Origin of the sequence: Cytobacillus eiseniae (assembly GCF_017874625.1) — a bacterium.
GTDB classification, from domain to species: domain Bacteria; phylum Bacillota; class Bacilli; order Bacillales; family Cytobacillaceae; genus Cytobacillus; species Cytobacillus eiseniae.
In genome coordinates this window covers 57,672-109,832 of sequence record NZ_JAGIKZ010000012.1, presented here as the reverse complement: position 1 = coordinate 109,832, position 52,161 = coordinate 57,672, and the positions used below count along the sequence as shown (strand labels likewise).

The following is a 52,161-nucleotide window of genomic DNA, read 5'->3' as shown; positions in this document are numbered from 1 at the left end:
TCCTGTCCCCGCAATTTGGTCCGGTAGTTCAGTTGGTTAGAATGCCTGCCTGTCACGCAGGAGGTCGCGGGTTCGAGTCCCGTCCGGACCGCCATACTTTTTAAAATGAAAACGAAACATAGTTTCGTCTTTTTTTTGTTCATTTTTACAAACGCATTTTTGCTCAGCTGTTAAAAATCATGTAGACTATACATATAGATATTCCTTAGGATTGATCCTAAGGTTTTTTTGTCCAAGAATGACAAAATTAAATTCGTAAATATATAAAGGTGAGTAATTATTATGAAATTATTTGAGTTTACCTCGAATCAACCTGAAGAGACAATGTCTTTTGCTAAACGTCTTGCAGAATTATTATTGCCAGGTGATGTCATTGCCTTAGAGGGAGATCTAGGTGCAGGCAAAACGACGTTTACGAAAGGCTTGGCACTTGGTCTAGAGATTAAAAGAAATGTGAATAGCCCTACCTTTACAATTATTAAGGAGTATCAGGGGAGAATGCCACTTTACCATATGGATGTGTATCGGGTTAAGGATTCCTTTGAAGATTTAGGGTTTGATGAATACTTTGAAGGAAATGGTGTGACCGTTGTTGAGTGGGCACATTTAATTAAGGATCAGCTTCCTTCTGAATTATTATCCATTTCATTATTTCTAGGAGAGAATGGCGCAAGGAAAATAGTTTTAGCGCCAATTGGAAAGAGATATGAGGAATTATGTAAGGAGTTTTTTATATGAAAGTGCTATCAATCGATACTTCTAATTATGCATTAGGGATCGCTTTATTAGATGGAGATCAAGTGATAGGTGAGTATATTACCAATTTAAAAAAGAATCATTCGGTTCGCGTCATGCCTGCGATTGAAGCCTTGATGAAAGATTGTGATATGAAGCCAAGTGATCTCTCGAAAATCGTTGTTGCTAAGGGTCCTGGTTCTTATACTGGAGTAAGAATCGGTGTCACGATTGCTAAAACTTTAGCTTGGACTTTAAACATTCCTTTGTCAGGTGTTTCAAGCTTAGAAGTATTGGCAGCATCTGGCCGCTACTTCGAAGGAATGATCTCTCCGCTGTTTGATGCTCGCAGAGGACAAATCTATACGAGTCTCTATCAATTTCATAATGGAAAAATGGTTAATCAGAAAAAGGACCAGCTTTTGCTATCAACAGATTGGGCAGCACAATTAAAGGAGCAAAGTGAAAGAATCTTATTTGTTGGCAATGATCTGCCGCTGCATCGGTCCATCTTTGATGAAATTCTTGGTAGTCAGGCTGTTTATGCTGAAATGACAGAGCAAAACCCTCGGCCTGCTGAACTTGCATTATTAGGCAAGGATAAAGAAGCAGAAGATGTTCATACATTTGTCCCTAACTATATTCGTCTGGCAGAAGCAGAAGCGAATTGGATTAAAGAGAATAAAGAAAAGGCAAGGAAGTAGAATGAATCGATCTTTAACCTTTCGATTGTTAAATGTAAATGATGTGGATGATATCTTAAAAATAGAGCATGAATGTTTTTCGCTGCCGTGGAGTAGGGAAGCCTTTGAAAATGAGTTATCCACAAATCAACATGCTGTGTATTTAGGCTTGGAAGATGATGGCGTGGTCATTGGATATTGTGGTGTTTGGATCGTTGTGGATGAGGCACAAATAACGAATGTCGCAATATTGCCAGAATACCGTGGAAATAAGCTCGGAGAAGCGATAATGAGGCAAGTGATGGAAGTTGCCTCAAGAAAAGGGGCAAGGCTCATGTCGCTTGAAGTACGAGTCTCTAATGAGATTGCGCAGTCCTTATACCGAAAGCTTGGGTTTCAAAATGGAGGAATTAGAAAGAACTATTATTCAGATAATCAAGAAGATGCTTTAGTAATGTGGGTGAATTTATGACGAATGTAGATCAGTGGATAATGGGAATAGAAACGAGCTGTGATGAAACAGCTGTAGCAATTATTAAAAATGGCAGAGAGATTGCTGCAAATATTGTTGCCTCTCAAATTGAAAGCCATAAAAGATTTGGTGGAGTTGTGCCTGAGATTGCTTCTCGCCATCATGTGGAGCAAATAACAATCGTATTGGAGGAAGCACTTAAGCAGGCAGGTATTCAATATGATGATTTAACAGCAATTGCAGTCACAGAGGGACCAGGATTAGTTGGTGCCTTATTAGTTGGTGTGAATGCAGCGAAGGCAGTGGCTTTTGCTCATGGCATTCCGTTAGTTGGGGTTCACCATATTGCTGGACATATTTATGCCAACCGTCTGATTGCTGAACTGCAATTTCCTTTAATTGCCCTTGTTGTTTCTGGCGGACATACAGAGCTTGTCTATATGAAAGAGCATGGACATTTTGAAGTCATTGGAGAAACAAGGGATGACGCAGCAGGGGAAGCATATGATAAAGTAGCTAGAACATTAAACCTCCCATATCCAGGGGGTCCTCATATTGATCGCCTCGCTCAAGAAGGAGAAGCAACGATTCCTTTGCCAAGAGCTTGGTTAGAGGAAGGATCATATGACTTTAGTTTCAGTGGATTAAAGTCAGCAGTTATTAACACTGTCCACAATGCAGAACAAAGAGGCGAGAAAATAAAGCCTCAAGAATTAGCTGCAAGTTTTCAGGAGAGTGTAATTGATGTACTAGTAACTAAAACGATAAAGGCTGCTAGTGAATACAAAGTGAAGCAAGTACTGTTAGCAGGCGGTGTGGCAGCGAATAAGGGACTACGAACAGCTTTAGAGGATAAATTTAAGGAAATACCAAATTGTGAATTGATTATTCCTCCTTTAGCCTTATGCACAGATAATGCAGCAATGATCGGAGCAGCCGGCAGTATTATGTTTGAAAAAGGGATTCAATCCACAATGGCTTTGAATGCCAATCCTGGACTGGATATTTCTATCCACAATTAACAGAAGCAAACAAGTGCCCTCAAAAAGATTGGGGGCTTTTTTGTGGATAAAAAGAAAAATCAGATAATTTTCAAAGAAAATGTGGATAAAGAGCATGATTATTGTGGATAGTGTGGAAAAGTCTGTGGAAGGCTTTTATTTCAAGTAATTATATGTGAGTAATTTTGTGGATAAAAGGGAACTAGGGAAGAAAAAATACCTAGTTCCTTTTACTTATTAGTATTGGGTAGATAATAATTTTGCACATAAGTATTAATCTGCTAATTCAGTCCATTCTTCGACTAATTCGTCTAAGTGCTTTTTTGCTTCATTATTTTTGTTGGTAATCTCAAGAACCTTTTCATGATCTTGATATACGTCAGGCTCACATAATAGCAGTTCAAATTCAGCAATTTGCTCTTCTAATTCTCCGATTTGCTTCTCAACTTCTTCTAATCTTCTCTGACGCTGTCTTATGAGCTTTTTTGCCTCTTTATCTTGTTGATAGCTGTTTTTTTCCTCAATAGCCGGTGCAGCTGCTCCCTTTTGAGGAGAATCTAATGCTTTTCGTTCTTCCTGTTCGAGCTTTTTTTCTACAAAATAATCATAGTCACCTAAGTATTCGGTTATTCCGTCTTTACTCAGTTCCAGAACCTTTGTTGTAATACGATTAATGAAGTATCGGTCATGGGAAACAAATAGAATGGTCCCTGGATAGTCAATAAGCGCATTTTCTAAAATTTCTTTGCTATCTAAATCAAGGTGGTTGGTCGGCTCGTCCAAGATGAGAAAATTAGCTTTTTGCATCATTAATTTGGCTAATGCTAATCTTGCTTTCTCTCCACCGCTCAATGTGGACACATTTTTTAGCACATCATCGCCAGAAAAGAGGAAGTTTCCTAATACAGTTCGGATTTCCTTTTCTGTTTTTAATGGGAATTCATCCCATAATTCATTTAGTACTCGTTTAGTTGAAGATAGTTCAGCCTGTTCTTGATCATAATAACCAATATATACATTAGACCCAGTCGTTATATGACCGTCAATAACTGGAAGTTTATTTATAATTGATTTTAATAGTGTGGACTTCCCTACACCATTTGGACCGACAAGAGCAATGCTTTCTCCTCTTGTGATTCGAAAGGAAAGATTGTCGGAAATCTTATCCCCGTGATAACCAATTGTAACAGTATTTGCTTTCAGTACTTCATTCCCAGATTGCTTTTCAATATGAAAACCGAATGAGGCTGATTTTTCATCTCCAAGGGGCCTGTCTAATAAGTCCATCTTTTCAAGCTGCTTTCTTCTGCTCTGTGCTCTTTTTGTTGTGGATGCACGTGCAAGATTTCTTTGAATGAAATCTTGAAGCTTTGCGACTTCTTCTTGTTGCTTCTCAAATTCCTTCATTTCTCTTTCGTAATTCGCTGCTTTTTGATCAAGATACGCACTGTAATTTCCAGGGTATTTTCGTATTTGAAGCCTTGATAGCTCATAGACTTGTGTGACAACCTTATCTAGAAAATAGCGATCATGTGAAACAATTAAGATTGCGCCATCATATCCCTGCAAGTACTGTTCGAGCCATGTTAATGTATCAATATCTAAATGGTTGGTAGGCTCATCTAATATGAGAATATCGGGTTTCGTTAATAATAGTTTCCCAAGAGCTAGCCTTGTTTTTTGTCCACCGCTTAATGTGGATATTTTTGTTTCATAACTGAAAGAATGGAAATTGAGTCCATGGAGGACAGAACGAATATCTGATTCATACTGATAGCCGCCCTCTTCCTTAAATTGAACTTGGCGTCTATCATATTCAGATAGAATCTTCTCGTACTCCTGGTGATTTCCCATGGCATCAGGATCAGACATACGCTCTTCTAGCCGACGTAATTCCTTTTCTTGTAATTGCAAATACTCAAATACAGTCAACATCTCATCCCAAATCGAACGTGCTGATTCTAAGCCCGTATTTTGTGCTAAATAACCGATTTTCACTTCTTTGGGCTTAATAATATCCCCTGAGTCATAAGACATGTGGCCAGCGATAATCTTCAAAAGTGTTGATTTGCCAGCTCCATTGCGGCCAACAAGGGCAATGCGGTCTCGTGTTTGTACTTCTAGCTTTATATTCGATAAAATAGGTTCAGCACCAAAGTTTTTTTCTAATTGATTGACCTGTAATAAAATCATCATTTTCACCTCTATAGTATAGAGTTAGTGTAACCCATTCATAAATGATGGGCAATAATGATCAGTTTTCAAACGTGAACAATTATACAAAGTACTTACAAATGGATAAAAATAGTGTATCATTTTATTAAGAGGTGTTTGAGATGACTGAGTTTACTCATTTTAATCAAGAGGGACGAGCGAAGATGGTCGATGTTAGTGATAAGCCTGAAACGGCAAGAACAGCGATTGCTCATTCCAGCATTATTGTTAATAAAGAAATTTACGAAAGAATTACTTCGAATAAAATGAAAAAAGGAGATGTACTTGCTGTCGCTCAGGTTGCGGGAGTAATGGCATGCAAGAAAACTTGGGAAATAATCCCGATGTGTCATCCGATCCCATTAACAGGTGTAGATATTTCATTTTCATGGGAAGTTAATCAAGAGACATATTCTCTTTTAATACAGGCAACTGCTAAAACGAAAGGCAATACAGGAGTTGAGATGGAAGCGCTAACAGCAGCATCAGTCTGTGCTCTGACAGTTTATGATATGTGTAAAGCGGTTGATAAGGGCATGATCATTGGCCAAACGTATTTAGTTGAAAAAACGGGTGGGAAAAATGGAGACTTTAAAAGGGACACATTATAAAGTGACTTTGGGAGAGTGGATGTAAAATGGCAAATGAAACAGTAAAAATTCCGCAAGCAACTGCAAAAAGGCTCCCTCTGTACTATCGTTTTCTAAAAAACTTACATTCATCTGGAAAGCAACGGGTTTCATCTGCTGAATTAAGTGAGGCAGTTAAGGTTGACTCTGCAACAATTCGCAGAGACTTTTCCTATTTTGGGGCATTAGGTAAAAAGGGGTATGGGTATAATGTGAATTACTTGTTAACCTTTTTTCGAAAGACATTGGACCAGGATGAGCTGACAAAGGTTGCACTAATCGGTGTAGGAAACCTGGGGACTGCTTTTTTAAATTATAATTTTCTTAAAAACAATAATACGAAAATTGAAGTGGCTTTTGATGTAGATGAACATAAGGTTGGAACAAAAATTGGGAATGTGCCGGTCTTTCATATGGATGATCTTGAGAAGGTTATTAAGGAGCATAATATTCAAGTAGCGATATTAACAGTTCCTGCGCCAGCTGCTCAATCCATTGCAGACCGAATCGTTCAAGGCAGTGTAAATGGAATTTTGAATTTCACACCAGCAAGACTTTCTGTTCCTTCGACGATTAGAATTCATCATATTGACTTAGCTGTTGAGCTTCAATCCCTGATCTATTTCTTAAAGCATTACCCAACAGAAAATGAGGGAATCGAATAATAACTATAAATAAAATGAGCCTCCTATCGAGAGGCTCATTTGTTTTTTAAGGCCTTTTTCATTTTAAAATGAAAGGCAATCATTCGCAACCCGCCACCAATATCAAAGGTGGCAATAATAATAAGAAAGATGGTAAACACTCCCCAGCCATCTTCTCGCTGGATGTTTTGAGTAGCAATATATGTAAAGAGGAGACCAAGCAAAATATAAATAATTCCAGAATATAATGGGGTGTTTCTCATAATATACCTCCGATAAAGGCTTGTAACTTTTCTAATTCTTCAAGCCAGTTAAGAATTTTTTCCTGATTTAATTGAAGGATGACAACAATTGTATTCATTGCTACATGGGCAAAAATTGGTACAATGATCTGCTTTGTCTTTACATAGAGGAAAGCAAATGTAAATCCCATGGCTGTGTATAAAAGTGTATGTTCAACTTCCATATGTGCAAGTGAGAATATAATTGAACTGATGATTGCTGAGAGAAAGAAATTCAAATGCTTATGCAGTGAACCAAAAATAATTTTCCGAAAGACAATCTCCTCTAGGATAGGACCGAGGATTGAGCTGACAATGATCACGGCAGGGAAGGCTCGAATTAAATTCAAAATATCTTGTGTATTTTCAGACCCCATATCGATTCCGAGCCAAATCTCGATATTTGCAGCCACTGTTTGTGAGAAAAAGGCAAGGAAAATCCCACCGATTGCCCACATGATTGTAGCAGGGGTGGAAGGTGTATCCCTTAACTCGGGGATTGCCTTCATTTCTTTCCTTAATAGGACTAGAATAATGATAAAGGTAATCGTGAAGCTAATTACAATCCAATAAGGAACAGCGAGAATCTCCATTTCTTCAAGGCTATGTCCAAAAAAGGTTCCGGTAAGGATAAGAAGTGGGACTCCGATAATGCTTGAGAGTTGCATAGCTATATAGGCAATTAGAATGAACCAATATTCCTTTTTCAATGTAGTTTCTCCTTATAAGTTAATCAAAGTCTATTGTACTCATATTTCTTTGCTTGTTTCAATTATGAAGGGGGTATTAAGAACGAAAATATAATTTGAAATAACGAAATCAGTTATTATGAATATTTTTTACAAAAAAATTGAGCTTCACTCTTGCAAATAGATTTCATATTCTTTAATATAATAATTGTGTTAGCACTCAGATGGATAGAGTGCTAATAAAAAATCTTACATATAAATTGAGGAGGTTGTTTCACTTGTTAAAGCCACTAGGTGATCGAATTATTATCGAGCTTGTTGAAACTGAAGAAAAAACTGCAAGCGGCATCGTTTTGCCGGACACTGCGAAAGAAAAACCTCAAGAAGCTAATGTCGTTGCTGTAGGTACAGGACGTGTTCTTGAGAATGGTGAGCGTGTAGCCCTTGAAGTTGCTGAAGGAGATCGTATTATCTTCTCAAAATATGCTGGTACTGAAGTGAAATATGAAGGAAAAGAATATTTAATTTTACGTGAAAATGATATTCTTGCGATTATTGGCTAATTAATAGACAGTTATAAAATACACAAACAAAATTTCCAAGGAGGTTATTTACAAATGGCTAAAGATATTAAATTTAGTGAAGAAGCTCGCCGCGCGATGCTTCGCGGAGTAGATACGCTAGCTGATGCAGTAAAAGTTACTCTTGGACCAAAAGGACGTAACGTGGTTCTTGAGAAAAAATTCGGTTCACCATTAATTACAAATGATGGTGTAACAATTGCGAAAGAAATCGAATTAGAAGATGCATTTGAAAATATGGGTGCTAAGCTTGTTGCTGAAGTAGCAAGCAAGACAAATGATGTTGCTGGTGACGGTACAACTACTGCAACAGTTCTTGCTCAAGCGATGATCCGTGAAGGCCTTAAAAACGTAACTGCTGGTGCAAACCCAATGGGTATCCGCAAAGGAATCGAAAAGGCTGTATTAACAGCAGTTGAAGAATTACAAGCGATTTCTAAACCAATTGAAGGCAAAGAATCAATCGCACAAGTAGCTTCTATCTCTGCTGCAGACGAAGAAGTAGGTCAATTAATCGCTGAAGCTATGGAACGCGTTGGCAACGACGGTGTTATCACAATCGAAGAATCAAAAGGCTTCACTACTGAATTAGACGTAGTTGAAGGAATGCAATTCGATCGTGGATATGCTTCTGCATACATGGTTACTGATACAGATAAAATGGAAGCTATCCTAGACAATCCATACATCTTAATCACAGATAAGAAAATCTCAAGTATTCAAGAAGTACTTCCTGTTCTTGAGCAAGTGGTACAACAAGGCAAACCTTTATTATTAGTTGCTGAAGATGTTGAAGGGGAAGCACTTTCTACACTAGTATTGAATAAGCTTCGCGGAACATTCAATGCCGTTGCTGTTAAAGCTCCTGGCTTCGGTGATCGCCGTAAAGCAATGCTTGAAGATATCGCGATCTTAACTGGCGGTGAAGTAATCACTGAAGAATTAGGCCGTGAGCTTAAATCGACAACCATTGCTTCTCTAGGACGCGCTTCTAAAGTTGTTGTAACAAAAGAAAATACAACAATCGTTGAAGGTGCTGGAGACAGCGCACAAATTGCTGGCCGTGTAAACCAAATTCGCGTTCAAATGGAAGATACAACTTCTGAATTTGACCGTGAAAAATTACAAGAACGCTTAGCTAAATTAGCTGGCGGAGTAGCAGTCGTTAAAGTTGGCGCTGCAACTGAAACAGAATTAAAAGAACGCAAACTACGTATCGAAGACGCCCTAAACTCTACGCGCGCAGCAGTAGAAGAAGGAATCGTATCCGGTGGTGGGGTTGCCCTTCTTAACGTATACAATAAAGTAGCTGCACTTCAAGCTGAAGGCGACGTTGCTACAGGTATCAACATCGTATTACGTGCAATGGAAGAACCAGTTCGCACAATTGCACACAATGCAGGACTAGAAGGATCTGTCGTTGTTGACCGCTTAAAGCGCGAAGCAATTGGCACAGGCTTCAACGCTGCTACAAACGAATGGGTAAACATGGTTGAAGCAGGAATCGTTGACCCAACTAAAGTTACTCGTTCAGCACTTCAAAACGCAGCATCTGTTGCAGCCATGTTCCTAACAACTGAAGCAGTTGTTGCTGACAAGCCAGAACCAGCTGGTGCAGGCGGCATGGGTATGCCTGACATGGGCGGTATGGGTGGAATGGGCGGCATGATGTGATAACCGCTCAATCCCTTGGTATATAAGGGTCTAAAGTGATTTTGCTAACAAATTGCTAACATTAGGTAAACATAAGAGAGGCTTCTTCAAAAGTTTATCCAACTTTTGAGAAGCTTTTTTGTGTTATATGTTCACTACATTCTCTCGGGTACAAACTTACTAATTAACTCTTGTAATACGTAGTAGACTATTTACTGCGCACAAGAACCAACTGCTCATGGATTAGAAAATTTAAGCAATTCTTTACACTTGTTTTGCTATTTTTAAGTATGATTTACTTGTGTGAAGTGCTTCACTTAAGGAAGAGAAAAGACATTCCTTTGGAATGTCTTTTTTAACAGATATTTTCTTTAGCAGCAATGTCTCTCACAACATCTTCTAAAGTAACATTTCTTAAAACCTTCTCCATTGCCAATTGGGCAGCTGTGAATAATGGTTCAATTGTATTTTGTATGTTTCTTCCTACAAGACAATCAGGATGTGAACTTTCGTGTATGCTAAACAACTCTTTATCTTGTACAACATTCACTGCCTTATATACGTCGAACAAGGTGATACTAGATAATTTCTTTGCGAGTTTAGCACCTGCAATTCCCGGATTTACTTCTATCAAACCAGCTTTTTTTAACATCCCCATTAGTTTTCTTATAACGGCTGGGTTCGTATTAACACTCTTAGCTAAAAATTCAGAAGAAGTAACTCCTTCATTATTTAATTCAATTAGAGCCAATATATGAATTCCTACTGCAAATCGACTGCTGATGGACATGTTCAGTCACCGCCTCTATTAATTAATATTTATATTATTGTTTTTCTTCATCATGTAATTATTTTGATTACAAGTTTTATTATACCAAAATATAGCCAAAATAATATATATCATTTTACCTGTTGACAAAACGGTTACATGTAACTAAAATAAATACATGTAGTCAAAATTGTTACAGATAAAACTTATACGGAGGGAATATTAATGAAAATTTTAGTTACTGGAGCAACGGGAAAATTAGGTTCAAAAGTTGTAGAATCGTTATTGAAATCAGTACCTGCAAATAATCTGGTGGTGAGTGTCCGAAATCCAGAGAAAGCAAAAGACCTTCGTAAACGTGGAGTGGAAGTTCGTCAAGGCGATTTTGACCGTCCAGAAACATTAGATGATGCCTTTACAGGGATTGACCGCCTATTAATTATTTCAGCCGATGGTGACAATGAAACAAGAATTCATCAACATGCTAATGCTGTCCAAGCGGCTGAGCGTACAGGGGTAAAATTTATTGCTTACACAAGTATTGCTAATGCAACAGAAAGTAAAAATTTAATGGCACCTCCTCATATAGCAACAGAAACAGCCATCATTAAAACGGGTATTCCATATTCCTTCTTACGTAACAATTGGTATTTGGAAAACGAAGTCGGGAGCATCCAAGGGGTAATTGCAGGATCCCCGTGGGTAACTTCGGCAGGAGAAGGAAAAGTAGGGTGGGCACTGCAACAAGATTATGCTGATGCCGCTGCAGCAGTTCTTGCTGGAAACGGCCACGAAAATACAGTGTATGAAATTTCTGGTCCTCTTTTAACTCAAGAGGAATTGGCATCAGCTCTTGGTAATGTATTGGGTAAAGAAGTTCCTGTACAACAAGTTAGTGACGAAAAATATGCTGAGATCATGAAAGGAATAGGGTTACCTGATTTTGTGATTCCTATTGTAGTAGGGATTCAAGAAAGCATTAGAAACGGTTCACTAGCAGTTGAAAGCAATGATTTCGAGAAAGTTCTTGGTCGTCCAGTTACGCCGATCAACGAAGCACTGATTCAACTTGTTAATCGAATTTCATAAACCACATGAAAGAATTATAAGACCGACATTAAGTCGGTTTTTTTATTTGATGGAAAACTTTAAATTAACACCTTTTTGTCGAAAAAAATTAAAGTTTAGTGTTCTGCCACAAAAGGGAAGGTAATGGAATAATGGCTTTCATATATCTGGTACACTCACCATCTCTTAAAAGAGATTTGGTATACTCCTTTGAAAAACCAAAAAGCTACCGTACTTTGGTAGCTTTATTTTTCTTTAGTCATGAGCAAGCTTATCCCTATTTAGTGCAACGGGAGGTTTCTCCATCCACTCATTTTTTATCATAAAGGTTTTTATATTTTCTTCATATTGATACACATCTGCAATTATCTTTGCATATGTAGTTTTTAAATCTTTTCGGATACTTACTGCTGCACTATATCCATAACTGGCGATACCATCACGATTAAGTTGGTCTAATAGATAAGCTATTAATTTATCTGAAAAAGGAGATGTTTTACAATCCAAAACATTTGTATCCCAGGTCATTGAAATAGGCAAATCATTTTGAACTAAAATATCACCTAATTTGTCTATAATATTTAAAGATAATTCTTTTCCATGTTGCAATAAACTTATTAATTGCTGATTAGATGTAGATTGTATAAATCCAATTAATAAGTTTTTACCAATATAATTCATAAAAACATTTTTGTGTAGCTCATTTGCTTCTCTTGCCGTTAATTCTCTATTATCATTAAAGAAATTACCCAAAAATCCTTTATTTGCAATTGGGTTTGTTTCCTGAGTGGAGGTAATTGAAGGAGGTCTTACAAATACTCCCTTTTCCAATAGAATCGTTGTTGTACTTTCAAATAAACTTGAAACGTTTTTTAATTGTTCGTGGAAAAAATTGCGGATATCCTCCCTTACTGAATCCGATAGTGCCATACTTGTTAAGGTCATTCCAATTTTAGACATATTATTTAAATAAAATAGTATAAAAACATCTGAATACATCTTAGGGGCATTTGGGTTTAAATCATCTTTAATGTTAAAGCCTTTAGGGATTGGATAGTTTTCACTTCGTAGAACAGATTCAAAAAATTGTAAAGAAGATTTAAAAATAGAACCCGCCTCACTACAAAGAGATTTAACTTCTTCTAGTTCTGATGTTAAAGTAAGATACTCCATAACAACATTTGACATACTATTATTCATTAACTGTTCCCAACAGTGTGCTAACTCACCCGCAGTTAACTTTACAGCCTTTGTATTATCCATATAATCAATTCCTTTTTAAGATTTATTCTATTTTCTATAACAAGTATCTGTTATTTTTTTATCAATTATGTAATATTGCATGGAAAATTAATAATTTTTTGGTTTGATAAGGGATGTATCATAACTAAAAGGGCTTTTTCGAATATTCAGCAATGGGGGACTTTAAAAAGTTTGTGATTTGTTCAGGATGATGAGCGCTGCGGAGGTCATTTTTTTAATGGGACTAAATGGAAGTTTAGTTTAAGTATATTTCTACATAAAGTTAAAAAGTAAACTTCACCAATTTTTATTTTTAACAACTGAACGTTGATTCGGGAATATTGAACTTCGTTACCTGCTAATTGAATTCAACTTCATCTAGAGAACTTTAAAGTAAAATGTTTCCTTTGAAGACTTATTAAATTTCTAAAACAATCGCTTCAATCATCTTTTCATATAGAAAAACTTACTAAAAAACATGCACTAGAAAAGATATAAATCATATATAGGAGAATATCCGTTTACAATGCTAAAGGAGGATATTATGAAACCTATGTTACCTAGTGAAAAATATTTCGGTAATTTAGAACTAGTTTATTCATTTTATGGGGCTATGCCTACAGGTGTTACTGTTTCAGAAACCGGTCGTATTTTCATTTGTTTTCCGAAATGGGGAGACGATGTTAAATTTACGGTGGCGGAAATTGTTGAGAATAAATTGCAACCTTATCCTAATTTACAAACTAATTTGGTTAACCCCGAGAATATCACAACGACTTTCATCAGTGTTCAAGTGTAGTGGCTGATGGAAGGGGAAGGCTTTGGATATTAGATACAGCGGCACCCAATTTTTCTGAACCTATTAAAAGAGGGGCAAAATTAGTCGCTGTTGATTTGGAAACCAATAGAATAAGAAAAGTATATACCTTTACAGTAGATGTTGTCCTGCCTACAACTTATCTGAATGATGTCCGTTTTGATTTTCGTGTTGGAAAAGCAGGTTATGCCTATATAACGGATTCTTCTACAAGAGGACCAGGAGCTATTATCGTAGTAGATTTATCAAATGGAAACGCGTTTAGACGGTTAAATGGTGCAAATTCAACTTCACCAGATCCCTATATGTTACCGAAAGTAGAAGGTCAAATTTTAATGAATCGAAACAAAGATGGTTCAACTTCTCCATTTAGATTGGCTTCTGATAGTCTTGCGATTTCTCCCGAAGGAAAGATATTATATTTTGCTCCACTAACCAGTCGTCATTTGTTCTCGATCTCAACAGAAGCCCTGAGAGACAGAACGATACCGGACATGGATTTACCTTTTCATGTGGTGTATTGGGGAGAAAAAGGTGCGTCTGATGGAATGATCACCGATGCAAAGGGAGCTGTTTATGCTGGAGACTATGAAAACAACAGTATCCGTAAAATATTGCCGAATGGCACAATGGAAACGATCGCACATGATCCGAGAATTTTGTGGCCGGATACTTTTTCAATTGGTCCGGATCAATATTTGTATGTCATTGTGAACCAATTACATCGGCAGCCTAGATTTCATTATGGAAAAGACCTACGACAGAAACCATATAGTTTACTTCGTATGAAAATTGGTGAATTTCCTGCTCCGACGTTTTTCATAATAAAATAGTCAATTAATGTTTATAGTGGTTAAACAAACACTAGTAAGAATGGATTATTAATTTTAATTACTTCTGCGAAATAAAATCAAAATCGCTTACTAGGAACAGTTTATCTTGTGATAGTTAAACTGTTCCTTGGGATTTTTTATAATGTCGGTAAGTTCAATGCTGTATTGATATTATTTAAATCCAAACTAATCTGTTCGTTTGTATCCCAAGCATGGTACCATCCTTTTTCTACCATATATGCGGATATTTGTTCATGCATATCAAGAGCTTCCACTAAATGGCGAGTAAGCATTTCTTTAATTTCCGGTGTTCCTGCCTCCGTAACGGCCATGGCATAATTTCTAATTCCACTTTTAGCTGAAATGAGTAGATCCATTGCAACCACTTGATCCGATAGTGCGTCCATGCCAGTTAAAGTTTCAATGATTGGATTCATGTTCATTCATCTCCTAATTTACTGCTTAGCGTTTGAAAGGATAGAAGCATATTCTTGTAATTGTCTTGTAGATACATCAATGTCTTGCTGCATAATATCTTTTAATAGCTGATCTGTAACTAACGCTTTCATCGTTTTTGATTTAGTTAAACAGTTAGTCTTAAATGCAGCCATCTCATGGACCTCAAGAACTTCATGTAAGGCGTAGTTCATTTATTAACCTCCTTCCTTAAGGTTTCAACACGACTTTTATACAATCATCCATTTTTGTGTCAAAAATCTCATAGCCACGCTTTGCTTCACTAAGTGGAAGTACATGACTTACGACATCTCCTGGATCAATTTTTCCGGTCGAAACTAATTCAAACATATACGGCATATAGTGAATCACAGGTGCTTGCCCAGAACGGATATTGATATTTCGCTGCATAATATCTCCAAGAGGGAAACCATTATATCTGCCGCCGTAAACGCCAGTAACTTGAATTGTCCCGCCTTTACGCACTGCTTGTGAAGCCATGATAAATGCACTTAATGCTCCGCCTTGGAGCTTCATTCCGCTCGCCAAGAACTCTAAATCAGTCATTTTACCATCCATACCAACTGCATCAATGACAACATCAGCGCCGCCTTTGGTTATTTCCTTCAAATAACTTCCAACATTTTCATGGTCTTCAAAGTTAACAATTTCTACTTTGTTGGTGCGCTTAGCGTGCTGAAGGCGATAATTGACATAATCAACTGCAATGACACGCTTTGCCCCTTTTAACCAACAGAATTTTTGAGCAAAAAGACCAACTGGACCACAGCCGAAAACAATAACTGTATCTCCATCCTTTACGCCTGCATTGTCAACACTCCAAAAACCAGTAGTCATCGCATCGGCAATAACTGTTAACTTTTCATCTGGTTCTTCACAAGTCTCTGGAATTTTGAAATGAGTAAAGTTGGCAAAGGGCACTCTTAAATATTCGGCTTGTCCACCTGGATAGCCACCCGTCGTATCAGAATATCCGAAATAGGCACCCATATCACCATTATCATTAGAATTATCACATTGGCTTTCCAAATGGTTTTTACAATAAGTGCATTCACCGCATGCTATATTAAAAGGGATAATGACTCGATCTCCCTTTTTTACCTTAGTCACACCTGGACCAACTTCTTCGACGATTCCCATTGGTTCATGGCCGATAACATAGTTTTCTTGCAGGTTAGGAATCATGCCATGAATTAAATGTAAATCAGACCCACATATAGCTGTACTCGTTACTTTAATAATCATGTCATCTTGTTTTTCAATCTTTGGATCTGGAACTTCTTTAACTACAACATTTTTTATACCTTGATATGTTACTGCCTTCATGTTATACAGCCTCCAGTGTTAGTGATCATCAGGTGCCCGGTCAAACATACCTTTTCTATTGGTCTCAACCGGGAATAGATTCATTTTGCCAATCATCAATGTATTGTTGGCAGAGAGTTGATCTAGTTTATACTGTTCACTTAGTTCGTATGGATGGAACCATTTTTTATTAATCATTAGTTCTGTAATTTCTTGGTGCATGGCAATACCTTGCATTAACTGTGTTCGTAAGAGGGTTCTAACATCAGGTGATGCAGACTCTGTTAATGCGACTGCAATATTCCGAACACCTTCTTTGGCACGAAGAAGGAAATCCATTGCAAATGTGGTATCAGCTAGCTCGGGTACATGTAACGAGTTTATAGGGTCTAAATAGTCATTATTCAATGAATTATACTTCCTTTCAATTTATTATTAAAGGTATGGAAGGAGTATTTATTCCAATTACAGATCCTGAATTATCCGCGAAATAGTAAATCTTGTATTCTATGGATATAATCCGATTTTATACTCTATTTTTCTGTGAAAATAAATCCCCCCTGGCCAACCCTGTATACTTTGGATCGGAGGTGGATATTCTAAAAATAACCTAAATATCGTTAAAAAGACTAGTCCAATTGAAAAGAGAAATTCTTATAGAATAAACCTTCCTAAAATAGAAAGTACTTTTACTCTAATGGAATTTGGTAATAGTTCTATAGGGAAATTAAAGAATAGGAATTTTAATGGAGTAATCGAGGATCTTAGTATTGGTGGTCTGAAGTTTCTAACGTCTTTTGAATTTCCTGTAAAATACAATATTATAATAAAAATTAATTTTACCTTCTACGGCGAATTATTTGATTTAAAAGGTAAAATCATGAGAAGAGAAGATTACATTAAAGGGAAATCAATTTCTTATGGTGTACAGTTTGTTGATTTATCTGTAAAAGACATAACAAGATTAAATTTAGCAATACACAATTTTCAAGTTGAAAATCGAGGCAAAATTGGTTGATGAATATTGAAGCCCTTTCACAATTGATATTCGTGCTTATATAAGAACAATAAATTGGGAATTTTCATATAGAAAATGATATTCAAAACCTTTTGACGTTTCTATATGGTAAATCCGTTAATAGCAAATTGTTAATTTCGTGGTCGTAACCAGGCTAGCAAATTGCTAACATTTTGCTAACGCAATCCAGTAAAAAATAGTAAAACCTCGTTAAAGATGTTACAGTCAGAATTTAACAAAACATTGATATACCGCACTCTACACACACTAGGTTAAAGATATTACACACTCTCACCTTAGGGGCGGCATGATGTAGTAAACGCCCAAACCCTAGATACGTAAAGGTTTATCGATAGGTAAATACTATCAACAGTAGCATTTCAACAACATTCTTAAAAAAACATCCTCCATACAACCAATTGTATGGAGGATGTTTTTCTTTAGTTAAATACTTAAAACCTGATTCCATAACTGGCTAAATTGTGCGGCATCTCTTTTCCAGGCGTTGTAATGTGAAGGATATATCATTATTGTAAACCTGTTGAAATATTATAGGTGGTGTTTTTTTGAATAGGGCTATGTTAAATCTATATTAATGTTGAATTTTGATTCAGTAATAGGAAATCTAAAAGTTATAAAGGTTTCCCTTTTTGTTTAACCTTTCTATGTTAAAAAGATTTTGTAATATTACAACCAATAAACTCCTAGAATATGCTAAGACCACCGATTTGATTTTTATCGGGTTCTATTAGAATTTTATCATTAATATCTAAGGGTCGCCCGAATGGAAATGTAAATGATAATCCCTTCGGAAGTATGCCGGTTTTTGTCCAAAGCCGAATTTAGCATAAGTTTCATCAAAGTCTACGATCTCTGTTTTGGTCTAGATTTAAGAATATGAACAAAGCCTTCAGCGGAACTAAACGTTGAAGGCTTTGTTCATATAAATAACCTTCTACTATATTGAACTTTATTAGGTTCAATTGTTACTAAATGTTCTTGTGAATTTTCAAACTTGTTTTTTTGTTGTATACCTAGAAACAATTGGAGAAGGAGAAAATTTTACATAAGGAACGGGTCTTTTGACCGTTCTATTTTTGAAATTATGGTAAAATATAGATAGTTCTTACTTTTAATTAATTAGTAAAATGGTTAGGTTTTAATGGTGTAACCTAAGAATTAGATAATCCACTTTATTAATAGTATTCTAATTCTATTGATTGGTAGTTTATGAAATGTCAGGAAGATATATGAATTTTAAAATTACGTAAGCATGGCTGTTCGTTTGATTTTCTGTTGGTAGCAATTTTTGATTTTAACATATAGTACTTTTTAAAAATATATACTTTTGGAAGAAGGGTAGAAGAGAGGAGGTTTCTATATTTTGAATATAAAATCTAAAACGGTAGGATATTTACTTGCATTCTTTTTGGGTGGACTCGGAATCCATGCATTTTACTACAAAAGGTATGTGAGAGGGATCTTGTATCTTGTCTTCTGTTGGACTTATATCCCGATTTTTTTAGGATGGATTGATATGTTCTTTATTAAAAAGTGGCATGAGTTATTTTCTAATCGAGAAGGTGCAGATAAAACTAAAAATATGTTTGAAATCGAGGAGAGGCAAGAGACAAAGAAAGAAACTAAAACAGCAGGAGAAGCCATTTCTCATAAGAGTACCTTCAAGAATAATTTGTCATTTTATAATGAGGATAACATTATACTCCCGGAGTACAAACATATTCAAACATCAAAACACATTTTGGAAAGCATCAACCAAATCAAGAACGCAAAGAAAAATACGCATTCTAAAAACGGTATTTCTATTGAAGTCACCTTTTCGCACTCAAACTATAGTTTTGTAAAGGACTCGTTGCGCTTTGCAAAAGAAAGAGGGCAAGAGTGTCCTGAAATCCCATTGCATGCTTATTGGACTTCGTTTGAACATTTAAATAATAAACAACGAAAATGGTATTTTTACTGGAGAGAACAAGTATTAAACGGATACTATCCGGTTGTAGACTTAAGTTATATCATCTTATTCACCTACGAATTAATGAATTACTCATTCAATCAAAATGCAGCCTTTAATATTAGTATGATGGTTCGATTACATGAGGAATATAAAGAGAGAGTTCCAAAACTAATCAATTATTCTGAGCGATGGATAGCGGACATGTTGTATGAGGTGAAGGAACCAGAATTAGCAAAAAAGTGGTTTTCAGAAAGAAAACAGGTTCCTCCTTTGTATCAGCAAATACTAAACAAAGAACATGATTTATCTAAAATATCAATTACTTCTTGGAGACCTTATGTAAAAAACTATCGAGAAACAGTATTTTTCACTTACAACAAGAACAAAATTTATAAAGTATTTAAAGACAGCATTCCACTACTAAAACAAGTATATGAAAAAAAAGATATACAGTTAATTAACCGTTGGTTTCAAGCAACAGAAGAACGAGAAATTAGGCATTTGTTTGTATCTGCCGTAATGGGTAGAAGTTACGATGGGGTGCATGTATATATAGAGCGAGTAAAAACAACAGAGGACTTACCTAAGGATGTGACTGCCTTATTCAAGTTATCAGAAAATATTACTCGTTTAATGAATGGTGAAAAGCGAGAAATAAAAGTAGAGGAAGAATACTTACCCGAAGGATTTAAGGATATGATGATAGAACGGTTTTTAAAAAAAGCAAAAGATACAAATAAAAGATTCAAGGTGGTTCAACAATCAGAAGCGGTGGAACAGGGAGGAGAAATTCCATCACCCCCGCCAGAAGAAAAGCAGGCAGAACCAAAGAAATCACAAATTGAATTTGATAGGGAAAGGATTTCGAAATTACAATCAGATACCGAAGGTTTGATACAGATCATTAACGCAAGAAGTGAAGTGGAACAAGAAGTTGATAATGAACCATCTTATAAGGTGAATCCAGTGGCCGAGAAAGAAGATGTAGAGAAAAACGATCCAAATCCGAAGATAATTGAAAATCAGCGATCTCAAGTAGATGTATTTTCAGCACTTGGGGGTACGGATTGCGATGTCGAAGATGAAGAGGAGTTTGTAGAGGCCTTATCGGATATGGAAAAAGACTTCTTGTTACAGTTTGAAGATGGTCAATTTTCTCTAGAAGAAGCGAATCAATTTGTAAAGAAAAGAGGTATAATGCTCGGAATGTTTTTAAGCGAATTGAATGAAAAAGCAAATGAATACCTCGGAGATAACCTCCTTGAAAATCAAGAGGATACGATTGTAATTTATGAAGAATATGAAAAGGTACTATTGGCGATAAAGGAGTATGCATGATGAATATAAAAAAGAGAGATTCCTCGGCAATTCTTAACTCTCTTATAGGGGGAGTTGTGCCGAGTCGAGGATTACAATATATCATGGTAGGTAGAGCTGATGAAGCAAAACAAATTCTAAGTGATCTAGATAACATTAAAAAAGGGTCTTCATTCATAAAACTGTTTATTGGTCCTTTTGGAAGTGGGAAAAGTTTTATTCAAGCTCTTATTCAACAAATTGCTTTTAATGAAAAATTTGTTGTGGCAAAGGCAGATTTTACCCCGGAGAGACGGCTGTATGGAAGCGAAGGAAAAGCAGTTGCTTTATATACAGAGCTGATGAAAAATTTATCGACGTCAACGGTACCAGATGGAGGAGCTTTACCAACTATTTTAGATAAGTGGATAAGTGAAGTCCAAATGAAAGTTGTAAAGGATAAGGGTTACAGTGCTGTGGAATTTGATAATCCTGATTTTGTAAAAAATGTAGAGCAAGAGATTACACAAACGGTTTCAAAAATGGATGAGCTGACGGGTGGCTATGATTTTGCTCGCATTTTAACTTTATATTTTAATGGTTTCGTAGAAGATAATAGTGAACGTCAACGTTGTGCGCTTAGGTGGTTAAGGGGCGAATACAAAACCAAAACGGAAGCTCGAGCTGACCTAGGGGTCCGAGATATCATTACTGATAACAATTACTACGAATATATTAAAGTACTTTCCCAGTTCGTAAAACAAATTGGATATTCAGGGCTTGTAATTAACTTAGATGAAGCTATTAATTTATATAAAATAACACATCCGCAAACGAGAGATAAGAACTATGAAACCATTCTAAAAATCTACAATGATACACTTCAGGGGAATGTAGAAGGCCTTTATATTACAATTGGAGGCACTCCAGAGTTCCTAGAAGATGAGAGACGGGGATTGTTTAGTTATGGTGCATTAAAAAGAAGGTTACAATCTAATCGTTTTGAGACAACTGAATTTCGGGATTTATCACAGCCTGTTATCAACCTAACATCCTTAAAGTATGACGAAACATTCGTTCTAATGCAAAAACTAAGGGATATTCATGCTGTTCATTATGGGTATGAAACCAACATCACTGATGATGAAGTGATGCGCTTTATTCAAGAAGAGTATGCTAGACCTGGTGCAGAAGAAAACTTAACGGTTGGGGAAGTCATTAGGAACTTCATTGGAGCATTAAATATACTCCATCAAAACCCAAACTACGGTCGTTCCGAGTTGTTTGGAGAGCAGGAAATAGGAGAAGAACGAACAGCATCTAATGTTCACTCTAGATTTTCGAGAACTGAAGGGTAGGGGTTCTTATGAGTTCGTTTCAGTTATTATCAAAAACAATGCAGAAGAAGATATGGGATATGAAATGGGATACGTTTACTTCTATTCAGGACAAAACTATCCCGATTATTATGGAAACAAGCAAAGATGTAATTGTATCATCAGGAACTGCTTCTGGTAAAACGGAAGCAGCTTTTTTACCAATCATATCTCGTATCGAAAATAACGCAGAAGACCAACTGAAAGTTTTGTACATTTCACCATTAAAAGCCCTCATTAATAATCAATTCGAACGAATTGAACGATTGTGTGAGCATAGTCATATTCCTGTACATAAGTGGCATGGGGATGTCAGTCAAAGTTATAAGAATAAGTTTGTCAAGAAACCTTCTGGGATTCTACAAATCACGCCAGAATCTGTTGAAAGTCTGTTTATCAATCGAACGGAGCACATTAGGCATCTATTTAAGGGGTTGGGATTTATTGTTATTGATGAAATTCACTCGTTTATCAACACAGCCAGGGGTGTACAACTGCGTTCTTTGCTCTCCCGTATTGAAGATTACACTAACGAACGAGCAAGAATTGTTGGGTTGTCGGCGACCATTGACAACTTTGAATTGGTAAAGGAATGGGTTAATTATAAAGACATAGAGAATGTAGAAATCATCGAAGCAAAAGGTAGTGACAAAGAACTTCTTTATTACCTTATGCACTTTGAAACAGGTGAGGACCGAAAAAAGCCAGTGGAATTGTTTGAAGATATACGAGAGTTAACTAAAAATCAAAAAGCTATTATCTTTTGTAATAGTAGAGGAGAAGTAGAAGAAGCAACTGTTTTTTTAAACAGACTAGCGGAAAAAGATAATGTTGGTGAATCGTATTATGCACACCACTCGTCGATTGATAAAAAAGAAAGAGAATATGTAGAAAAAACAATGGTAGTATCAAAGGTACCGAAAACTGTAATAGCTACTAGTTCTTTAGAACTTGGGATTGATATTGGCGATGTGGATATTGTTATTCAAGTAGATAGTACTTTTACGGTTTCCTCTTTAAAACAACGTTTAGGGCGTTCAGGAAGAAAAAGAAGCGCTAATCAGATGTTACAACTCTATTCAACGGATGATGATAGTTTAGTTCAGTCGTTAGCCGTTATGGAACTTATTTTGGAAAAATGGATAGAACCTGCGGAAGGGTATCCGATACCGTATGACATCGTATTTCACCAAGTCCTATCGATTTGCCAAGAAACAAACGGAATCACACTTGAAAAATTGGTTTCCGAATTAAAAGCTAGCCATATTTTCTATGCGTTAGACGAACGACTAGTAGAAAAACTTATCCGCCACATGATTGAAAATGACCATTTGGAGAAAATAAGAGGTATAGATGAATTAATCGTAGGTATCGAAGGTGAAAGGATTCTTAGAAGTAAAGATTTTTATGCAGTTTTTATGACACCAGAAGAATTTACGGTATTAGAAGGGATTCGAAGAATAGGAACCTTAGATAAAACATCGATGTTGAATGTTAGAGATAACATTATCCTAGCAGGAAAACTCTGGACTATCCGAGACATTGATTTTGATAAAAATAAAGTCTATGTGCAAAAAGCTGTTAACGGAAAACCCCCGAGATATTCCGGTGGTGGGGTAAAAATACACAAACGCATTGGAGAAAAAATGATGGAACTTCTCTGTTCTGATAAAGAAATTGGTTACATTGATGGGAAAGCAAATATTACATTAGCGGATCTACGGAAACCATATCATCATTATAAAGTAAACCTTAAAGAAAGAATCATATGGGAAGAAAAGGGGGAAATGGTGTTTGAAACATATACAGGTACTAACATCACTCGGAATATAGTATGGGCATTACGCTCGCTAGGTGTAACTGTTAAATCAGTCGATGGTGCAGGGAGAATAACAATTGATGGAAACTTTGATATGGAAGAATTGTTACAAGAAATGAACAAGATAAACTGGACTCCCGAAACATTCATCAAACATACAACAGACCAAGAGTTTTTCTTTTCGAAGTTCTCCACCTATTTACCTAAAGATATACAAAAAGAAATGCATATTGCTAATGAAATAGATATTAAAGGAATGAGAGAGTATCTAAAACTTTATTCGTTTAGAAGGCTAAAATTCTAAACTTTTAAAGGTCTAGAAGTGTTTGTATTGAGCTAATTTATTATAACCGTTGGATTTCTTACTGGATTAAATAGTCAATCTTGTTGATAGTATAGGCTTTACTATCTAAAAATTCACAATTATTTTAAGTGTAGAGCGAAAATGAAACATAATAAAGCTCATTCTATATAGAAGTTAGTACAGAAAATGCAGACCTTCTTAAGGATGCTGATATTTTGGTATCGTATGGTGGTGAGGGTACTCTAGAGGCTCTACAAGATGATTCAATTCTTGGAAAAATACCAGCAATAGAGAGAGGTTCTGTCGTAATTATTGGAAATGACACTCCACTTGCAGCAGCAGGAACTCCAACCGCTCTTGCCATTGAATACTCAATTGATGAGTACTTAAAGTTACTCTCAGAAGCTGAAAGTAAGTTAAAATAAAGAAACAAATAAATCGGTTTTGGAAACTACACAAAATACATTTTCTGAATAAAACAGCTAAAAAATAGAGCGGCACCTTTAATTGTAACAATCGAAGGTGCCGTTTTTTTATTTGCTAAAAAAGATGTACTCGTAAATAAACATCAACTAGTGATTGAAATGTTTTCTCCTCTACGAATCAAAAATAAGCCACAAAATGTGTGATTCCACTAACCCCCCTTGTCCAAAAATTCCATATGATAATAATGAACGTACATTTTAGATATGGAAAGGAGCAAATAAAGTGGCTTTACAGCTTATGAAACTCTTTATTAGTGCAGCTACAACAACCCTTGTGACTCCAGTTAATACAAGATTTTTCTATGTAACTGAAGCAGATGCCGCAGCTGGAACAAGCTTAACGATCGACGCCGCAGATTTTTTTCAGGATAATGGAGAGCCTGTAGTTGAACTTCCAGATTTAGAGTTAAATAACAGTTATTTCAATGTGTATGTGAATGGTGTTCTGCAAATGGAAGACCTTTCAACATATACTCCAGGAATCACGGCTGTTGGATCACTTGCATTCGCTGTACCTGCTGATGGAGAAGGTATATTAGCAGGCTCGCCTGTCGTTTTAGAGGTAGTGAACTTTACGCCGGCTTCTACAACTGATGTTGAAACATAATGTAGAAGTAATGTAGGTAGAAGTAAAAGCAGGGAATCATTTGATTATGCAGTTTTGATCATGTAGGGGAAATGTGTAAAAACATTCGAAATCCCAGCGAAAAAAGCAATAAAAATAACAAGCAGAAGCGCATGGATTCAGTGTGGAAATCCATGCGCTTTTACTTGTCTATATAATCTCATATTAGTATGACTCAATATCATTTCTGCTTTTTGTGGACAGCAAGTACGCTATTCTCGTAAATTAGGCTATTTTAGAGAGTTAACGGACACTGAGTACGTTATTTGCTAATAAATAGGCAAAAATAACATCCTTTTAGCTAAATAACGGAATCTATGTCTGATCAACATGTGAAAGCATAATTATTTTTGCGAATAGCGGAACTAGTGTCCTTTTAACTTTACTTAATAGTACTTTGTAGGTTAAAGTTCGTAATTCATTGTTTTTTTCCATATTCCATTTCAAAAATAGTTGTACCAATTCATCCACATTTGAATAGGATGTTTATGATATAAAAACATTTCGGAATTCAGATTAAGAACAGGTGAGATGCGGATGTTGAATTATAGGAAGGAACAAGTTGTTTGTATGCCGAAAGTCTATGATTGTGTAAATACAACAACTTGTGTGGATTTATGCTTTACCCTAAACTGCTCCCCGAAGGTTGCGAAAGTAGCTAAAGTTGATACGTATCACTATTATGCATTGTCTGATGGAGTTAACCACATTTATACGAATGAAGATGAATTAAAGGAATATGGAGATCAGGGAATTCTAGCTCCAGAAACTGTTTCTTTCATCAATCTTTTTATTAATGGTGTGCTGCAGTCACCTACTGCTTATACTGTGAGTAAAGGGTGTTTACAGTTAAAAACATCAGATGTGCCGCAAAGAAATGTCCCAATTACACTTCAATTTATTACGATATATAATTGAGAAGGCATTCAGAATGCATATAGGGAGAAAATTTAGTTAAAAAGAGGGCTAAAAATGGGTACAACCTATCTGTTTTCTTTTCAATTTGAACGTAAAAATAAATACGCCGGAAATGCCTAATCATTTGTTCAAGCATTTTCGGCGTATTTATTTTGTAAAATGGTTCTTATCTATTCTGCCATTCATAAAAATTAGGCCATGTATATTATTGATAATTATATCGGCTGCTGATATATTATATATATCAACAGTCGATATAACGTTTGACGATAGGTGGTGAAGGAATGGAGGAAAATGCTCCATTAACAGAAGGTGTTTATTATATTTTATTATCGCTCTATGAGCCTAGACACGGATATGGAATTATGCAGTTTGTTTCGGAAATAAGTAACGGTCGAGTTGGGCTTGGTGCTGGAACCATTTATGGAGCCATTAAAACATTGGTGAAGAAGAAATGGATTGTTCCATTAGATGAGGACGGACGTAAGAAGGAATATGTGATAACAGATGCAGGGAAAGTGGCTATTGAGCATGAAATCAAACGACTAAGTGAGTTGTATCAGAACGGTTCAAGAATTGTGAAAGGAGAGGACCTGCTATGAAGAAAGTAATGTATCGCCTGTATTTAGACTATGAAAAAGAGGAAAAGTGGATCAATGAGATGGCAGCACAAGGCTGGAATTTAGAGAAATTTTCTTTGGGGCGCTTCACGTTTAGCAAAGGAGAGCCAAAGGCCTTCATTTTTCGCAATGAATTTATTATGAGAATGCCTTCTAATGAAAAGAAGGAGTACTTTGAACTATTAAATGATAGCGGAATTACGATTGTTAAAGAGTTTGGTGGTTGGATCTATATGAAAAAACCTGCAGATCAAGGACCTTTTGAATTATATACGGATTCAAAGTCGAGACTTTCCTATTATAAGGGCATGTTGAATGTTTTTTATCTGCTTTTCTTGCTTAATGTCGTGCTCGGTATTTCAAACCTTAATTTGTTTGATGACAGGACAACGTGGGGATACCTTAATCCAACCGTTGGATCGATTTGTCTAGTTGTTTCGCTGCTTTTATTATTTCCTATCATAAAAATAGTCAAGCGTAAAAAATCAATTGAGAAACAGCAGGGGTTTTTTGAATAGAAGTTGTGAGGGGAGAAATGGCAGAGGGAGAACGACCTCTATTATGTGAGTGAAGAGTAAAATGCAAATATATTGCTGAAAATTGAGGGATAAGTATGATTAACAGAGGCTTCTCATGAGTCGTGCAAACTCATGGGGAGCCTATTTTTTCTTGAAGGCTCTTTTCTAAAAGATTGTTGCTTTTGAATTAAATGTTTGACCTACTAGGTCGGTTGATTGGAACGGAAGGTGCGAGACTCCTGCGGGATGCGTAGGACAGCTGAGACCCCACAGGAGCGAAAGCGACGAGGAGGCTCAGCGCCTACCCCGCGGAAAGGGAGCAACCTGGAGTGGAAATCAACCTTTACCAACTTTATCTTAATAAGCAACAATGTTTGCGAAAACAGCCTTCTTGTAAAAGGTAGTTTCTATAAGAGAAGTTAGTCTATTTTCATATGTTTAATATAAGTACATGCATGATACAATGAAAAATATTATTGAAATAGTAGAGATGGCTAGTAAGGAGTTCAATTAGGCTTCTCCTATAGTCATTGACGGACTTTATGAGGAAGGGGTATAAAATGGAGGCAAATAAAAACAAGAATCAAAAAAGTAAAATTACGGGAATCGCTTCATTAAAGGAAGGGCTATCTACATTAAAACTTGCAGATCTTCAATCTATACGTAAAAACCTACAAATCAAAAATGCAAGTTCCCTAAAAAAGGCAGAGTTAATTCAATGTTTGGCAGGTGAAATTCCTTTACATACCAGAACAATTGTTAGCCAATCCGATGAGCGGCGAATATTACTAATAAAAAGGATCATTGCCAATAATGGAGTGATAAGTGTTAAGAATGTTGAACGAGAGGAGATTGCGCAACTCTGTAAAACTGGCTTTATGTTTACTAGTTTTCAAAATGGCAATCCCATTGTTATGATTCCTGTGGAGTTATTGCCTTCGCTAGCGGAGCTTGTTCGAGATGAAACGGTACTTACAGTAGTTAAGCGGAATACGGAGTGGATCAAGATAACCCGTGGGTTACTTTATTATTATGGAATAGTGCCGCATGAGAAGTTAGTGGATTTAGTAGAGAGACATACGCCCATTCACCCAGATGGCCACGCCTTCATTCAGGTTATTTTTGATGCAATGGCATACTATCAAGAAATACAAATTGACAAGCACGGTTATTCTTACTGGGAAGTGCATAATCCTGCAACTATTTTAAAGGAGCAGGCATCTAGAAAAAGTATTGACTACTATCCATTCACGAAGAAACAGCTGCTAGAAGCAGGTGAAACCGATTATGTGGAGCAACCAAAGGGTTTTTCTCAACTCGTATCGCTATTTAAACAGGAGTATCTGTTGCCGAAACAAGAGGCAACACAGCTTGTTGAAGACTTAATTATTCAAGTGAAATTAGGCGATCAACCTGGTCAGCTACTTCAATTTCTACAGACGCAATTGACATTTGAAAGCTTAGAAGCTGTGGAAAGACTAATGAATGCCCTTATTCCTCTTATGAATAATACGAGGGAATGGCAATTAAAAGGGTATACATCAGAGGAGCTATCCGCTCAGGAGAATAAAGCATTACTTCCTTTGCCTGATAAAAAGGGGAAGGTCATTAGTCTCCAAACCCGTCAAAATATTGGCAGAAACGATCCTTGTCCATGCGGAAGTGGAAAGAAATTTAAGAAATGCTGTGGGAATTGAAAATCTGGCTCTATGTTAATCTAATAGAAGAAATTTATCCAAAGTGAACTGGATAAGGAGGATAGTATCCAAATGATTTGGAATACGAACTTGATTCCTGCTTAATATGTAAAAGGTCACGAGTTGTGCTCGTGACCTTTTTGACCGGAATCGGTAGTTTATAAAATATCTATAAACGCATTAATACGCCATTAGGCTCTGGCAACTCTTCTTTCCTGATTCGATTTAATCTGCAAAAATGTTCGAATAGGTTCTGTGCCAGTTCTTTTTCCTGAGTGTCACTTTTTAAAGCAACAATATCAAATAAAATTTGAGCCATCCATTCATTATCAAAATAACGGTATTTACCTGTATTCCACGTCATTTTGTCAGGGAATTTATCATTTGAATAATACTTCCAAAAAGGCATCTGATCAGATTCTTGTTCCGTAAGTTGTAATTTGTATTCTGAATGGGCAGGGATGTATCCATTTTCACAGAACTTACCGATGAATTTTTCACTCACCATATAAGCACCGATAATGCGTCTGTCCTTTTCAGACATATTGGCATCTCTTGCAGTTAAAAGGCAAACACTATTTTGGTATAGGCGGGTAGGTTTGTTTGGCTTTCCTTTATTATTCCCGCTTTTTATTACGCCAGTAAAAACCTTCCACTCTGTAAAGACCTTACTTTGTTCTTCATCGTCACACCAAAAAACCATTTGGGATTCGGGATGAAGTTTATGATTCTTCATCAGCTTTTCATGTTCCGAGCGAAGCTGCTGTTCCTGGCGTTGTCGGTTTTTTTCTTTTTCCTTTTCCTGTTCGATCCTCTGCAGTTCTATTTCCTTTTTTTCTATTACCTTTTCAAGTGAGTGGGCAGCACTTTGATCATGTAGCTTTAAGTGTTTTCTAAATGCATCGGGAAAAACAAACTTTTTATTTTCCGTTGCAAAAAGTACTTCTATGAGAGAATCATTATGTTTAACAACACTTCCCTCGCCAAAATGCTTGTGTGTTACTTCTTTATTGATTAGATTCATTATTTTGTCCTCCTTCTAATAAGAAAAATAGGTTCACACTATCAGAGTCTAATGTTCGTCCCATTTGGCCATTCGACATAAACTCTTATGGTTTAAAACCGAAGTTTCTGCAGTGCCTTCTCTCCTATCCGGTAGTTGCCCTTTCTCTATTACAACTTTCCTTTTTCTTAAGTTCCTTCGATTTGAAGAAGGAGTATATAAAAAAAGCGCACCCATATTCTATCTGCAAAAAAAATACATAAGAATTTGAAATGCGATGTTGAAAAGTCATTTGTGATATTATTGTAACATTTATTCAGGGGAATTGCAAAAAATATATTGACAGTATAATTTGTTGTGGGGTAAAATTAAATTTTATTTTATTTTTTTATATGCACTTTCCTTTGTATTTCGAGTAACTAATATTACATATATGAGGCAGATAAAAAGTTAAATGTTACAAAGGCTGTAGCTAATTGATACATTGCATCAAGCTATTACAGAGAATCCAAACCTTGTTAATGAACTTGGTTACACACCAGTTACTGTTCAAAGTCCTGCAAATGCAATAACTGGATATGATCCAGAATCAGGCAAGGCAATTTTTTAACTTATAAATGGTCTCCTAGTCATTGAAATAACTGGGAGGCCTTTTTGTGTTTAAGTAGTAAAGTAAAACCAGCTAATTGTTCTGTTAAAATAGTATTTTTTTAAGATGATTCCAAATATTTAGAATTATTTATATTTTTATATTGATTTTGTAACGACAGGTCGTATATAATGAAAAAAATTAGATACTTCAAAAAATATCGAAAATAAAAGTAAAGACTTCAAAATGAAACCGTTTCCTTTTTAGTTCCTATAAATTGGGGGATTCCAATAATGGAAGGAGGGAGTAGATTATGAGTTTTCCACATTCAATTACATATAAACGAATATATGAGTTGGATGAAATAAATAAGGTAATCAAGCTCCAAGAGGATATTTGGGGTCAAGAGACGGTTTCTCCACAGCCACAACTATTAGCTTCAATCCATCATGGAGGTATAGTGATTGGAGCATTTGCTGGAGAACTGTTAGTAGGCTTTTGCTACGGTTTTGCGGGTTTTAAGGATGGGGAGACGTATTTGGTTTCTCATATGACAGGTATTTTACCAGATTACCAGAATCATGGAATTGGGTATCAGCTTAAGATAAAGCAAAGAGAATGGGCAATCGAATTCGGTTACAAGAAAATTGTTTGGACATATGACCCATTAGAAATTAGAAATGGTTATTTTAATATGTGCAAGTTAGGTGCATATTCAAATCATTATATCCCCTCGTATTATGGAGAAATGAACGACAAATTGAATAAAGGCCTCCCGACCGACCGTTTATTAATTGAATGGGAGATTTGTTCCAAACATGTAGAAGATACAATACGTGATGGAGAAAAAGATCAGCCTGAGAGTGAAGTTAAAAAGTTGCTTAGCTGGAATCAAACAGAAGAAAATTTCCCAATCCCAGAACTTCTTGATGTAAAGATTGATCAGGAGAATAAAAGATACTGTATTCCAGTCCCTTCAAATATTCAATTCATTAAGCAGCATCATTCAGATGTAGCACTAGAATGGAGATATGCCGTTCGAAATGCAATGAGTAAAGCTTTCGCAAATGGTTATATGGTTACTCGAGTTCAAAAAAGGCGAAATGAAAAAGTACAGTATTACATAGTAGAAAATAAATTGTTGGAGGGAAGATGTGAATAACAAAATAAATAATTGGGTTAAAAAAAATGAAGAAACGATTAAATCAACCTATGATGATCTACACTCAAATCCAGAAGTAAGCTGGAAAGAGGTGGATACGACTAAATATCTATGTTCCAAACTAGAACAATTAGGCATTCAATATGAGACTTTTGAGGACCAGACCGGAGTGGTTGGTTATTGGGGAAATAGTGAGGATGGGCCAATCGTTGGAATACGAGCAGACATGGATGCATTATGGCAGCTTGTAGATGAAGAATGGCAGGCAAATCACTCATGTGGTCATGATAGCCATATGACAATGGTACTTCATGCAATTACCTGTTTAAAAGAGATAGGTTTTGAACCGAAGGGCTTAATCAAAATAATCTTTCAACCAGCGGAAGAGTCTGGCAATGGGGCAAAAGCGATAATAGAAAAGGGCATAATAGCGGATCTTCATTATCTACTAGGGATTCATGTTCGTCCCATTCAGGAAATGCCATTCGGTGTAGCATCACCCGCAATCTATCACGGAGCGGCTACTCTTCTAAAAGGTGAAGTAAAAGGAAGACAGTCACATGGGGCAAGGCCACATCTAGGGATAAATGTGGCAGACTCAATGGCATCAATCATTCAAGCGATTAATTCTATTAAAATGGATCCAACGGTTTCAGCATCTGCAAAGGTAACGATGGTGAGGGCAGGCGGCGATAATCTCAATATCATTCCAGATTTTGCCGAGTTTGGGATTGATGTAAGAGCAGAGCAAAATTCAGTAATGACTGATTTAATTGAAAAGGTCCATCATGTAACGATTACAGCAGGTTCTATTAACTTTGCTAAGGTGAGTCTTGAGCCACAGGCGTCAATGGTAGCAGCTGAACGAAGCGTTGAGCTTGAAGAACTAGTTAAAGAAGCAATTGTGGAAGCAATTGGAGAGAATGGACTTTTCCCAGCACCAGTTACACCTGGTGGAGAGGATTTCCATTTCTATAAAATGACTTATCCGAACTTACAGTCAACGATGGTCGGGTTAGGTACTGGATTAACACCAGGCTTACATCATCCAAAAATGAAATTTAATCTAGATTCCCTATTTAATGGAGTAAAAATATTAAGCCTTTCACTCGTGAAGATTTTGGATCAATAAGTACAGTCTTTATGGGAGAGGGGAAATTGTGCTTTTCTCAAAAGAAAGGGTTCGGTCAAATGGAACAGTATCAAGACAGAATTAGAAAAAATTATAATAATTTTACAAAACGACAAAAAATAATCGCAAAATATATGATTGACTTTCCAAAAGAAGTTGCCTTTCAAACAGCAAAACAAATTGGTCAATCATGTGGGGCGAGTGAAACGACCGTTATTCGCTTATGCTACCTATTAGAATACTCAGGATTTAGTGAACTACAAAAAGAAATTCAAACAACGTTGTTAGAAGATACGCCATCAACGAATCCCCTCCAGAACTTCAGAGAGATTTCCCACACGCTAAAGGATACAGATCTGATTCAATATGCGATTGAACAAGACAATTTATATGTGAAATCTACTTTAGAGGATATTGATTTTAAACAATATCAAAAAGCGATTGAAAAATTAATTAATGCGGACAACCGAATTGTCCTTGGATTCCGATCCTCCTATGGGCCAGCAAGCTGGTTCATGTTTGCGCTAAATATAGTTGTTGGAAATACGACACAATATCGTGGGGAAATTGAGGATGCCAATTACTTATTATCAACTGTTGATGAGAACACCGTCGTTGTGGCGATTTCATTTCCGAGATATGTTCAGGAGACATTCTCGTTTGTAAAGGCAGCTAAGAAAAAAGGGGCGTGTATTATTGCTTTAACAGATGATCGATTATCCCCAATTGGGCAATATGCAGATATTTTATTTAGGGTCATTGCCCCAGCGCCCATTCCGTTAAAAGGAATTACACCAACATTTTCACTTTTGAATTTGTTAGTGACAAGTATCGCTGCAAGTAATCATCCGAAAGTACACAAACATATGGCGGGATATGACCAACATAGCGGTGAATCTTATTCCTTTGCAACAAAAGACATTGAAGTCAATCTTTATTAAGAGGTGAAAAAATGAGCAATAAACTCGCTGCTGATTTCCTGCATAACACATTAGTTGTCGATGGTCATTTTGATTTACTTATGGATGTTCAAGTCCAACGAGAAAGAGGAAGAACGAAGGTAATTGAGACGGACTACTATCCGCGATTTGTGGAAGGAGGAGTGAATGTTATCGTTGCGGCTCTATTTATTGATAGTGCATTCTTGCCAGAAATGGGGCTTAGAAAAGCGCTAAGTCAAATTAGTGCTTTATATGAAGAAGTGAAGGAATCCCCTGATAAGCTAATGATTTGTTTTAACGGAGAAGATATGAATCTAGCAAAGAAGTCAAACAAGATTGGCTTTCTTCTATCGATTGAAGGAGCAGAACCAATTGGGACAGACCTAAGCTTATTACGTGTGTTTTATGAATTAGGAGTTCGCAATCTTGGTCTTGTTTGGAGCCGCAGAAATGCTGTAGGGGACGGAAGCTTTTTTCAACCGACAAAAGAAGGAAAGAAAGGCGGCATTACTAGTTTTGGCTTGAAAGTGATTGAGGATGCCGAAAGACTTGGAATGACGATTGATGTTTCACATCTAAATGATGAGGGTTTTTGGGATGTAATCGATAATACAACAATGCCGGTCGTTGCTTCTCACTCGAATGCACGCACGCTTTGTTCAACTATGCGAAATATTACAGATGAACAAATTAAAGCAATTGCTAGGACAAATGGGGTTATCGGTGTCAATGCCGTTAGTATGCTCGTTGGAGATGATGATGAGAACGCAACATTGGAACAGCTGATGAATCATATCGACCATCTTGTAAAGGTGGCAGGAATCCAGCACGTAGGATTAGGACTTGACCTTTGTGATGATTTTATGAGCCATGTATTAGTGGATCAATTAGGTCATCTGCCAAGAAAACCATTTGACGTCATTTCAGGTCATCAATCGATCCCAAAGCTAATGAATGGTCTTGTAAAAAGGGGGTATTCAGAAGCGGAGCTTGAAGCTTTAATGGGGAAAAATATGCAAAGAATCTTCATGAAGTAAATATGTTTTTAACTAGTTTAGGAGGTTTAATATGACCTATAGCCCAATTACGATTCGTGAAGTAACACTTCATCGTATGGTTATGCGACTAAAGGATCCATTTACAACAAGCTTTGGAACCTTCCAGGATAGAGAGTTTTTTGTGATTGAAATGGAGGATGAAACAGGAGCTATTGGATTTGGTGAATCAGTCGCTTTTTTATCCCCTTGGTATAGCGAGGAAACGGTGGAATCAAACAAACATATCATGGAACAATTTTTAATTCCATTATTACTTGAATCACCCATTAACCACCCTGATGAAGTATCAAAAAGATTCGAATCCATTCGTAGAAACCATATGGCAAAATCAGCATTAGAAGGTGCGGTTTGGGACTTATATGCAAAACGAAAGGCTAATCCATTATACAAGGAACTAGGTGGGAGTAAGCAGCAAATTGAGGTTGGAATTAGTATTGGGATTCAGCCTACACCGAAGGAGCTTGCTCAAGTGGTAGAAGGCTTTGTTAATGAAGGGTATAAACGAATAAAGGTGAAAATAAAGCCTGGTGCTGATTATGAAATGCTTAAGGAAGTAAGAAGACATTTTCCAGATATTTTGCTTATGGCAGATGCTAACTCGGCTTACACATTAAAAGATATTAACTTACTGAAGAAACTGGATGAATTAGACCTCATGATGATCGAACAGCCATTGGCTTACGACGATATTATCGATCATTCCAAACTACAAACAGAATTGGTCACCCCTATTTGTTTAGACGAAAGCATTCATTCCCTTGAAGATGCTAGAAAAGCAGTAGAGTTAGGCAGTTGTAAAATCATCAACATTAAAATTGGCCGAGTTGGGGGAATAACGGAATCTAAGAAAATTCACGATTATTGTGCTCAGCAAGGAATTCCAGTTTGGTGTGGTGGAATGTTAGAATCTGGAATTGGACGTGCCCATAATATTGCCCTAACAACACTTCCGCAATTTGTGATGCCTGGTGATACGGCTGGATCCTCTAGATACTGGGAAAAGGATATTATTCAGCCTGAAGTAATTGTAGAAAATGGATTGATCCATGTTCCAAATAAACCGGGTATCGGCTATGAAGTAAATCGACAAGTCCTTGAGCAATATCGGGTGGATAAAATTGTACGATCGAATAAAAACATCTTGGCTTGATTAGTCGATGTAAGGTCCCCTGTTGTCTCTACTCAAATATCATGTTCTGGTTGTAAATTGTACTTATCGTACAATTTTATAATAAAAAATATTAAGGATAAGGGAGAGATTTTTAGATGACACAAAAAACAGTAACGAGTGAGTTCGATCAGTATTGCAAGGAGATTGCTGATAAGTATGAGATTCCAGGTTTTTCAATTGGTTTAGCAAAAGATGGCCAATTATTCTATGAAAATGGTTTTGGTTACCGCGACGTCGAAAACAAACTCCCATTATCTTCTGACACCGTTTTTGGAATTGGCTCAGTAACGAAATCATTTACATGTGTAGCAGTTATGCAGCTACAAGAAGCTGGAAAGCTAGACGTAAATGATCCAGTTGTGAAATATTTACCTGAATTTAAAACGCCAAATGAAGAATATACAAAGCAAATGACGATTCACCATCTAATGACGCATTCAGCCGGGTTGCCGCCATTGCCAACTCTATTTAAAGCATTGAGTAAGAGTGTAGCTAACGATCCAAAGTTTGAGGATGAAGGTCAAAGTGATGGCGATATTGGCAAGGTTGAGAAAGCGGCATCCGAGGAGCAAAATACAAGTGTTGATACTTACGAGGAGTTAATAGCTGACATTGCCTCACAGGATTTTACATTACTAGGGGAACCAGGAACAGAGTTTAGTTACTCGAATGATGGGTATTCACTTTTAGGGGCAATCATTGAGAGGGTTAGTGGGATTTCTTATGAAAAGTATATGAAGGATTACATTTTAGATCCAGCAGGGATGAAAAATAGTGTTTTCCATTTAGAAGAATTAGTTGATCATGAGGATGTTTCCTGTCTCTATAATTCTCGTAAAAAAGAGGAGGAAACAATTGTTTTTGAATCCAATAATCCATGGGACGCACCGTCCATGCGTGCAGCAGGGTTTTTAAAATCAACTGTAAATGACATGCTTAAATATGCAGAAATTTATCGTAACGAAGGAAAGGTTGGAAGCGCTCAGCTCCTCACACCTGAAAGTGTGAAATTAATGACTACACCGTATATTGAGTGTGATAAAGGCACTTACTACGGATATGGTGTGATGGTCACTCCTGACTATTATGGACATAAGCTTGTTGAACATGGGGGATCGATTAAAGGGGTGGCTGCCCAATTAAATATTCTACCTGAACTAGGACTAACAGGAGTATCCTTTGCCAATTTAGCAGGTGTACCATCAACAAAACTACTATTCAGTGCCTTTGCTGATCAGCTAGGAAAATCAGTTAAAGAATCACATTTATCTTATGAGGTGGTAGAAGTCTCAGAAGAGGAATTAAAGCAATATGAGGGTGTGTATGCTTCCGGTGAAGGAGCGCAATATACAGTAGCTATTGAAGATGGCAAACTCCAGCTTAAGGCTGAAGGACTTGAGCTTAATGATGTAAAACCAATTGGCAATGATACATTCATGGTACCTTTCAGAGAATCAGAAATTTCACTGCGCTTTGTCAAAGGTGAAGATAACAAGGTGATCCGCGCGGCATTTGGATACAGACAAAATCCTAAAGTGGAATAGGGGGGAATCGAGTTGGGTAGATCGAAATGTGTTCGTAAACCTATTTTATCTCTTATCATGCTAATTCTTTCTATGTTATTAATAGTAGGATGTAGTTCCGATAAAACATCTTCCTCTGATAAAAATTCAGACAATTCAACTAATTAAAATGATGGTTCATCTGAAGAGGCCGCTGCCCCACAGTATGGTGGTACGATTACGATTGGTACGATGCAAGAGCCTGATACATTAGATGTTCACAAAACGTCAATGAGCATTGCTAGTGTAATTACCAATCATCTTGGTGGGACATTACTTACAGTAAACGCAGATACAAATGAAATCGAATCGAATCTTGCCGAAAGTTATCAAGTATCAGAGGATGGCAAAACGATTACATTGAAAATCCGACAAGGGGTTACTCTCTCAGATGGAACGCCATTAACAGCAAAGGTTTATAAAGACACATTCGATCGCATTTTGAATCCAGAAACAGGTGCTACAGTGGCTGCAAGCCTTATCGGTGGAATTCAGGAAACATCAGCACCAGATGAACAAACTTTCATCATTGAACTTGCTGCTCCATCTGCACCATTATTACGAAATCTAACTAGCAGAGGATATTTACAGCCATTGTCCATGGCAGCCATTGAAAAGCATGGAGCTGATTATGGACGAAATCCAGTTGGTGCAGGTCCATTTATTTTTAAAGAATGGGTAACAGGACAATCCATCACACTTGAGCGAAATGATGACTACAATTGGCCACATGCATCTGCTAAAAACCAAGGAAAAGCCTATCCAGATCAAATCGTGTATAAATTTATCCAGGATCAACAAACGATGCTTGCTGCACTTGATAGTGGATCCATTGATGTGGCGATGGAAGTACCGCCAAAGGATGTTCAAAGATATCGTGATAATCCGGATTATTATGTAATAGAAGCAGAGCGCCAAGGGCTAGGATTATTTTTAGAAATGAATCTTGAAAATGAAACGCTGTCAGATCTCAATGTTAGAAAGGCAATCAATATGGCCATCAACAAAGATGCGATCATCAAGGCTGTGATTAACGGTGAGGGAACACCTGCCTATGGACCAATTCCATCCGCAGTTTTTGGATATGATCCAAATGTTGAAAGCTATGGTCATAAATTAAATAAAGATGAAGCAATAAGTTTGCTAGAACAATCTGGCTATACGAAAAATAGCAATGGAATCATGGAAAAGGACGGAAGTGAACTTACATTTGAGCTTTCAATTATGACTCAACATAATCAAGCAGCGCAAATGGTTCAAGCGATGCTCAAAGATGTTGGGATTGATGTAAATATTCAATCGTTAGAAGCAGGAACATTAATCGAAAAAGTGTCTCAAGGAGAATTTCAGCTGTCATTCCTAGCTTACTCTTACATTGATCCTGACATCCTTTATTTGTTATTTCACTCAAGCCAGATAGGTGGTTTAAATCATGTAAGAGCACAAAATTCTGAGCTTGACGGTTTATTAGAAAAAGGCAGAACAACGATAGACCCCGAAGAAAGAAAGCAAGTGTATGCTCAAGTTCAAGAAATCGTTGTTGAAAATGCATATTGGGCACCTATTTATGCAGAAAAGGTCTTTTTCGTAGTAAATAAAAGAGTGCAAGATGTTAAATTAATGAACGTGAATCTCGACTACCAAGATAGCTGGGTGAAACAGTAATGAAACATTTCATTATTAATCGGGTGTTATCTGGTATTTTAGTCATTTTTGGTATATCCGTCTTTTCATTTTTGTTGATTCACTTTATTCCTGGTGACCCAGTAAAGATTATGCTCGGAATTAATGCATCACCAGAACAAGTAGAAAAGCTAAATCACCATTTGGGGCTGGATAAGCCCCTTTTGGTTCAGTACTGGCAATATATCACGAATGCTTTCCAAGGTGATTTTGGCACATCGTTAAAAACAGGGAGACCTGTTTTAATTGAAATCTTGGATCGTTTTCCTGAAACGGTGAAGCTAGCGATCTTCGGCTTGTTCGTTGCTGTAGTAATCGGTGTGTCATTAGGAATAGTAGCTGCTAAATTTAAAGATTCATTTATTGATAAAATGTGTACTGCTTTTGCGACATTAGGCATTTCTATCCCAAGTTTTTGGTTAGGCATTTTATTAGTGCTTGTCTTTTCAGTTAAGCTCGCTTGGTTTCCGATTGCGAATGGCACTGGCTTCCGTGATCTCATTCTTCCCGCATTTACGCTTGGTGTCGTCGCATCTACGATGATCATGCGTTTAACCAGGAATGGAATGGTAGAGGTTCTTTCGAATGATTATATTCGAACGGCTAGGGCAAAGGGGCTTGATGATGGTCTTATCTTATTCAGGCACGCACTTCGTAATGTATTAATTCCTGTTGTCACAGTTATAGGTTTGCAGCTAGCGGCTTTGTTGGGTGGGACGGTTATTATTGAACAAGTGTTTAATTGGCCAGGGCTTGGCACATTAGCGATTGGGGCAATCATGTCGAGAGATTTTCCGCTCATTCAAGGAATTGTTTTATTTATGGGTGTTATGTATGTCACCATAAATATTTTAGTAGATGTGTTATACAGCATTATTGATCCTCGGGTGGAAATGGGTACGAAGGAGGCGTGATGAATGGCAAAATTAGAAACCTATAAACCGATACAAGCACGTGTTGCACCTAAGGATCCCATAAAGATTAAGTCAGATACATTAAGAAAATTATTGAAGGATAAACGTGCAGTTGTTTGTATCCTTTTTCTTGTGATTGTTGCCCTTATTGGTATACTTGCCCCATTACTTGCCCCCTTCGATCCAGAAGAACAGTTCTATGAATCGATTCTACAAGGACCGAGTAAAGAGCATTTACTAGGAACAGATGCGATTGGAAGAGATGTTCTTTCACGTCTTGTCTATGGCGTTCGCGTTACATTAACTGTCTCCATGCTAGCTGTTGCGATTACGTTTTTCCTTGGAACATTTATTGGCTTATTAAGTGCTTACGTTGGTGGTTGGCTGGACAATGTGTTAATGCGAATTATGGATATTCTGTTAGCTTTACCAAGTATTATTTTGGCATTAGCAATTGTTGCAATATTAGGCCCGAGCTTAACGAATGCAATGATTGCAGTCGGTGTGGCTTCCATACCGGGATTTGCTCGATTAATAAGAGGAGCGGCACTATCGATTAAGTCGTCAGGTTTTGTTGAAGCAAGCCGTTCAATTGGCAGTTCACATAGTTGGATCTTACGGAGACAGTTTTTGCCGAATGTAGCAGGTGTTCTATTAGTCTATACAACACTATTTATTGGTGTAGCGATTTTAGATACAGCAGCACTTAGCTTTATTGGTTTAGGTGCACAGCCTCCAACTCCAGAATGGGGAACGATGCTTAGTGAAGGGAAAAACTATATGTATGATGCTTGGTGGTTGGCTACTTTTCCGGGGATAGCGATCACGATCGTTGTATTCTCAGTCAACTTTTTAGGCGATGCATTGCGCGATATTTTTGATCCGAAATCAACGCGGTAAGAGCAAGGAGGTGGGAATGAATGTCGAATCTATTAGTAGTAAATGGACTTACGACTCAATTTGAAAGTAAGAATGGTCCGTTGACGGTTGTAGATGGGGTTGATTTCACACTCAAAAAGGGTGAAGTTCTCGGACTAGTAGGAGAATCGGGTTGTGGGAAAAGTGTCACCTCGCTCTCTATTCTTCAATTACTTGATAAGTACGGTAAAATTTCGAGTGGGGAAGTATTATATGAAAATACGAATCTCGTAAATAAAACGGAAAAGGAAATGAAGAAAATTAGAGGGAAAGAGATTTCAATGATTTTTCAAGATCCGATGAATTCACTTAACCCTGTCTTAACGATTGGAAAACAAATTGGAGAAGTAATTGAGAAGCATGAAAAAGTAAAGGGGGCAAAATTAAAGCAAAAGGTTGTGGACCTTCTAAATCTAGGTGGAATCCCACGGGCAGATGAGATCTTTCATGAGTATCCCCACCGTTTATCAGGTGGGATGAAGCAGCGTGTCATGATTGCGATGGCCATTGCATGTAATCCAACAATGCTTATTGCGGATGAACCAACAACAGCTCTAGATGTGACGATTCAGGCACAAATTTTAGATTTGCTCAGGTCGCTGAAAGATGAATTAGATATGTCCATTCTATTGATTACACATGATCTTGGGGTAGTAGCCGAAATGTGTGACAGAGTAGTTGTTATGTATGCTGGTCAGGTTGTTGAAACAACTGATACGAGAACATTACTGCGGAATCCTAGACATCCTTATACTGAGGGCTTAATTCAGGCAACACCTCATCAATCGAAAGGGAAAAGTCGTTTGAAATCGATTGTTGGACAGGTGCCAACTCCTGATCAGTATTCACCTGGTTGCCGATTTGCAGACCGTTGTCCTAAGGCAATGGATATTTGTCAAAGCAACGTTCCTCCGCTTTTTGAAATTGATGGTCAAACATCCTGTCGATGTTGGTTATATGAAATGAAGGAGGAGGTCATATGACAACGACTTTACTCGAACTTAAAAGTGTAGAGAAAAAGTTCGCCGCAAAATCAGCGTGGTTTCAATCAAAGCAATTTGTTCATGCTGTAAATGGAGTAAGTTTTGAATTAAACGAGCGAGAAACGATTGGGATTGTTGGCGAATCAGGCTGTGGCAAATCAACGACAGGCCGCTGTGTGTTAAGGCTAATTGAACCTACAAGTGGTGAAGTGATTTTTCAAGGGAAAGATATTACAAAATTAAATAAAAATGAGATCAATCAAATTCGAAAAAATATTCAAATGGTTTTTCAGGACCCGATGGCTAGCATGAATCCTAAATTAACGATTAGGGAGATTTTATCAGAGCCTTTAATCGCCCATAAGATTCCTCGAAGTGAGCATGAAAAGTTGTTAAGTGAAACTGTAAAATTAGTAGGATTATCAGAAAATTATTTAGCGCGTTTTCCACATGAAATGTCTGGCGGACAACGGCAACGAATTGGGATTGCACGAGCCATTATATTAAAACCGAAAATCGTTATTTTAGATGAGCCAGTGTCTGCTTTGGATGTATCTGTCCAATCCCAGATATTGAATCTATTGCAAGATTTACAGGAAGAACTTGGTCTTTCCTATCTATTTATTTCGCATGATTTAGGGGTTGTCGAACATGTTGCCCATCGAGTAGGGGTGATGTATTTAGGTGAAATGGTTGAAATCGCCAATAAAGAAGAATTGTTTGAGAACCCCCTTCACCCATACACAAAAGCACTAATATCAGCCATTCCTAAAACCGATCCTGACGAAGTAAAGGAACGAATCACCCTGAAAGGGGAACTCCCTTCACCATCAAATCCACCAACAGGATGCAAATTCCACCCTCGGTGTATCTTCGCACAGGACATCTGTAAAACCTCCAAGCCAGAAATAAGAGAAGTTGAAGGTAGGAAGGTAGCCTGTCACTTGGTGTAAGGAGAATGAAATTCTTTAACTCTAGTAAACGGATTTATGAGTGACCAGAAGAATGAGACGTTCAAAAGATTCTATGATAGATCCTATTGTAGGAGCCTTTTGGCTACGGAGAATAAGGGGATTTTCGTTCCGCACGACTGCAAAAGGGGAATTGTGACTTTAGTAAAGAACAAGCTTTTGCGTTAGGAAATGATGAGGAGATGAACGTATTGAACATACATTTATTCGACTTTAATTTAACAGCAGAACAAGAAGCAAGGGCCCAGCGATTACATGAGGAAAGCATCATTATCGATATGCTTTACCAAGGTCCTATGTCACCAGCTAATTTCACAGAAGAAGTAACCGAGGAATTGAAGAGGAGATGTGAAAAATATATAAATGATCCAACTGAATATGTGTTTCGCATAATGCTAGAATCCTATAACATGGCGTCTCGGGGAGAATTGCCTGAGTTTAAGGAAAGTTGGCTGCAATCTGGAATCACGGCAGGGAATAGACAAATTTCAGGTGGCACTGGCAGTCGATCCATGGAGGAGTCAATTAAGTATTTAACAGCGGTACAACAGCAATTCGACTCCTTTGACTGGCTTGTGAAAGCAACGAAAGGAGAACATATTCGTCAGGCAAAAAGAGAAGGAAAAGTCGCAGGAATGGTTACAACACAAGATACAGAATGGCTCGGTACAAATTTAGAAAACCTAGAAATGATGTATAAATTCGGACTTCGCGTCGTTCAATTAACATATAATATGCATAATTATGTCGGAGCAGGCTGTACGGAGAGAAATGATGCAGGCATTTCTAATTTTGGTATGAAGTTTATTAAGAAAATGAATGAATTAGGAATTGTGGTTGATACAGGACATACTGGAAAACAATCAACTTTGGATGCTTGCGAGATCTCAGATGCTCCTGTTATCGCCTCCCATACAGCGTGTAAAGCAGTAAGTGGCCATGCAAGAGGAAAGGATGATTACACGCTTGAAGCGATTGCCAAAACGGGTGGGGTAATCGGAGTAGTGACGGTCCCACAATTTTTAAACCAGGAAAAAGAAAGACCTGATATGAATGACTTCTTAGACCATGTAGATCATCTAGTAAAACTCGTTGGAGTAGAACATGTTGGGATTGGAACCGATTGGCCAATGAATATGCCCTTATTTGTTCAAGAAATGATCGCAACAAAAATAGCACCAACAATTGGCTTCAGGAAAGAAGACAAATTACCAACAACTGATTCACTAATTGGATTCGAACAATATATAGAAGCGATTAACATTACTAGAGGCTTAGTAAGTAGAGGGTATAAGGATGAGCATATTAAGCTTATCCTCGGAGAAAATTGGATGAGGGTGATAGAGAAGGTTTGGTAAGGGGAAAGAAGTCTGCTGTACTGTTTAATGATATTGCACACTCTTAGGGGGATGGTGTAATAGGATATCTTGATCTTTGATACGATAGGTTTGATGTGTAACAAATGTTATTTTAATAATTTCCTATAGTTGGTATTATAATAGGGGCTTCACATAAGTTATAGAGCTTATGTAAAGCCTCTTTTTTTCGATCGTAAAGTGCATATTTTTCTTGATTTGATCCTAACGTGAATACGAACATAAGTCTTAATCAAACGTTTGATTAAAAGAAAAGGGAGAATTTAGACGATAATAAAGCAGCAATAAAAGAAAGAGATTTATCTAGTAGGCTATTCTCTCAATCCTCATATAAATAAACACTTTTGTCGTTGAATCACTATATGTAACAACCGGTAAGGCTAACCATGATTAGTTCTGTTTCAGCTTTTTATTATGATATAGTAGAAACATGTAATCAATATCTTAGGAGAACTGATATGTATGGCACCTTTAAATGAAGATCAATTAGAAAATATCCGAAATGAACGTAAAATACAAATTATGCGGGCTGCGATTAAAGTGTTTGCGACACACGGATTCAAACTAACTAAGATCAGTTTAATCGCGAAGGAAGCAGGCATTAGCCATGGCTTAGTTTATCATTATTTCAAATCGAAGGAAGAAGTGTTATACGATAGCCTCGAATGGGCGATGGAATTAAATGAAACACGTAAATTTCTAACAGAACTTTCAGAGATGGCGATATCTCCAGTAGAAAAACTACATAAATTTACTAAGTTTGCCCTTTCATCAAGCCTGTCTACAAGTAGTGATATCTTTCGTATTATCCAGCATTTAGAACATACAGAAGGCGTTCCTGACCATTTACTTGAATTTACGAAAAATGTCGGAATGATGTATGTTGAATTTTTTATTCCTATTTTTATAGAAGGACAAAAAGCTGGTGAAATTATTCAAGAAGATCCTGAAGTGCTAGTTGGCATATTTCTAACCATTATTTCGGGAGTGATGGCAGATGATCCTGGTTGGTGGCAAGAAAATATGGATCATAAAATTGCGATTTACTTGAGAATGTTAACGACTCGTTAATTCAACTTTTCTTTCCCCTCGTTTGCTCATTAAAATGCTGTTGACAAAAGAGGGGATTCATTATAATTTTATATTGACTGGTTTAGTCAATCAATAAACTGGTCGATTTTTTTGATTTTAAATTGACTGAATGGTTCAGTCAAAAAAGGAGTGATAAAATGAAAGATAGTATTATTTCTGTTCATTATTTAAAGAAAGCCTATGGAGAGCACATTGTTTTAGATGGGTTGAATTTTGAAGTGGAGCGGGGATCTATTTTTGCATTATTAGGAGAAAATGGTGCTGGTAAAACGACAACCGTTCGTATTTTATCTACATTAATTCAAGCTGATAGTGGTACAGCAACGATTGCTGGATACGATACTCATCATGAATCTGATTTTGTAAAACAAAATATTAGCTTAACTGGTCAGTATGCTTCAGTAGATGAGTTGTTGACAGGAGAAGAAAATCTCATGATGATGGGGCGTCTAAATCACCTGGATCGTAAGTTAGTGAAAAAAAGAACGGCTGAACTGCTAGAACAATTTGAGTTAACAAAAGCTGCAAAGAAACAAGTAAAAACCTATTCTGGTGGAATGCGCAGGAGGATAGATATTGCAATTAGCCTGCTTGCTTCTCCACAAGTGATTTTTTTGGATGAACCTACGACAGGACTCGATCCACGTAGCCGTAGAAAGATGTGGAGTATGATTCAACAACTTGCTAAGAACGGGGTAACGATTTTTTTAACTACACAATATTTGGAGGAAGCCGATCAGCTTGCCGATAAAATTGCCGTCATTGATAACGGAAGGATTGTAGAGGAAGGAACAGCTGAAGAGCTAAAAAACATGATCGGTGATGAAAATCTAGAATTAACCTTTGCTGATTTTCGGGCATTCCAACATGCGATCAAGCTTATACATGGGCTAGTAAACGAAAAGGAGCAAAGGATTACGATTCGTACCGGTTCTATAGAAAGTTTGCGTCGTCTACTCAATACATTATATGAACACGAAATCGAGCCTAGTTCTGTCAACTTTCAAAAACCTACGCTTGATGATGTTTTCATGGATATAACAAGTCGTAATACAAAGGAGCTATCCGCAAATGCGTAAATCAAACCTTTATTGGTCCATAACAGATGGCTGGACAATGTCACAACGAAGCTTAAAGCATATTTTCCGTGAGCCAGAATCTCTACTAATGGCTATCGGACTGCCAGTTGCTATCATGGTCATGTTTGTCTATATTTTTGGAGGTGCGATTCAAACGGGGACTGACTATGTAAATTATGTTGTTCCTGGAGTGATTATCACATGCGCAGGCTTTGGGAGTTCATTGATAGCGATAAGTGTGACACAGGATATGGTGGGTGGATTGTTTGAGCGCCTTCGCAGCATGCCTCTTCTACCTTCATCCTTAATGATCGGTCATGTAACTGGAGGATTCATTCGTAATGTGATTGCTACAACCGTTATTTTTCTTGTAGCCCTTCTCATTGGTTTCCAGCCAAATGCAGGGTTTTTAGACTGGCTTGGTGTAATTGGACTCCTCTCCCTATTCATGTTATCTCTCAATTGGCTATTTGTTGCAATTGGTTTAATCATGAAAAGCGTGGAAACAGCTAATGCGGCAACATTTCCGATGTTATTCTTACCATATATTAGCAGTGCATTTGTCCCTACCGAGACGATGCCAGTATGGCTCCAAGCATTTGCAGACAACCAGCCAATGACTCCACTGATCGAAACATTACGTGGTCTTCTAATTGGCACACCAATTGATAACAATGGATGGTTAACCATTTTTTGGTTCGGATCTTTATTGATTATTAGCTTTATAATTTCTGGTGCTATATTCAAACGAAGAAAAAAAGAATAATCTGTGGTGAAGGAAAAGGGAGGGATACCTCTCTAATATAGTTTAGAGTGTTTATCACACTTTCAATATGTTCTATTTTTCACCCTACACTTGGTATTCATTAATTGCTCAGCTCACACTTCATATCAACCAAACATTTTCTATTAAATCCACCGGTCTTTTCGTATCCCTTACACAATTTGTTCTTCTTTATTCTTCTATTATTATACCCGGTGGCTTTAACCTCATATTTTTGTATGATCTTAGTAAAAAATCTCTTCACAATTAATATTGAATTTGCATTCTTCCCACTCTCACTTCTAATAGATTCGTATAAAAGTATTTCAAAGTGATGTAAAGGTAAAATAAAAAGATTGATTTGATTATCCAGTTTCGTATCATTTTAATTGATTAAATTTGGATGTTGATAAAAATATTCTATATCAGATTAGCTGATTTAATCCTTAATCTAATAATATGGGCAACTTATTAAATGTATATGAAGAGTAACCTTTCATGTTATTTTCAGTTGGTGTATTATGGAGTACCCTGCAATTATAATAGAGCATAGAAGGGTTTGAAGTGTATGATCAGTACGAACTTAAAAATGTTGCGTCAATCACATAAATATACTCAAGAAGAAGTAGCTGATCGAATGGGTGTTTCAAGACAGGCAGTTGCAAAGTGGGAAAAGGGCATCACCGTACCTGATATTAATAATTGCATCGCCTTAGCTGAGCTTTATGACGTTACATTGGATGATTTAGTAAAACATGCGGAAGATGAAGAGGTGGGAGGAATCCAGCCGAAGGGAAAGCATCTATTCGGGTTTGTGAAAGTGAGTGAACGAGGACAGATTGTGATTCCTAAAAGAGCCAGAGAGATTTTTAAGATTTATGCAGGTGACAGTCTGATGGTTTTAGGAGATGAAGCGCAAGGACTCGCTTTAGTACAAAAAGATAAATTAATCCATTTTATTGAAGCTGTCTCAATGGCTGAAGAGAATACGGATTAAAAGAATCGAATGGACATTAAGAAATTATTGCAGTAAAAAAGGTTGGGAAGATTCTAATGATATTGTTGCTTAGTTTAATTGTAATGGGTGTAGCTTTTGCTATTTTTCTTTTCATCTATGCTTATAATAATCTGCATTATGATAAAAAGCCTTTGAAGCGAACATTTCATGCTGGCTTTGAAGAAAAGCAGGCGAGATTGGATAATGGGACAGTGCTAAACTATGCTGAGGGACCGGATCATGGACCCGCACTTTTATTAATCCATGGCCAGAGTATGCAATGGGAAGATTATGCACGAGTATTGCCGAAGCTGTCCATGTATTATCATGTCTTTGCTATTGATTGTCATGGCCATGGTAAATCCAGTCATGATGTTATGAAATATACAGCTGTTTCAATGGGACAAGATTTTTTGGGGTTTATAAAAAATATAATTGGTGAGCCTGTAATCGTATCAGGGCATTCTTCAGGAGGAATATTGGCTGCATTGATTGCAGCCAATGCGCCTGAGGAAGTATTAGGGGTTGTTTTAGAGGATCCACCATTTTTTAATGTGGAGCCAGAAGAAATGCAGAATACCTTTGTATGGAAAGATAGCTTTGAGATTGTTCATAACTTTAAAAGTCAAACAGAAGTGGATGATTACGTCGAATATTATATGGAGAACAGCTATTTTTGGGGGCTATTTGGAAATTTACGATCGATTGTAGCTAAAAGTACGAGAAATTACCGAGAAAAACATCCAGGTAAGGCATTAAAACTGTGGTATGTTCCCTATGCTTGGATTCATGGGACCATCTATTTAGACAATTTTGATTTGGATTTTGCAGAGACTTTTTATACAGGCTCATGGTTTGAAGGCTTGAATCAAGAAGAAACTTTAGCAAATATTAAATTACCTTCTGTTTATATTAAGGCTGCTACGATTTATGGCAAAGATGGGGTGTTATATGCTGCAAATAGCGATGAAAATGCCAAAAAGGTACACAGCTTAATTGAAGACAATGAAATGATTACGATTAAGTCAGGACATGATATTCATTTTGAAAAGCCAGATGAATTTATTAATATTATGGTTAATTTCTCGAATCGAATAAAGTGAAACAATCAGTGGGGATTTTCTAATTTCCACTGATTGTTTTTTGCAGTCTAAAGGATACTATCACTAGCATCATTTTTCTGTAGGCTTTTCATTCGAATCGGTTTTAAAATAATTGATAATAGCACGATAATTATTGCGATGATGACGGTTGAATAGAATAATCCATCATAACCATCTGTTGCAGCCATTATTGTAATTTGATCAACACTTGATTGGATGATGTATTTTAATGTTGGATCTTGGATTTTCTCTATTAAACTAGCATGACCCATTTCCGATGAAGAATCAGATGTAGCAATTGTGCTAACTACTTGTTGGAATTCTTGCATGGCCACCGTACTTAAATCTGCCTCTTGCATATTGTCTTGTAAAATACCTCCGAAATCAAGATATGTTACTAAAAGGGTGAAATCTAATATTCATAAAAATTTAAATTTTTATAATTTTCATATTGATTAATTGAATTCTGTCTACTATACTTATAAACAAGTATAAAAGGCAGAGAACCTGAGATGAATGCCTAAATGGGAGCGCTTTCGGAGAAATCCTGGAGTGTTGCTATTTAGCATTCATTTTTTCTTTGCCAAAAATAGTCTAAGGGGGATTTTTGATGAAAAAGATGTTTAAATTCACTGGTGCCATGTTACTTGCTGTTGGAATGTTAGCGGGATGTGCTGGAGAAAAATCAGGCGGCAGCGGTGAAGGAGATGGTAAAAGAATTACTTTATATTCACCTGAAACACCAGATTTTACAAAGGAATTAGCAAAAAAGTATGAGGAAGTAAATGGTGGAAATGTAGATGTTCACTATGCTGGAACGAATGTTTTAGTCAATCAGATGCTAGCAGAAAAGGAAAATCCGAAAGCGGATGTTTGGTATGGCGGTGGAGGGATTTTGCCTTTTGAAGCTGCGGTAGACAGAGGCATTCTAGCATCTTATATCCCTGATTTTGCAGCTGACTGGGATATTACTGAAAATGGAATCAAATTGAAGCATGAAGATGGCAAATATGTTGGAGTAGAAATTTTTGTACTTGGTTTTTCGTATAATCCAGAACTTGTTTCAGAAGAAGAAGCACCAAAAACGTGGGAAGATTTATTAGATCCGAAGTGGGAGGGGAAAATTCAATTCCCGAACCCAGCAGCATCTGGAACAGCGACACTTATGGTTATGGACCAAATGATGCGACAAGGTGAAGATAAGGCATGGGAGTATTTTGAGAAATTAGTAGAACAAGCAAACTCTACACCAGATTCTGGATCAGCTCCAACGAAGGCGGTAGCAATGGGAGAAGCCCATATTGGAATTGGTTTTGACTTTATGGCTTATGAGCAAAAGGCTAAAGGTGAGACAGTTGATTTCATTGTACCAGATAAAACGCCAGTTCTTGTAAACCCAGCAACATTAATTGAAGGTGCTCCAAATGCTGAAGGAGGCAAAAAGTTCATTGATTTCTTACTTTCTAAAGAGGCACAACAAATTATGGCGGACTGGTATCACATTCCAATCAACCCAGAGGTTGAATCAAAAACACCATTATCAATTGATAAAGTAAAAGAGGTTGCAGTTGATTTGGATATTGATTGGGTTAATGAAAATTATGATCGTGTACGTAATGAGTGGAAGGATAAGTTTCAGTAAGTAAGAAAGTAGGAGGAATATAAATGGGTTCAGTAATTATTGAAAAGATGACAAAACAGTTTGGTGAATTTACTGCACTCCACGATATAAACCTTGAAATTCAAGAGGGCGAATTTTTTGCTCTCTTGGGACCTTCGGGTTGTGGAAAAACAACGACAATGCGATGCATAGCAGGGTTTGAGCAACCTACATCAGGTAAGATCAAAATCGGCGAGAAAGAAGTAGAGAAAATTCCTGCTAATCGTAGAAATTGTGGGATGGTCTTTCAAAGTTATGCGTTATTTCCACATATGAATGTTTTTGATAATGTAGCTTATAGTTTGAATATTAAGCAGTTAAATGCAAGTAATCCGGTTAAGCAATTAGGTATCTACGCACGTCTATTATCCAAGCGTTTGGGGCGAACACCGAAGGACATCCAAGAAAAAGTAATGAAGATTTTAAAATATGTTGAACTAGATCAGCATGCTGATCGATTAACTAGCGAGTTATCTGGAGGGCAACAGCAACGTGTTGCCTTAGCTCGAGCACTAGTTATGGAGCCAGCTGTTTTGCTAATGGATGAGCCGTTATCAAATCTTGATCAAAAGCTTCGTCATTCGATGCGTAATACAATACGTACAATTCAGCAAGATCTGGGGATTACAACAATTTTTGTTACACATGATCAAGAAGAAGCGATGAGTATGGCAGATCGTGTAGCTGTTATGGATAAAGGAAATATTGTTCAAATTGGTACACCAACAGAACTTTATAGTAATCCACTTACCCCATTTATCGCTGATTTCGTAGGAACATCAAATATTATAGATGTGGAGATTGTTGAACAAATTAATGGAACAATTAAATTAAAAGGTGATAATTTCCTACTGCAATCAACAAATACAATTGAAAAAAAACAGGCTAAAGCTATTATTCGTCCAGAGCATATACAAGTTTTGCCATATGATACGGATGTAAATAAAGAAGAAGTAAATGTGTTAGAAGGAATTGTATTAATGTCTACTTATTTAGGCCCAACCGTAAGATATGATATGAAAGTTGGGGATCAAGAAATTATTGTAGATACTACATACTCATCTGGAATAAGCATTTTTGAAGAGGGCAGAAAGGTGAAACTATCGATTGATCATGGGAGGGTACTGCTCATATGAAGGCAAGGTTTAATGGTCTCTCCGTAGTTAAAATATTGATCTATGCCTTTTTTGGCCTCTTCCTACTTATCCCTTTGCTTGCTGTCTTTCTAATAAGCTTTACAAATGAGCCTGTTAATATTAT

At 36.9% G+C, this 52,161-nt stretch carries 50 protein-coding genes, 1 tRNA gene and 2 pseudogenes (1 of these 53 cut by a window edge); 42 read left to right on the top strand and 11 right to left on the bottom strand.

The window, feature by feature from the left end; genetic code table 11:
• Nucleotides 1-17 precede the first annotated feature (17 nt).
• From J2Z40_RS11830 to tsaD, 5 genes are all read left to right on the top strand, one after another.
• Nucleotides 18-94 (top strand) — tRNA-Asp (locus tag J2Z40_RS11830).
• Nucleotides 95-282: 188 nt separating this feature from the next.
• Nucleotides 283-738, top strand: a complete 456-nt coding sequence (gene tsaE, locus J2Z40_RS11825; RefSeq protein WP_066400426.1) for a tRNA (adenosine(37)-N6)-threonylcarbamoyltransferase complex ATPase subunit type 1 TsaE — start codon at nt 283-285, stop codon at nt 736-738.
• Entirely contained in the window at nt 735-1,439 is a 705-nt protein-coding gene (gene tsaB / locus J2Z40_RS11820) for a tRNA (adenosine(37)-N6)-threonylcarbamoyltransferase complex dimerization subunit type 1 TsaB (RefSeq protein ID WP_066400429.1), read from the top strand. The genes tsaE and tsaB overlap by 4 nt, the downstream gene beginning before the upstream one ends.
• Nucleotide 1,440: 1 nt before the next feature.
• Entirely contained in the window at nt 1,441-1,890 is a 450-nt protein-coding gene (rimI, locus tag J2Z40_RS11815; RefSeq protein ID WP_066400430.1) for a ribosomal protein S18-alanine N-acetyltransferase, read from the top strand.
• Nucleotides 1,887-2,912, top strand: a complete 1,026-nt coding sequence (tsaD, locus tag J2Z40_RS11810) for a tRNA (adenosine(37)-N6)-threonylcarbamoyltransferase complex transferase subunit TsaD (RefSeq protein WP_066400432.1) — start codon at nt 1,887-1,889, stop codon at nt 2,910-2,912. Before rimI ends, tsaD begins: the two co-directional genes overlap by 4 nt.
• Nucleotides 2,913-3,164: 252 nt before the next feature.
• Here the strand turns inward: tsaD and J2Z40_RS11805 are convergent, their stop codons facing one another.
• Nucleotides 3,165-5,084 (bottom strand): ABC-F family ATP-binding cassette domain-containing protein, encoded by a 1,920-nt coding sequence (locus tag J2Z40_RS11805; protein ID WP_066400434.1) that lies wholly within the window; start codon nt 5,082-5,084, stop codon nt 3,165-3,167.
• Between the two features lie 143 nt (nt 5,085-5,227).
• Between J2Z40_RS11805 and moaC the strand changes: the two genes are divergently transcribed.
• Nucleotides 5,228-5,716: a cyclic pyranopterin monophosphate synthase MoaC gene (gene moaC, locus J2Z40_RS11800; protein WP_066400436.1), complete on the top strand. Its 489-nt coding sequence runs from the start codon at nt 5,228-5,230 to the stop codon at nt 5,714-5,716.
• Between the two features lie 26 nt (nt 5,717-5,742).
• The gene (locus J2Z40_RS11795) at nt 5,743-6,399 is read left to right on the top strand and encodes a redox-sensing transcriptional repressor Rex (RefSeq protein WP_066400439.1); all 657 of its coding nucleotides are present in this window, start codon (nt 5,743-5,745) and stop codon (nt 6,397-6,399) included.
• A gap of 35 nt (nt 6,400-6,434) precedes the next feature.
• Here the strand turns inward: J2Z40_RS11795 and J2Z40_RS11790 are convergent, their stop codons facing one another.
• Nucleotides 6,435-6,641, bottom strand: coding sequence for a YdiK family protein (locus J2Z40_RS11790; protein WP_066400441.1), 207 nt, complete (start codon nt 6,639-6,641; stop codon nt 6,435-6,437).
• Complete coding sequence (locus tag J2Z40_RS11785; protein WP_066400443.1) at nt 6,638-7,369, bottom strand: CPBP family intramembrane glutamic endopeptidase; 732 nt, start codon at nt 7,367-7,369, stop codon at nt 6,638-6,640. The genes J2Z40_RS11790 and J2Z40_RS11785 overlap by 4 nt, the downstream gene beginning before the upstream one ends.
• A gap of 257 nt (nt 7,370-7,626) precedes the next feature.
• Here J2Z40_RS11785 and groES point away from each other — a divergent pair, with 257 nt between their 5' ends.
• Both groES and groL read left to right on the top strand, forming a co-directional pair.
• On the top strand, nt 7,627-7,911 hold the full coding sequence (groES, locus tag J2Z40_RS11780; RefSeq protein ID WP_066400444.1) for a co-chaperone GroES: 285 nt from the start codon (nt 7,627-7,629) through the stop codon (nt 7,909-7,911).
• A 54-nt stretch (nt 7,912-7,965) separates the two neighbouring features.
• On the top strand, nt 7,966-9,603 hold the full coding sequence (gene groL, locus J2Z40_RS11775) for a chaperonin GroEL (RefSeq protein ID WP_066400446.1): 1,638 nt from the start codon (nt 7,966-7,968) through the stop codon (nt 9,601-9,603).
• 334 nt (nt 9,604-9,937) lie between these two features.
• Here groL and J2Z40_RS11770 read toward each other — a convergent pair whose 3' ends face one another.
• The gene (locus J2Z40_RS11770; RefSeq protein ID WP_066400448.1) at nt 9,938-10,372 is read right to left on the bottom strand and encodes an Rrf2 family transcriptional regulator; all 435 of its coding nucleotides are present in this window, start codon (nt 10,370-10,372) and stop codon (nt 9,938-9,940) included.
• A gap of 204 nt (nt 10,373-10,576) precedes the next feature.
• Between J2Z40_RS11770 and J2Z40_RS11765 the strand changes: the two genes are divergently transcribed.
• On the top strand, nt 10,577-11,440 hold the full coding sequence (locus J2Z40_RS11765) for an SDR family oxidoreductase (protein WP_066400450.1): 864 nt from the start codon (nt 10,577-10,579) through the stop codon (nt 11,438-11,440).
• Between the two features lie 234 nt (nt 11,441-11,674).
• Here the strand turns inward: J2Z40_RS11765 and J2Z40_RS11760 are convergent, their stop codons facing one another.
• Nucleotides 11,675-12,682 carry a DUF3231 family protein gene (locus J2Z40_RS11760; protein ID WP_066400453.1) on the bottom strand — a complete coding sequence of 336 codons (1,008 nt, stop codon included), beginning with the start codon at nt 12,680-12,682 and terminating at the stop codon, nt 11,675-11,677.
• Nucleotides 12,683-13,205: 523 nt separating this feature from the next.
• Between J2Z40_RS11760 and J2Z40_RS11755 the strand changes: the two are divergent.
• Nucleotides 13,206-14,311, top strand: a pseudogene (locus J2Z40_RS11755) (L-dopachrome tautomerase-related protein).
• Nucleotides 14,312-14,448: 137 nt separating this feature from the next.
• Here J2Z40_RS11755 and J2Z40_RS11750 read toward each other — a convergent pair.
• Genes J2Z40_RS11750 through J2Z40_RS11735 form a run of 4 tightly spaced genes read right to left on the bottom strand, consistent with a single transcriptional unit; the run spans nt 14,449 to nt 16,501 of the window.
• Nucleotides 14,449-14,748 (bottom strand): spore coat protein, encoded by a 300-nt coding sequence (locus J2Z40_RS11750; RefSeq protein ID WP_066400456.1) that lies wholly within the window; start codon nt 14,746-14,748, stop codon nt 14,449-14,451.
• 18 nt (nt 14,749-14,766) lie between these two features.
• Nucleotides 14,767-14,961 carry a hypothetical protein gene (locus J2Z40_RS11745; protein ID WP_066400459.1) on the bottom strand — a complete coding sequence of 65 codons (195 nt, stop codon included), beginning with the start codon at nt 14,959-14,961 and terminating at the stop codon, nt 14,767-14,769.
• 16 nt (nt 14,962-14,977) lie between these two features.
• On the bottom strand, nt 14,978-16,114 hold the full coding sequence (locus J2Z40_RS11740) for a zinc-dependent alcohol dehydrogenase (protein WP_066400462.1): 1,137 nt from the start codon (nt 16,112-16,114) through the stop codon (nt 14,978-14,980).
• Between the two features lie 18 nt (nt 16,115-16,132).
• Nucleotides 16,133-16,501: a spore coat protein gene (locus J2Z40_RS11735; RefSeq protein ID WP_066400470.1), complete on the bottom strand. Its 369-nt coding sequence runs from the start codon at nt 16,499-16,501 to the stop codon at nt 16,133-16,135.
• 145 nt (nt 16,502-16,646) lie between these two features.
• Here J2Z40_RS11735 and J2Z40_RS11730 point away from each other — a divergent pair, with 145 nt between their 5' ends.
• The 10 genes and pseudogenes from J2Z40_RS11730 (at nt 16,647) to J2Z40_RS11685 (ending at nt 28,744) form a co-directional block, all read left to right on the top strand.
• On the top strand, nt 16,647-17,111 hold the full coding sequence (locus J2Z40_RS11730) for a PilZ domain-containing protein (RefSeq protein ID WP_083954051.1): 465 nt from the start codon (nt 16,647-16,649) through the stop codon (nt 17,109-17,111).
• 1,384 nt (nt 17,112-18,495) lie between these two features.
• A complete protein-coding gene (locus J2Z40_RS11725) occupies nt 18,496-20,424 on the top strand; it encodes a TerB N-terminal domain-containing protein (protein ID WP_066400478.1) in 1,929 nt (642 codons plus the stop codon).
• Nucleotides 20,421-21,740, top strand: coding sequence for an ATP-binding protein (locus J2Z40_RS11720; RefSeq protein WP_245350075.1), 1,320 nt, complete (start codon nt 20,421-20,423; stop codon nt 21,738-21,740). The genes J2Z40_RS11725 and J2Z40_RS11720 overlap by 4 nt, the downstream gene beginning before the upstream one ends.
• A gap of 8 nt (nt 21,741-21,748) precedes the next feature.
• The gene (locus tag J2Z40_RS11715) at nt 21,749-23,881 is read left to right on the top strand and encodes a DEAD/DEAH box helicase (protein ID WP_066400480.1); all 2,133 of its coding nucleotides are present in this window, start codon (nt 21,749-21,751) and stop codon (nt 23,879-23,881) included.
• 155 nt (nt 23,882-24,036) lie between these two features.
• A pseudogene (locus tag J2Z40_RS11710) lies at nt 24,037-24,306 on the top strand (iron-siderophore ABC transporter substrate-binding protein); the annotation flags it as partial.
• Between the two features lie 283 nt (nt 24,307-24,589).
• Nucleotides 24,590-24,973, top strand: coding sequence for a DUF4183 domain-containing protein (locus J2Z40_RS11705; RefSeq protein WP_066400482.1), 384 nt, complete (start codon nt 24,590-24,592; stop codon nt 24,971-24,973).
• A gap of 555 nt (nt 24,974-25,528) precedes the next feature.
• On the top strand, nt 25,529-25,909 hold the full coding sequence (locus tag J2Z40_RS11700) for a DUF4183 domain-containing protein (protein ID WP_245350074.1): 381 nt from the start codon (nt 25,529-25,531) through the stop codon (nt 25,907-25,909).
• Between the two features lie 284 nt (nt 25,910-26,193).
• On the top strand, nt 26,194-26,511 hold the full coding sequence (locus J2Z40_RS11695) for a PadR family transcriptional regulator (RefSeq protein ID WP_066400487.1): 318 nt from the start codon (nt 26,194-26,196) through the stop codon (nt 26,509-26,511).
• A complete protein-coding gene (locus J2Z40_RS11690; protein WP_066400490.1) occupies nt 26,508-27,047 on the top strand; it encodes a DUF2812 domain-containing protein in 540 nt (179 codons plus the stop codon). The genes J2Z40_RS11695 and J2Z40_RS11690 overlap by 4 nt, the downstream gene beginning before the upstream one ends.
• Before the next feature lie 560 nt (nt 27,048-27,607).
• The gene (locus J2Z40_RS11685) at nt 27,608-28,744 is read left to right on the top strand and encodes a YecA family protein (protein ID WP_066400492.1); all 1,137 of its coding nucleotides are present in this window, start codon (nt 27,608-27,610) and stop codon (nt 28,742-28,744) included.
• Between the two features lie 169 nt (nt 28,745-28,913).
• Here J2Z40_RS11685 and J2Z40_RS11680 read toward each other — a convergent pair whose 3' ends face one another.
• Complete coding sequence (locus J2Z40_RS11680; protein ID WP_066400494.1) at nt 28,914-29,768, bottom strand: malate synthase; 855 nt, start codon at nt 29,766-29,768, stop codon at nt 28,914-28,916.
• 463 nt (nt 29,769-30,231) lie between these two features.
• Here J2Z40_RS11680 and J2Z40_RS20005 point away from each other — a divergent pair, with 463 nt between their 5' ends.
• The 18 genes from J2Z40_RS20005 to J2Z40_RS11595 all read left to right on the top strand — a co-directional run bounded on the left by J2Z40_RS20005 (nt 30,232) and on the right by J2Z40_RS11595 (nt 49,241).
• Nucleotides 30,232-30,357 carry a hypothetical protein gene (locus J2Z40_RS20005; RefSeq protein ID WP_281064473.1) on the top strand — a complete coding sequence of 42 codons (126 nt, stop codon included), beginning with the start codon at nt 30,232-30,234 and terminating at the stop codon, nt 30,355-30,357.
• Nucleotides 30,358-30,649: 292 nt separating this feature from the next.
• Nucleotides 30,650-31,498 carry a GNAT family N-acetyltransferase gene (locus J2Z40_RS11675; RefSeq protein WP_066400496.1) on the top strand — a complete coding sequence of 283 codons (849 nt, stop codon included), beginning with the start codon at nt 30,650-30,652 and terminating at the stop codon, nt 31,496-31,498.
• Nucleotides 31,491-32,630, top strand: coding sequence for an amidohydrolase (locus J2Z40_RS11670; RefSeq protein WP_083954052.1), 1,140 nt, complete (start codon nt 31,491-31,493; stop codon nt 32,628-32,630). Before J2Z40_RS11675 ends, J2Z40_RS11670 begins: the two co-directional genes overlap by 8 nt.
• A 26-nt stretch (nt 32,631-32,656) precedes the next feature.
• A complete protein-coding gene (locus tag J2Z40_RS11665) occupies nt 32,657-33,571 on the top strand; it encodes a MurR/RpiR family transcriptional regulator (protein ID WP_245350073.1) in 915 nt (304 codons plus the stop codon).
• Between the two features lie 11 nt (nt 33,572-33,582).
• Entirely contained in the window at nt 33,583-34,608 is a 1,026-nt protein-coding gene (locus J2Z40_RS11660) for a dipeptidase (protein WP_066400498.1), read from the top strand.
• A 31-nt stretch (nt 34,609-34,639) separates the two neighbouring features.
• Nucleotides 34,640-35,779, top strand: a complete 1,140-nt coding sequence (gene menC / locus J2Z40_RS11655; RefSeq protein ID WP_245350072.1) for an o-succinylbenzoate synthase — start codon at nt 34,640-34,642, stop codon at nt 35,777-35,779.
• A 116-nt stretch (nt 35,780-35,895) separates the two neighbouring features.
• Nucleotides 35,896-37,344, top strand: coding sequence for a serine hydrolase domain-containing protein (locus tag J2Z40_RS11650; RefSeq protein ID WP_066400500.1), 1,449 nt, complete (start codon nt 35,896-35,898; stop codon nt 37,342-37,344).
• A 210-nt stretch (nt 37,345-37,554) separates the two neighbouring features.
• Nucleotides 37,555-39,027 (top strand): ABC transporter substrate-binding protein, encoded by a 1,473-nt coding sequence (locus tag J2Z40_RS11645; RefSeq protein ID WP_083954053.1) that lies wholly within the window; start codon nt 37,555-37,557, stop codon nt 39,025-39,027.
• Complete coding sequence (gene nikB, locus J2Z40_RS11640) at nt 39,027-39,959, top strand: nickel ABC transporter permease (RefSeq protein WP_066400502.1); 933 nt, start codon at nt 39,027-39,029, stop codon at nt 39,957-39,959. Before J2Z40_RS11645 ends, nikB begins: the two co-directional genes overlap by 1 nt.
• A gap of 3 nt (nt 39,960-39,962) precedes the next feature.
• Nucleotides 39,963-40,859, top strand: coding sequence for an ABC transporter permease (locus tag J2Z40_RS11635; RefSeq protein ID WP_083954054.1), 897 nt, complete (start codon nt 39,963-39,965; stop codon nt 40,857-40,859).
• A 20-nt stretch (nt 40,860-40,879) separates the two neighbouring features.
• Complete coding sequence (locus J2Z40_RS11630; protein WP_066400504.1) at nt 40,880-41,860, top strand: ABC transporter ATP-binding protein; 981 nt, start codon at nt 40,880-40,882, stop codon at nt 41,858-41,860.
• On the top strand, nt 41,857-42,813 hold the full coding sequence (locus tag J2Z40_RS11625) for an ABC transporter ATP-binding protein (RefSeq protein WP_066400506.1): 957 nt from the start codon (nt 41,857-41,859) through the stop codon (nt 42,811-42,813). The genes J2Z40_RS11630 and J2Z40_RS11625 overlap by 4 nt, the downstream gene beginning before the upstream one ends.
• Nucleotides 42,814-43,022: 209 nt before the next feature.
• Nucleotides 43,023-44,189: a dipeptidase gene (locus J2Z40_RS11620; protein ID WP_066400510.1), complete on the top strand. Its 1,167-nt coding sequence runs from the start codon at nt 43,023-43,025 to the stop codon at nt 44,187-44,189.
• 480 nt (nt 44,190-44,669) lie between these two features.
• On the top strand, nt 44,670-45,278 hold the full coding sequence (locus tag J2Z40_RS11615) for a TetR/AcrR family transcriptional regulator (RefSeq protein ID WP_066400512.1): 609 nt from the start codon (nt 44,670-44,672) through the stop codon (nt 45,276-45,278).
• A gap of 158 nt (nt 45,279-45,436) precedes the next feature.
• Nucleotides 45,437-46,378: a daunorubicin/doxorubicin resistance ABC transporter ATP-binding protein DrrA gene (locus J2Z40_RS11610; protein WP_066400514.1), complete on the top strand. Its 942-nt coding sequence runs from the start codon at nt 45,437-45,439 to the stop codon at nt 46,376-46,378.
• Complete coding sequence (locus tag J2Z40_RS11605; protein WP_066400516.1) at nt 46,371-47,144, top strand: ABC transporter permease; 774 nt, start codon at nt 46,371-46,373, stop codon at nt 47,142-47,144. Before J2Z40_RS11610 ends, J2Z40_RS11605 begins: the two co-directional genes overlap by 8 nt.
• Before the next feature lie 565 nt (nt 47,145-47,709).
• Nucleotides 47,710-48,138, top strand: a complete 429-nt coding sequence (locus J2Z40_RS11600) for a helix-turn-helix domain-containing protein (RefSeq protein ID WP_066400518.1) — start codon at nt 47,710-47,712, stop codon at nt 48,136-48,138.
• Nucleotides 48,139-48,194: 56 nt separating this feature from the next.
• Nucleotides 48,195-49,241, top strand: coding sequence for an alpha/beta fold hydrolase (locus J2Z40_RS11595; protein WP_066400519.1), 1,047 nt, complete (start codon nt 48,195-48,197; stop codon nt 49,239-49,241).
• 47 nt (nt 49,242-49,288) lie between these two features.
• Here J2Z40_RS11595 and J2Z40_RS11590 read toward each other — a convergent pair whose 3' ends face one another.
• Nucleotides 49,289-49,576, bottom strand: a complete 288-nt coding sequence (locus J2Z40_RS11590; protein WP_157087901.1) for a hypothetical protein — start codon at nt 49,574-49,576, stop codon at nt 49,289-49,291.
• A 275-nt stretch (nt 49,577-49,851) separates the two neighbouring features.
• On the opposite strand from J2Z40_RS11590, the gene J2Z40_RS11585 reads away from it, so the two are divergent.
• The 3 genes in view from J2Z40_RS11585 to J2Z40_RS11575 are tightly spaced (at most 23 nt apart) and all read left to right on the top strand, a layout consistent with a single transcriptional unit that may run on beyond the window.
• Nucleotides 49,852-50,883, top strand: a complete 1,032-nt coding sequence (locus J2Z40_RS11585; protein ID WP_066400521.1) for an ABC transporter substrate-binding protein — start codon at nt 49,852-49,854, stop codon at nt 50,881-50,883.
• 23 nt (nt 50,884-50,906) lie between these two features.
• Entirely contained in the window at nt 50,907-52,037 is a 1,131-nt protein-coding gene (locus J2Z40_RS11580) for an ABC transporter ATP-binding protein (protein WP_066400524.1), read from the top strand.
• Nucleotides 52,034-52,161 carry the start of an ABC transporter permease gene (locus J2Z40_RS11575; protein ID WP_066400525.1) on the top strand. The gene runs 1,567 nt beyond the window's last position, so the window shows 128 of its 1,695 coding nt (coding positions 1-128); it begins with the start codon at nt 52,034-52,036; its stop codon lies beyond the right edge, outside the window. Before J2Z40_RS11580 ends, J2Z40_RS11575 begins: the two co-directional genes overlap by 4 nt.

Excerpts from the sequence above, each read along its gene's own strand:
- J2Z40_RS11675 (WP_066400496.1), top strand. The coding sequence starts at position 30,650 with ATGAGTTTTCCACATTCAATTACATATAAACGAATATATGAGTTGGAT.
- J2Z40_RS11650 (WP_066400500.1), top strand. The coding sequence starts at position 35,896 with ATGACACAAAAAACAGTAACGAGTGAGTTCGATCAGTATTGCAAGGAG.
- J2Z40_RS11610 (WP_066400514.1), top strand. The coding sequence starts at position 45,437 with ATGAAAGATAGTATTATTTCTGTTCATTATTTAAAGAAAGCCTATGGA.
- J2Z40_RS11805 (WP_066400434.1), bottom strand. The coding sequence starts at position 5,084 with ATGATTTTATTACAGGTCAATCAATTAGAAAAAAACTTTGGTGCTGAA.
- J2Z40_RS11765 (WP_066400450.1), top strand. The coding sequence starts at position 10,577 with ATGAAAATTTTAGTTACTGGAGCAACGGGAAAATTAGGTTCAAAAGTT.
- J2Z40_RS11605 (WP_066400516.1), top strand. The coding sequence starts at position 46,371 with ATGCGTAAATCAAACCTTTATTGGTCCATAACAGATGGCTGGACAATG.
- nikB (WP_066400502.1), top strand. The coding sequence starts at position 39,027 with ATGAAACATTTCATTATTAATCGGGTGTTATCTGGTATTTTAGTCATT.
- J2Z40_RS11615 (WP_066400512.1), top strand. The coding sequence starts at position 44,670 with ATGGCACCTTTAAATGAAGATCAATTAGAAAATATCCGAAATGAACGT.
- J2Z40_RS11595 (WP_066400519.1), top strand. The coding sequence starts at position 48,195 with ATGATATTGTTGCTTAGTTTAATTGTAATGGGTGTAGCTTTTGCTATT.
- tsaD (WP_066400432.1), top strand. The coding sequence starts at position 1,887 with ATGACGAATGTAGATCAGTGGATAATGGGAATAGAAACGAGCTGTGAT.
- J2Z40_RS11690 (WP_066400490.1), top strand. The coding sequence starts at position 26,508 with ATGAAGAAAGTAATGTATCGCCTGTATTTAGACTATGAAAAAGAGGAA.
- rimI (WP_066400430.1), top strand. The coding sequence starts at position 1,441 with ATGAATCGATCTTTAACCTTTCGATTGTTAAATGTAAATGATGTGGAT.
- J2Z40_RS11645 (WP_083954053.1), top strand. The coding sequence starts at position 37,555 with ATGCAAGAGCCTGATACATTAGATGTTCACAAAACGTCAATGAGCATT.
- tsaE (WP_066400426.1), top strand. The coding sequence starts at position 283 with ATGAAATTATTTGAGTTTACCTCGAATCAACCTGAAGAGACAATGTCT.
- J2Z40_RS11600 (WP_066400518.1), top strand. The coding sequence starts at position 47,710 with ATGATCAGTACGAACTTAAAAATGTTGCGTCAATCACATAAATATACT.
- J2Z40_RS11720 (WP_245350075.1), top strand. The coding sequence starts at position 20,421 with ATGATGAATATAAAAAAGAGAGATTCCTCGGCAATTCTTAACTCTCTT.
- moaC (WP_066400436.1), top strand. The coding sequence starts at position 5,228 with ATGACTGAGTTTACTCATTTTAATCAAGAGGGACGAGCGAAGATGGTC.
- J2Z40_RS11745 (WP_066400459.1), bottom strand. The coding sequence starts at position 14,961 with ATGAACTACGCCTTACATGAAGTTCTTGAGGTCCATGAGATGGCTGCA.
- J2Z40_RS11660 (WP_066400498.1), top strand. The coding sequence starts at position 33,583 with ATGAGCAATAAACTCGCTGCTGATTTCCTGCATAACACATTAGTTGTC.
- J2Z40_RS11770 (WP_066400448.1), bottom strand. The coding sequence starts at position 10,372 with ATGTCCATCAGCAGTCGATTTGCAGTAGGAATTCATATATTGGCTCTA.
- J2Z40_RS11625 (WP_066400506.1), top strand. The coding sequence starts at position 41,857 with ATGACAACGACTTTACTCGAACTTAAAAGTGTAGAGAAAAAGTTCGCC.
- J2Z40_RS11630 (WP_066400504.1), top strand. The coding sequence starts at position 40,880 with ATGTCGAATCTATTAGTAGTAAATGGACTTACGACTCAATTTGAAAGT.
- J2Z40_RS11580 (WP_066400524.1), top strand. The coding sequence starts at position 50,907 with ATGGGTTCAGTAATTATTGAAAAGATGACAAAACAGTTTGGTGAATTT.
- tsaB (WP_066400429.1), top strand. The coding sequence starts at position 735 with ATGAAAGTGCTATCAATCGATACTTCTAATTATGCATTAGGGATCGCT.
- J2Z40_RS11635 (WP_083954054.1), top strand. The coding sequence starts at position 39,963 with ATGGCAAAATTAGAAACCTATAAACCGATACAAGCACGTGTTGCACCT.
- J2Z40_RS11760 (WP_066400453.1), bottom strand. The coding sequence starts at position 12,682 with ATGGATAATACAAAGGCTGTAAAGTTAACTGCGGGTGAGTTAGCACAC.
- J2Z40_RS11680 (WP_066400494.1), bottom strand. The coding sequence starts at position 29,768 with ATGAATCTAATCAATAAAGAAGTAACACACAAGCATTTTGGCGAGGGA.
- groL (WP_066400446.1), top strand. The coding sequence starts at position 7,966 with ATGGCTAAAGATATTAAATTTAGTGAAGAAGCTCGCCGCGCGATGCTT.
- J2Z40_RS11715 (WP_066400480.1), top strand. The coding sequence starts at position 21,749 with ATGAGTTCGTTTCAGTTATTATCAAAAACAATGCAGAAGAAGATATGG.
- J2Z40_RS11695 (WP_066400487.1), top strand. The coding sequence starts at position 26,194 with ATGGAGGAAAATGCTCCATTAACAGAAGGTGTTTATTATATTTTATTA.
- J2Z40_RS11685 (WP_066400492.1), top strand. The coding sequence starts at position 27,608 with ATGGAGGCAAATAAAAACAAGAATCAAAAAAGTAAAATTACGGGAATC.
- menC (WP_245350072.1), top strand. The coding sequence starts at position 34,640 with ATGACCTATAGCCCAATTACGATTCGTGAAGTAACACTTCATCGTATG.
- J2Z40_RS11795 (WP_066400439.1), top strand. The coding sequence starts at position 5,743 with ATGGCAAATGAAACAGTAAAAATTCCGCAAGCAACTGCAAAAAGGCTC.
- J2Z40_RS11790 (WP_066400441.1), bottom strand. The coding sequence starts at position 6,641 with ATGAGAAACACCCCATTATATTCTGGAATTATTTATATTTTGCTTGGT.
- J2Z40_RS11585 (WP_066400521.1), top strand. The coding sequence starts at position 49,852 with ATGAAAAAGATGTTTAAATTCACTGGTGCCATGTTACTTGCTGTTGGA.
- J2Z40_RS11740 (WP_066400462.1), bottom strand. The coding sequence starts at position 16,114 with ATGAAGGCAGTAACATATCAAGGTATAAAAAATGTTGTAGTTAAAGAA.
- J2Z40_RS11750 (WP_066400456.1), bottom strand. The coding sequence starts at position 14,748 with ATGAATCCAATCATTGAAACTTTAACTGGCATGGACGCACTATCGGAT.
- J2Z40_RS11700 (WP_245350074.1), top strand. The coding sequence starts at position 25,529 with ATGTTGAATTATAGGAAGGAACAAGTTGTTTGTATGCCGAAAGTCTAT.